This window comes from Sphingomonas arabinosi, assembly GCF_036663715.1.
GTDB lineage: Bacteria > Pseudomonadota > Alphaproteobacteria > Sphingomonadales > Sphingomonadaceae > Sphingomonas.
The window spans coordinates 1-57,435 of record NZ_JAXOJN010000002.1; the positions used below are offsets into that span (position 1 = coordinate 1).

At 64.1% G+C, this 57,435-nt stretch carries 48 protein-coding genes, 6 pseudogenes and 1 riboswitch; of the genes and pseudogenes, 16 read left to right on the forward strand and 38 right to left on the reverse strand.

Annotated features, from left to right (window positions below; all coding sequences use genetic code 11):
* The 3 genes and pseudogenes from U1708_RS03010 to U1708_RS03020 all read right to left on the reverse strand — a co-directional run.
* Nucleotides 1–369, reverse strand: a pseudogene (locus U1708_RS03010) (transposase); the annotation flags it as partial.
* Between the two features lie 630 nt (nucleotides 370–999).
* Nucleotides 1,000–1,530: a GAF domain-containing protein gene (locus tag U1708_RS03015; RefSeq protein WP_332742625.1), complete on the reverse strand. Its 531-nt coding sequence runs from the start codon at nucleotides 1,528–1,530 to the stop codon at nucleotides 1,000–1,002.
* Between the two features lie 288 nt (nucleotides 1,531–1,818).
* On the reverse strand, nucleotides 1,819–1,965 hold the full coding sequence (locus U1708_RS03020; RefSeq protein ID WP_332742626.1) for a hypothetical protein: 147 nt from the start codon (nucleotides 1,963–1,965) through the stop codon (nucleotides 1,819–1,821).
* Nucleotides 1,966–2,182: 217 nt separating this feature from the next.
* On the opposite strand from U1708_RS03020, the pseudogene U1708_RS20680 reads away from it, so the two are divergent.
* The 8 genes and pseudogenes from U1708_RS20680 to U1708_RS03055 form a co-directional block, all read left to right on the forward strand.
* Nucleotides 2,183–2,329, forward strand: a pseudogene (locus U1708_RS20680) (IS3 family transposase); the annotation flags it as partial.
* 573 nt (nucleotides 2,330–2,902) lie between these two features.
* Nucleotides 2,903–3,778: a helix-turn-helix domain-containing protein gene (locus U1708_RS03025; protein WP_332742627.1), complete on the forward strand. Its 876-nt coding sequence runs from the start codon at nucleotides 2,903–2,905 to the stop codon at nucleotides 3,776–3,778.
* A 173-nt stretch (nucleotides 3,779–3,951) separates the two neighbouring features.
* The gene (locus U1708_RS03030; RefSeq protein ID WP_307084656.1) at nucleotides 3,952–4,725 is read left to right on the forward strand and encodes an SDR family oxidoreductase; all 774 of its coding nucleotides are present in this window, start codon (nucleotides 3,952–3,954) and stop codon (nucleotides 4,723–4,725) included.
* Nucleotides 4,726–4,857: 132 nt separating this feature from the next.
* Nucleotides 4,858–5,052 carry a hypothetical protein gene (locus U1708_RS03035; protein ID WP_332742628.1) on the forward strand — a complete coding sequence of 65 codons (195 nt, stop codon included), beginning with the start codon at nucleotides 4,858–4,860 and terminating at the stop codon, nucleotides 5,050–5,052.
* Between the two features lie 76 nt (nucleotides 5,053–5,128).
* Complete coding sequence (locus U1708_RS03040; protein WP_332742629.1) at nucleotides 5,129–6,769, forward strand: GMC family oxidoreductase; 1,641 nt, start codon at nucleotides 5,129–5,131, stop codon at nucleotides 6,767–6,769.
* Nucleotides 6,762–7,667, forward strand: coding sequence for a LysR substrate-binding domain-containing protein (locus tag U1708_RS03045; RefSeq protein ID WP_332742630.1), 906 nt, complete (start codon nucleotides 6,762–6,764; stop codon nucleotides 7,665–7,667). Before U1708_RS03040 ends, U1708_RS03045 begins: the two co-directional genes overlap by 8 nt.
* Nucleotides 7,664–8,110 (forward strand): GNAT family N-acetyltransferase, encoded by a 447-nt coding sequence (locus U1708_RS03050; protein WP_332742631.1) that lies wholly within the window; start codon nucleotides 7,664–7,666, stop codon nucleotides 8,108–8,110. Before U1708_RS03045 ends, U1708_RS03050 begins: the two co-directional genes overlap by 4 nt.
* A 329-nt stretch (nucleotides 8,111–8,439) precedes the next feature.
* A pseudogene (locus tag U1708_RS03055) lies at nucleotides 8,440–9,006 on the forward strand (POTRA domain-containing protein); the annotation flags it as partial.
* A gap of 177 nt (nucleotides 9,007–9,183) precedes the next feature.
* On the opposite strand, the pseudogene U1708_RS03060 reads toward U1708_RS03055, so the two are convergent.
* Both U1708_RS03060 and U1708_RS03065 read right to left on the reverse strand, forming a co-directional pair.
* A pseudogene (locus U1708_RS03060) lies at nucleotides 9,184–9,981 on the reverse strand (molybdopterin cofactor-binding domain-containing protein); the annotation flags it as partial.
* 59 nt (nucleotides 9,982–10,040) lie between these two features.
* A pseudogene (locus U1708_RS03065) lies at nucleotides 10,041–10,424 on the reverse strand (NAD(P)-binding protein); the annotation flags it as partial.
* Nucleotides 10,425–10,781: 357 nt separating this feature from the next.
* Between U1708_RS03065 and U1708_RS03070 the strand changes: the two are divergent.
* Both U1708_RS03070 and U1708_RS03075 read left to right on the forward strand, forming a co-directional pair.
* Complete coding sequence (locus U1708_RS03070) at nucleotides 10,782–12,080, forward strand: S9 family peptidase (RefSeq protein ID WP_332742632.1); 1,299 nt, start codon at nucleotides 10,782–10,784, stop codon at nucleotides 12,078–12,080.
* The gene (locus U1708_RS03075; protein WP_332742633.1) at nucleotides 12,080–12,220 is read left to right on the forward strand and encodes a hypothetical protein; all 141 of its coding nucleotides are present in this window, start codon (nucleotides 12,080–12,082) and stop codon (nucleotides 12,218–12,220) included. The genes U1708_RS03070 and U1708_RS03075 overlap by 1 nt, the downstream gene beginning before the upstream one ends.
* An 81-nt stretch (nucleotides 12,221–12,301) precedes the next feature.
* On the opposite strand, the gene U1708_RS03080 is transcribed toward U1708_RS03075, so the two are convergent.
* The 3 genes from U1708_RS03080 to U1708_RS03090 form a co-directional block, all read right to left on the reverse strand.
* Nucleotides 12,302–13,861, reverse strand: coding sequence for an alkaline phosphatase D family protein (locus tag U1708_RS03080; RefSeq protein ID WP_332742635.1), 1,560 nt, complete (start codon nucleotides 13,859–13,861; stop codon nucleotides 12,302–12,304).
* A gap of 80 nt (nucleotides 13,862–13,941) precedes the next feature.
* Nucleotides 13,942–14,940 carry a FecR family protein gene (locus U1708_RS03085; protein WP_332742637.1) on the reverse strand — a complete coding sequence of 333 codons (999 nt, stop codon included), beginning with the start codon at nucleotides 14,938–14,940 and terminating at the stop codon, nucleotides 13,942–13,944.
* The gene (locus U1708_RS03090) at nucleotides 14,937–15,476 is read right to left on the reverse strand and encodes an RNA polymerase sigma factor (protein WP_332742639.1); all 540 of its coding nucleotides are present in this window, start codon (nucleotides 15,474–15,476) and stop codon (nucleotides 14,937–14,939) included. The genes U1708_RS03085 and U1708_RS03090 overlap by 4 nt, the downstream gene beginning before the upstream one ends.
* 364 nt (nucleotides 15,477–15,840) lie before the next feature.
* Here U1708_RS03090 and U1708_RS03095 point away from each other — a divergent pair, with 364 nt between their 5' ends.
* Nucleotides 15,841–18,825 (forward strand): TonB-dependent receptor, encoded by a 2,985-nt coding sequence (locus tag U1708_RS03095; RefSeq protein WP_332742641.1) that lies wholly within the window; start codon nucleotides 15,841–15,843, stop codon nucleotides 18,823–18,825.
* Nucleotides 18,826–19,087: 262 nt separating this feature from the next.
* Here U1708_RS03095 and U1708_RS03100 read toward each other — a convergent pair whose 3' ends face one another.
* Nucleotides 19,088–19,822 carry a hypothetical protein gene (locus U1708_RS03100; protein ID WP_332742643.1) on the reverse strand — a complete coding sequence of 245 codons (735 nt, stop codon included), beginning with the start codon at nucleotides 19,820–19,822 and terminating at the stop codon, nucleotides 19,088–19,090.
* Nucleotides 19,823–19,989: 167 nt separating this feature from the next.
* Entirely contained in the window at nucleotides 19,990–20,394 is a 405-nt protein-coding gene (locus U1708_RS03105; protein ID WP_332742645.1) for a winged helix-turn-helix transcriptional regulator, read from the reverse strand.
* Nucleotides 20,395–20,476: 82 nt separating this feature from the next.
* Between U1708_RS03105 and U1708_RS03110 the strand changes: the two are divergent.
* A pseudogene (locus U1708_RS03110) lies at nucleotides 20,477–21,211 on the forward strand (SDR family NAD(P)-dependent oxidoreductase).
* Between the two features lie 195 nt (nucleotides 21,212–21,406).
* Here the strand turns inward: U1708_RS03110 and mgrA are convergent.
* The 3 genes from mgrA to U1708_RS03125 form a co-directional block, all read right to left on the reverse strand.
* Nucleotides 21,407–22,483 carry an L-glyceraldehyde 3-phosphate reductase gene (gene mgrA, locus U1708_RS03115; RefSeq protein WP_332742647.1) on the reverse strand — a complete coding sequence of 359 codons (1,077 nt, stop codon included), beginning with the start codon at nucleotides 22,481–22,483 and terminating at the stop codon, nucleotides 21,407–21,409.
* A gap of 327 nt (nucleotides 22,484–22,810) precedes the next feature.
* Nucleotides 22,811–23,074 carry a hypothetical protein gene (locus U1708_RS03120; protein WP_332742648.1) on the reverse strand — a complete coding sequence of 88 codons (264 nt, stop codon included), beginning with the start codon at nucleotides 23,072–23,074 and terminating at the stop codon, nucleotides 22,811–22,813.
* Between the two features lie 216 nt (nucleotides 23,075–23,290).
* A complete protein-coding gene (locus tag U1708_RS03125) occupies nucleotides 23,291–25,738 on the reverse strand; it encodes an alpha/beta hydrolase family protein (RefSeq protein WP_332742650.1) in 2,448 nt (815 codons plus the stop codon).
* 269 nt (nucleotides 25,739–26,007) lie between these two features.
* Here U1708_RS03125 and U1708_RS03130 point away from each other — a divergent pair, with 269 nt between their 5' ends.
* A complete protein-coding gene (locus U1708_RS03130; RefSeq protein ID WP_332742652.1) occupies nucleotides 26,008–26,424 on the forward strand; it encodes a hypothetical protein in 417 nt (138 codons plus the stop codon).
* A gap of 144 nt (nucleotides 26,425–26,568) precedes the next feature.
* Here the strand turns inward: U1708_RS03130 and U1708_RS03135 are convergent, their stop codons facing one another.
* The 20 genes from U1708_RS03135 to U1708_RS03230 all read right to left on the reverse strand — a co-directional run bounded on the left by U1708_RS03135 (nucleotide 26,569) and on the right by U1708_RS03230 (nucleotide 47,279).
* Nucleotides 26,569–27,318, reverse strand: a complete 750-nt coding sequence (locus U1708_RS03135) for an outer membrane beta-barrel protein (RefSeq protein WP_332742654.1) — start codon at nucleotides 27,316–27,318, stop codon at nucleotides 26,569–26,571.
* Between the two features lie 378 nt (nucleotides 27,319–27,696).
* Nucleotides 27,697–29,052 (reverse strand): voltage-gated chloride channel family protein, encoded by a 1,356-nt coding sequence (locus tag U1708_RS03140; RefSeq protein ID WP_332742656.1) that lies wholly within the window; start codon nucleotides 29,050–29,052, stop codon nucleotides 27,697–27,699.
* Nucleotides 29,053–29,075: 23 nt separating this feature from the next.
* Nucleotides 29,076–29,151: riboswitch (Fluoride riboswitch) on the reverse strand.
* 87 nt (nucleotides 29,152–29,238) lie between these two features.
* Nucleotides 29,239–29,538, reverse strand: a complete 300-nt coding sequence (locus U1708_RS03145; RefSeq protein ID WP_332743552.1) for an HNH endonuclease — start codon at nucleotides 29,536–29,538, stop codon at nucleotides 29,239–29,241.
* 103 nt (nucleotides 29,539–29,641) lie between these two features.
* Entirely contained in the window at nucleotides 29,642–30,565 is a 924-nt protein-coding gene (locus tag U1708_RS03150; protein WP_332742658.1) for a glycosyltransferase family 2 protein, read from the reverse strand.
* The gene (locus U1708_RS03155; protein ID WP_332742660.1) at nucleotides 30,562–31,494 is read right to left on the reverse strand and encodes a polysaccharide pyruvyl transferase family protein; all 933 of its coding nucleotides are present in this window, start codon (nucleotides 31,492–31,494) and stop codon (nucleotides 30,562–30,564) included. Before U1708_RS03155 ends, U1708_RS03150 begins: the two co-directional genes overlap by 4 nt.
* Nucleotides 31,491–32,564, reverse strand: a complete 1,074-nt coding sequence (locus U1708_RS03160; RefSeq protein ID WP_332742662.1) for a glycosyltransferase — start codon at nucleotides 32,562–32,564, stop codon at nucleotides 31,491–31,493. Before U1708_RS03160 ends, U1708_RS03155 begins: the two co-directional genes overlap by 4 nt.
* 7 nt (nucleotides 32,565–32,571) lie before the next feature.
* Entirely contained in the window at nucleotides 32,572–33,501 is a 930-nt protein-coding gene (locus U1708_RS03165; RefSeq protein ID WP_332742664.1) for a glycosyltransferase family 2 protein, read from the reverse strand.
* A gap of 52 nt (nucleotides 33,502–33,553) precedes the next feature.
* Nucleotides 33,554–34,249 (reverse strand): PIG-L deacetylase family protein, encoded by a 696-nt coding sequence (locus tag U1708_RS03170; protein WP_332742666.1) that lies wholly within the window; start codon nucleotides 34,247–34,249, stop codon nucleotides 33,554–33,556.
* A gap of 7 nt (nucleotides 34,250–34,256) precedes the next feature.
* Complete coding sequence (locus tag U1708_RS03175; protein WP_332742668.1) at nucleotides 34,257–35,417, reverse strand: glycosyltransferase family 4 protein; 1,161 nt, start codon at nucleotides 35,415–35,417, stop codon at nucleotides 34,257–34,259.
* 47 nt (nucleotides 35,418–35,464) lie between these two features.
* The gene (locus tag U1708_RS03180) at nucleotides 35,465–36,295 is read right to left on the reverse strand and encodes a sugar phosphate isomerase/epimerase family protein (RefSeq protein WP_332742670.1); all 831 of its coding nucleotides are present in this window, start codon (nucleotides 36,293–36,295) and stop codon (nucleotides 35,465–35,467) included.
* Nucleotides 36,292–37,812: a YcaO-like family protein gene (locus U1708_RS03185; RefSeq protein ID WP_332742672.1), complete on the reverse strand. Its 1,521-nt coding sequence runs from the start codon at nucleotides 37,810–37,812 to the stop codon at nucleotides 36,292–36,294. The genes U1708_RS03180 and U1708_RS03185 overlap by 4 nt, the downstream gene beginning before the upstream one ends.
* The gene (locus tag U1708_RS03190; protein WP_332742674.1) at nucleotides 37,809–38,624 is read right to left on the reverse strand and encodes an MBL fold metallo-hydrolase; all 816 of its coding nucleotides are present in this window, start codon (nucleotides 38,622–38,624) and stop codon (nucleotides 37,809–37,811) included. The genes U1708_RS03185 and U1708_RS03190 overlap by 4 nt, the downstream gene beginning before the upstream one ends.
* The gene (locus U1708_RS03195) at nucleotides 38,615–39,610 is read right to left on the reverse strand and encodes a Gfo/Idh/MocA family protein (RefSeq protein WP_332743554.1); all 996 of its coding nucleotides are present in this window, start codon (nucleotides 39,608–39,610) and stop codon (nucleotides 38,615–38,617) included. The genes U1708_RS03190 and U1708_RS03195 overlap by 10 nt, the downstream gene beginning before the upstream one ends.
* A gap of 2 nt (nucleotides 39,611–39,612) precedes the next feature.
* The gene (locus U1708_RS03200; protein WP_332742677.1) at nucleotides 39,613–40,707 is read right to left on the reverse strand and encodes a class I SAM-dependent methyltransferase; all 1,095 of its coding nucleotides are present in this window, start codon (nucleotides 40,705–40,707) and stop codon (nucleotides 39,613–39,615) included.
* Nucleotides 40,704–41,597, reverse strand: coding sequence for an HD domain-containing protein (locus U1708_RS03205; protein WP_332742679.1), 894 nt, complete (start codon nucleotides 41,595–41,597; stop codon nucleotides 40,704–40,706). The genes U1708_RS03200 and U1708_RS03205 overlap by 4 nt, the downstream gene beginning before the upstream one ends.
* Nucleotides 41,594–42,772 (reverse strand): inositol-3-phosphate synthase, encoded by a 1,179-nt coding sequence (locus U1708_RS03210; RefSeq protein WP_332742681.1) that lies wholly within the window; start codon nucleotides 42,770–42,772, stop codon nucleotides 41,594–41,596. The genes U1708_RS03205 and U1708_RS03210 overlap by 4 nt, the downstream gene beginning before the upstream one ends.
* Before the next feature lie 296 nt (nucleotides 42,773–43,068).
* Nucleotides 43,069–43,431: a Ca2+-dependent phosphoinositide-specific phospholipase C gene (locus U1708_RS03215; RefSeq protein ID WP_332742683.1), complete on the reverse strand. Its 363-nt coding sequence runs from the start codon at nucleotides 43,429–43,431 to the stop codon at nucleotides 43,069–43,071.
* Between the two features lie 53 nt (nucleotides 43,432–43,484).
* Nucleotides 43,485–44,972: a CYTH and CHAD domain-containing protein gene (locus U1708_RS03220; protein WP_332742685.1), complete on the reverse strand. Its 1,488-nt coding sequence runs from the start codon at nucleotides 44,970–44,972 to the stop codon at nucleotides 43,485–43,487.
* A gap of 67 nt (nucleotides 44,973–45,039) precedes the next feature.
* Nucleotides 45,040–46,233 carry an MFS transporter gene (locus U1708_RS03225; RefSeq protein ID WP_332742687.1) on the reverse strand — a complete coding sequence of 398 codons (1,194 nt, stop codon included), beginning with the start codon at nucleotides 46,231–46,233 and terminating at the stop codon, nucleotides 45,040–45,042.
* An 11-nt stretch (nucleotides 46,234–46,244) separates the two neighbouring features.
* Nucleotides 46,245–47,279, reverse strand: a complete 1,035-nt coding sequence (locus tag U1708_RS03230; RefSeq protein WP_332742689.1) for an aldo/keto reductase — start codon at nucleotides 47,277–47,279, stop codon at nucleotides 46,245–46,247.
* Nucleotides 47,280–47,366: 87 nt separating this feature from the next.
* Between U1708_RS03230 and U1708_RS03235 the strand changes: the two genes are divergently transcribed.
* Nucleotides 47,367–48,275: a LysR family transcriptional regulator gene (locus U1708_RS03235; RefSeq protein ID WP_332742692.1), complete on the forward strand. Its 909-nt coding sequence runs from the start codon at nucleotides 47,367–47,369 to the stop codon at nucleotides 48,273–48,275.
* Nucleotides 48,276–48,430: 155 nt separating this feature from the next.
* Here U1708_RS03235 and U1708_RS03240 read toward each other — a convergent pair whose 3' ends face one another.
* Nucleotides 48,431–49,240 carry a ThuA domain-containing protein gene (locus tag U1708_RS03240; RefSeq protein ID WP_332742694.1) on the reverse strand — a complete coding sequence of 270 codons (810 nt, stop codon included), beginning with the start codon at nucleotides 49,238–49,240 and terminating at the stop codon, nucleotides 48,431–48,433.
* Nucleotides 49,241–49,455: 215 nt separating this feature from the next.
* Between U1708_RS03240 and U1708_RS03245 the strand changes: the two genes are divergently transcribed.
* Nucleotides 49,456–50,379: a 3-keto-disaccharide hydrolase gene (locus U1708_RS03245; protein ID WP_332742696.1), complete on the forward strand. Its 924-nt coding sequence runs from the start codon at nucleotides 49,456–49,458 to the stop codon at nucleotides 50,377–50,379.
* Nucleotides 50,380–50,446: 67 nt separating this feature from the next.
* Here the strand turns inward: U1708_RS03245 and U1708_RS03250 are convergent, their stop codons facing one another.
* The 3 genes from U1708_RS03250 to U1708_RS03260 all read right to left on the reverse strand — a co-directional run bounded on the left by U1708_RS03250 (nucleotide 50,447) and on the right by U1708_RS03260 (nucleotide 55,588).
* Complete coding sequence (locus U1708_RS03250; RefSeq protein WP_332742698.1) at nucleotides 50,447–52,522, reverse strand: M13 family metallopeptidase; 2,076 nt, start codon at nucleotides 52,520–52,522, stop codon at nucleotides 50,447–50,449.
* Between the two features lie 121 nt (nucleotides 52,523–52,643).
* A complete protein-coding gene (locus U1708_RS03255; RefSeq protein WP_332742700.1) occupies nucleotides 52,644–54,368 on the reverse strand; it encodes a DUF885 domain-containing protein in 1,725 nt (574 codons plus the stop codon).
* Between the two features lie 230 nt (nucleotides 54,369–54,598).
* Entirely contained in the window at nucleotides 54,599–55,588 is a 990-nt protein-coding gene (locus U1708_RS03260; RefSeq protein WP_443029923.1) for an SDR family oxidoreductase, read from the reverse strand.
* 554 nt (nucleotides 55,589–56,142) lie between these two features.
* Here U1708_RS03260 and U1708_RS03265 point away from each other — a divergent pair.
* Entirely contained in the window at nucleotides 56,143–57,069 is a 927-nt protein-coding gene (locus U1708_RS03265; protein WP_332742704.1) for an L-lactate dehydrogenase, read from the forward strand.
* A gap of 45 nt (nucleotides 57,070–57,114) precedes the next feature.
* On the opposite strand, the gene U1708_RS03270 is transcribed toward U1708_RS03265, so the two are convergent.
* Nucleotides 57,115–57,393: a hypothetical protein gene (locus tag U1708_RS03270; protein ID WP_332742706.1), complete on the reverse strand. Its 279-nt coding sequence runs from the start codon at nucleotides 57,391–57,393 to the stop codon at nucleotides 57,115–57,117.
* Between the last annotated feature and the right edge of the window lie 42 nt (nucleotides 57,394–57,435).

Below are 57,435 nucleotides of genomic sequence, written 5' to 3' on the forward strand. Positions count from 1 at the left end.
GCATGCTTTTGCGATCCGCCCCGACGACAGCACACGCCCGCCGCTCGCTCATCCCCAGCGCCGTCTGGAGATGCGCGACCGCTTCCCGCTTCGCGGCAGGCGTCACCATTTTTTTGAAAGCAGGTCCTTCAGACCTGCGTTGTCGAGCATCGTGTCCGCCAACAGCCGCTTGAGCCTCGCGTTCTCCTCCTCGAGCGCCCGCAGACGCTTTGCATCGGACACCTCCAGCCCACCAAACTTGGCCTTCCAGGCGTAATAAGTCGCGCTCGACATCCCGTGCCGTCGGCACAGATCCGTCACCACCGCGCCAGCCTCGGCTTCCTTCAGGATGCCGATGATCTGCTCTTCCGAAAACTGCTTCCGCTTCATCTGTCCGTCCCTTTCCGGGGGCGGACTCTAGCTCCAACTGGAGGAAAAAACGGGGGTCACGTCAGCGCCCTTTCATCCGACCCGTGTCGGCGCAGCCGCGACGGCTCGCGCAATTGCGTCACGGATTAACACGTAATGCGGTCCAAGTATTGGTCATTGCCCAAGCGCAGCCTACCGAACCAGACACGATCCGCCTATTCTCGCTTCCAAGCATCAAGCGTCTCACAAGGGTCCGTTTCTCGCTTAGGTAGACCAGCCATGCGCAGAATGCCGTTATGCATGTGTCCGGTGGTATAATATAAGCGTGTCCTTCGCCTGCGGAAACGTGATGCGCAGGCACGTTTAAGGCAGTTGCGCTCCACCGACGCCCAACTCTAGCTAGCGGTTCGTCGCAAGCCTGAATTTAGATGGCTGCTCGCCAAACATTCGGCAGGATGAACCAACGGCTGAAGTTGGGAAGCGGGTAACCCCCGACGAACGTCCGCTACTGGGAAACAGGAAAGGGCCCGTGAATGTCCGTGTATGGTTCGGTCCCGCCTGTCGCGGGCGACTATGAAGCGCTACCGACCATCAAGTGCTGCTGGCCGGTCGAACGACGTAACCGAACGGCTCGCCGATACCATCGACGTCTTACGCCAATGTTGTTACTACTGCCTTCATTGAGCTGGCAAGTTCGCGTTCAACTTCGTGGGCCATCATGACAAGAAGGGAGTGATCAAACTCCCCCGCCAGCGGCTCGCTGTCCGCGACGCATATCGCGCCAAGCGCCATTCCGGTGGGATCAGTAATAGGTGCGCCAGCATAGAAACGGACGAACGGATCATATCTAACGCTGTCGAACTCTTCGAAGCGCGGATCGCTGCTTGCATCGGGGATGACCAGCATTCGCCCGCCTTGACGAATCGTTACGGCGCAGAAAGCTGTACTTCGCGGCGTTTCTGTTACACCGAGTCCACGCTGCGCCAACAGGGTTTGCACGCGTTTGTCGATGATGGAGATCGCCGCATACTGCGTCCGGTAGTAATCGCGAACGACGTCCACAATGCGCTCGAGCTTCTCGCTTCCGCGCATTGCTAGTGCTCCGCTTTGGTCCACGGCAAGCTGCCGCCTCTGCTCGTGAGAAAAAACATCGAACCATGAACTGACGTGCGCCCCGTACACATCTATCTCCGCAACAGTGTCACGCGGATATAGACTGGCTTCAGATCGTAGACGCAAGGAAATTATTAAACAAAAGAAACGTCATCTCATGGCCCTAAAGGTAATCGCCACGTCGAACTGACATCAATATTGCTCGATTAACGATTGTTTTTAACCATACTGATATGTTCGGCGACGATGGAAGGCGACCTCTATCAGGGTTCCGTCGGCTCACGCACGTAGACCGAACAGATCGGCCCCCATGCTCCCCTTTTGATAACGGGCCCTGTTCTGACCAGAATGCCGAGCTCAAGGAAGCGGCTTGCGACTTCGATGGGGCGTGTCGTTCAGAAAGCAGAGATCGTCGCTGCCTGAGGCACGCATGCGCGCCGTGAACCAGGCTTCCCGCGAGGCGGACATCGGCCGCAGATTGATCTTGTTGTCATCGAATATCATGCTCCTGCGAATTGAATCGCCATGCAGGGACGAAACACGCCGTTACATGCCGAGCGCCTTCTCATACCGCTCCGCCGAGGCCTCTACGTCGCGCACGTCGGACACGACGTGGTCGACCGCCTTCATTTTCATCGCGTGCCCTCGACCGCCGCCTCGGCGTGAAGTGGTTGAAGTTCGATCCGACCTACCTTCGCCGATTAGCCTGCTCGCGCGCTAGGTTGATGATTACGATACCGAGCGGCGGCACTCCTCGATCGGCTACACCACACCAGCGGCGTTCGCCGCCGAACTCGAAAAGCAACGGGCGGGCTTAAAGTCGTCCGTTGCTTCACCCGCGCTCCTGCGCGAAACAATGGTCGGTCTCTGGTTGCCGCTGGATGAAAGGCGGGGGGCACGTCAGTATCACAACTTTATTCTTCGATGACGCCAACACATTCGGAGTGGTCCCCCCAGGACAATAAGTCCTATACGAAGTCTAGTGATCGATGCTGGTTGGGTTCCTGCTGGGGTCGCCATCGGTGCCGCGTGCCCAGTGCGCGCTTCCGGCCGCCACGCCGGTCTAACATTAGGCACCCCTGCGATATAACAGATCCACCTTCTTCAGACCCATTCCCGTGCCGTCATGGGACTTCCGTGAAGATGGGCTTCAAGTTGTTGTATCAGATGCGATCTTAATTTTGGCGTATGCCGATCCAGTATGTAATCTTAATGACGATGGTCGACTAGAACGATCCTTGGTGTCGGACGAAAAATGATGTCTTTGCGTGTTTTGCCCGTCGCCACGCGGCACCTTTGTCATCAAGGTTCTTGGATACGCATTCGTTGGCCATCGCGTTTCTTCTTGCTGATAGACAAAATCTAGCCGACAGCCGTTTGCGCGGCTTTTGGCACGCGCGCATCGCTGACAGAAAGTCTGCAGGTAACATCGAGAATAACTATGTTAGACGCCCGCCCCGCCGGAACGCCGCATATCGCCACGGCTGATATGCCGGTCCCAAACTGGGGGCGACAAGTTGTATCTGAATTCGGTACGGCTTCGTGGAACCGGCGAGACGCTGACGAGATCAGCCAGACGATCCCTCACCATATCGTGCTGCTGTCGTTCAAACCTATCAACAACCGCGAGTCACGGCTTGGCGGAACACGGCTGCGCACGGCTTCGGCCGCAAGCGGAGCGTGTGAAATCATCCCGGCGGGCGCAGATCATTGGGCGCGCTGGCATGACCCCAAGGAAGTTGCCGCATTCTCACTGTCGCAAGTCTGGCTCGACCGTCTGGCACAGTCCGATCTGGATCTGCCGGGCGCCACCGTGAACTCGGACGCATTGCCCCTCGTCGACCGTCGCGTGGCATTGCTGGGCGCCATGGTCCGCGACGAACTTCGTACAGGTTCGCACGCGACGATGGGCACGCTCGAGCTGGACTCGCTGCTCAACTTGGTGGGCATTCACCTCATCAGGCAATATGGCGCCATCAGGCCGCAAAAAGATTTGGGCGGGCTGTCGGACCGTCAGCTCGGCAAGGTCCGCGACTATATGGCGGCGCACCTTGCCGATGGTGTGAAGCTCGAAGAGGTGGCCGGTTTGATCGGACTCTCCTCAAGTCAGCTGATGCGTTCGTTTCGTCGCTCAACGGGCACCAGCCCGCACCAGTATTTCATGCGCCTGCGCCTTGATCAGGCGCGAACGATGATCATCAACGGGCCGCTGGCCCTAGCCGAGATCGCGCTCGAAAGTGGCTTCTCGAGCCAAAGTCACCTCACCTCGATCATGCGCCGGGAAGATGGTCTGACCCCGGGAGCGTTGCGGGGCTGATCAGGTCGCGATCCGCCAGCTTGGTCCTTGGCAGCATCGGCCAAGTCGCGCTTGATATCGATATATCGTCATTCTCCGCATTGCTTGCGGATTTTCTACCAGCGATGCGCGTATCCTGAAAGCTGCGTATCTGTCTGCCAGCTACCTCTTGGTCATCAACCAGGAGAATAGCGATGACCACGGACGATTGTACCAAAAACCTCGACGGCCAAATTGCGGTAGTGATGGGCGCGACACGCAACCAAGGGCGCGCCTATGCCGTCATGCTGGCACGAAACGGCTGTCGTGGGGTGGCCGTCCATTATCACGACGAGGTGTCTCGGGGTGAAGCGGAAGAGACCGCCGCCGAGATCGCCCATCTCGGTGCCGAGCCGCTCCTGGTCAGCGCTGACCTGACGCATGTCAGCGAGGTGGTTAAGCTGTTCGACGCCGTCGAGCAGAAATTCGGCCACCTCAATATCGTGGTCAACACGGTCGGCAAGGTGGTGAAGAAGCCCTTCGTCGAGATCACCGAGGCTGATTTCGACCAGAGCTTCGCGATCAACAGCAAGGCTGCTTTCTTTTGCATGCAGGAAGCGGCGAAGCGGATCGAGGACAATGGCCGGATCATCACCATCGGCACGACGCTGCAGGCGGCAACGACGGGCCTCTACGCGGTCTATGCCGGGTCCAAGGCGCCGCTCGAACACTTTACGCGCGCGCTTGCCAAGGAGATCGGCGATCGCGGCATCACGGTCAACACCGTTGCGCCCGGACCGCTGAACACGTCCTTCTTTTACCCGGTGGAAACGGCCGAATCCAAGGCGTTCCTCTCGCACATGGCCCCGCAAAACCGTCTGGGCGAGATCGACGAGATCACGCCGCTGATCGAGTTCCTGGTGGGCCCGGGCGGCAGCTGGGTCACGGCGCAGACGCTCTTCATCAACGGCGGCTTCATCGCTCGCTGACGACGTAGCGAGCAGCGGCTGACGGCTCATCGACCAGGCCGTCAGCCAACCCTCCCGGCCCGATTTCCCGCATACTTTCCCTCCCGGAGACCTGTGATGCAATTCCTGTCCGTTCTTCCACCAAGCGTGTACATGAGCGTTCCACCATCCGCTGCAACGATTGACGGACAGCTACACGGATTTACTGCGCGTGTGCTCCGCTACGCCAACCAGTCATGGGTGACCGGTCTGGCAAGCTTCGTGACGACGGCAATCATCCTGTTGCCGGTGGAATATGAAACGCCGATCCGCAGCCTCATGCTGTTCCTGTCGTCGCGGCGCGTCTGATGCACCTTCCGATCCCAAAGACACGACGCATCATCGTCCGCTTCCCCTGTACCGGATACCTCCAAAGGAACGAACCATGATCGTGACACGACGAAGCGTCCTGGCAGCCGGGGCGATTGCCGCAACCGCACTGACCAACAGCCGGAGCTTCGCCGCACAATCGACCGCCGACGTCGTTATCGTCGGTGGCGGGTCTGCAGGAGCGGTATTGGCCGCGCGCTTGAGCGCGGACCCGCGGCGCCATGTCGTTCTGCTGGAGGCGGGGCCCGTGTTCGCGCCCAAGACCTATCCCAGGCCGCTGACCGATCCCGGCATAGTCGGCACCCCCGACTTCAACTGGAACTACAAGAGCGACGACACGGCGAAACTGGGACACGCCATTCCTTTGCCGCGCGGCAAGGTCGTGGGTGGAAGTTCGGCGATCAACGCTGCGATAGCAATACGCGCCCGTCCGGCCGACTTTGCGCGCTGGACCGCGCGCGATATCGAGGGATGGAGCTGGGACGACGTGCTGCCCGCGTTCAAGGCGCTCGAAAACACGCCGACCGGTGCCGACGCGTGGCATGGCCGGTCCGGCCCATTCCCGATCCGGCAGCGCACGCTGGCCGAACTGTCGCCGTCGACACGCGCCTTTGTGGCAGCAGGGCGCGCGACCGGACTCGGCAGCGTCGACGACTTTAATGGTGAGTTCGTTGATGGCGCCTGTGCGCATTCAATGAACGTGGTTGACGGCGTTCGGATGAACACCGGCATCGTCTACCTGACCGCCGACGTCCGTGCTCGCCCGAACCTGACGATCCGCGGGAGCGCCGAGGTCGACTGCCTGATCCTCTCTGGCCGCCGCGCGACCAGCGTACGGCTCGTGACCGGCGAGAGCGTGATGGGCGGCGAGGTCATCCTGTCGGGCGGTGCATTCGGGAGCCCCGCGATCCTGATGCGCTCCGGGATCGGCCCCGCCGCCAATCTTCGCGCACTCGGCATCCCGGTCGTTGCCGACCTTCCCGTCGGACGGCGTCTCCAGGATCATCCGTTCTTCTTCAATATCTACGCTTTGAAGCCGCCTTATACATCCATGTTCCCGGCAGCGGGGTCGATGGCCTGGACACGCTCCAAGGCCGCCACGAACGGCGATCTCGACCTGCAGGTCACCGCGACGCATTTCATCGATCCGAAGGCAAGCCCAACCGGTGGCGCGATCGTGCTGGCCGCGGCGGTGACTCTGCCGAAGTCGATCGGATCGTTCGAACTCGTCTCGCGCGATCCACGGATCGCGCCCCGCATCCGCGCCAATTTCTTCGACCACCCAAGCGATCTCGACCGGATGGTCGAGGCGGTGAACCTGTCGCGCGAGATCGGACGGACGGCACCTTTCGCGGGCATGGTCGATCACGAAATGGCGCCGGGCGTGGGGGTGACGAGCGATGCCGCACTCCGCGCGAACATCGTCGCCAACATCGCCTCGTATCAGCACCCGACGTCGACCGTCCCGATGGGCGCCGACGCAGATCCGACCGCCGTCGTCGATGCCTGGGGAAACGTGCGCGGCATACAGGGCCTGCGCGTCGTCGATGCCTCGATCCTGCCCGAGATTCCGTCGGTGCCCACCAACGTCACCACCATCATGGTGGCCGAGCGGATAGCGGCACGGATTACCGGCGCTTCGTCCGGCCTCGACCGCATAGCGGGCGGCATCGGCGGGTTGGCGCAGCGTGCTTGACCTTAACGACTTCCGATATTTCGTCGGTGTCGTCGATGCCGGCGGGCTGACGGCCGCCAGTCGGACGATGAACGCGCCCAAGTCGACGCTGAGCCACCGGCTCCAGCAACTCGAAGGCGCGCTGGGCGTGCGTCTGCTCAACCGCACCTCACGCAGCCAGAGCATAACCGATGCGGGGTCGCTGTTTTACCGACATGCCATCGACATGCTGCAGCATGCGGACCTCGCCGAAAATGGCGTGCGCCAGCGGCTCGCGGCGCCGATCGGCGTCGTCAAATTCACGATCGGTGTCGTCCCCTCGCTTTTCGCGATGCGCCACATCATGCCGAGTTTTGCCCAGGCGCACCCCAAGATCGAGTTCGAACAGCACACGAGCGACGATCAAATCGACATCATCGGCGGTGGCTACGACCTCGCGATCCGATCGCACATTGGCGCCCTGACCGACTCCAACCTCGTGCAACGCGTGCTTGCCCATGCCCCGTGGCACCTGTTCGCGTCGCCGACCTATATCGAACGCCGTGGGCTGCCGACCGCACCGGAAGATCTGGCCAACCACGATCTGCTTGCGATCCTGCGGCCCGGACATGCCACGACTTGGAAGCTCAGCCATACCGAGAGCGGCGAGCGCATCGTTCCCGTGAAACCGCGGTTCACGGGAAACGATCTGCCGATGCTCAAGCAATTCGCGCAGGATGGCCTAGGCGTCGTCGCCTTGCCGGGGTGGATCTGTCGAAGCGAAGAGCGCAGCGGGACTTTGGTCCGGCTGATGCCCGACTGGATTGCCGGAAAGGCGGCGATCACCGCGGTCTATCCGGTCCGCGACGGCATGATGCCCGCGGTTCGCCTTTTTCTCGACCATTTGTCCCGCGAGTTTCCGAAGATCGTCAACACGTGACCGTTGGCATTCGGCTACGCCGGGGAGAGGCGCGCGATTTGCTCTTCATCTACCGGCTCGAGCGAAAATACATGGAGGATCTGGAAAACGACCAGCTCCAAGGCTGGCAGAACAGTATCGAGCATCATCTTCGCCAATGGGTGGATGACCTCCCCCGTACCAGCGTTGCCGAGTACGCAGGCGACCGGGCCGGCTATGTATTCTGGGAAGTGCGAGAGGGCAGGGCCGTGGTTGCCTCCGTCAACGTGGCACCCGAATACAGGAGGAAGGGCGTCGCCACGATCCTGTTGAAAAGGTTCGAGGACGAGGCGAGCGAGGCCGGATTGCTTATCGCCGAAATCGGCTTCGTCCGGCACAATCCGGCGAGGAACCTCTATGATCGGCTCGGGTATCGCATGCTGTCGGAGGACGGCCGTTACGACACCATGATCAAGCCCCTATAGAAGACGCCCGAGACGGGTCGACGTCAGCGACTATCCGCGCTCCCCGCGCGGCGTCTTCGCTGCTCGAGTGACCGAAGTTTCATACTTCGTTTCAACGGTAACATTACGCGGCATATCGTTGCAGTAAAGACCGCCGGAAGGTAGCGGAATCTTGTAGAGATTGGGTGAGCCGTACAGAAGGATCAACTTAGTGGCGTCCTGGTGAAAGCTTTGAACTCCGTCTCAATCGGGCGAAGCGTTCGATAGATATCGGGCTGCGTCAGAGAACAATTGAGGCGGTCCTAGTGAATCCAGTGAAACGTTTTAATTCTGTGCGACGCGGCGTGCTGCTGTTCGCAGGGACGGCTTTGACGGGAATACCCGCGACCGCGCAGAAAGCGCCCGCGACGCTCGCTCCTAGGCTGCCGGCCCCGCAGGGGGTTTCCGTGACCCCGGCTCCAGGTCCGGCGGCGAAAGCCGACCAGCCGTCGGTAGGGCGAACGATAAAGACTTTGCGCGTCGAGGGATCGCAGCGCATCGAAGGCGAGACGGTGCTCAGCTATACCAAGCTGCGCGTCGGCATCCCTTACACCGCGGAGACGCTCGACCAGGCGCTGAAGGACCTGCAGGCGAGCGACCTGTTCGCGGATTACTCGATCGCGGGCGTCGAGACCGGCAACATCGTCTTGCGCGTGCGTGAGAACCCGATCATCAACCGCGTGATCATCGAGGGCAACAAGGCGCTGAAAAGCGACAAGATCACGAAAGAGATCAAGCTCGCGCCGCGCCGGATTTTCACGCGCACCGCGGTCCGCCAGGATATCGCGCGGATCATCGAGCTGTATCGTCGCCAGGGCCGCTTCGCCGCGGTGATCGACCCGAAGATGGTCAATCTCGACCAGAACCGCGTCGATGTAGCTGAAGGTCGTGAACGCAGGATATTCCGGCCCGGCGATCGCGTACCTGCCCGCGCGCAATGTCGCGAGATCCTTCGCGTCTTGTCCCGGTTCGACGTGCGTCACTTCGATCTCGATGTATGGGCGACGGATGGCGGCCAGCTGTTGGTGGAGATTACCGACGATCTTTCGACCGGCCAGAAGATCGGTCATGGCAAGGTTGAGCTTGGCGGCGGCCTCGGCCGCGACGGGTGCGCCGCTCGCGGTACCCCAGGAGCCGGCCGTGGTATGCTGCGGGGCGACCGACGTGTCCCCGATCGCGAGCTCGAGACCTGCCGGATCGATCGCCAGGTCACGGATCAGCATCTGTTCGAGCATCGACCGGATCCCTTGGCCCATCTCGTGCCCGGCAACCGCGAAGCGCGATGTCCCGTCCGCGCGGACGCGCAATGTCGCGATGCTGGGATGCGTGAGGACCGGATAGGCGCCGCACCCCATGCCCCAGCCGATCTGCGTGCCGTCAAGCAGGCGCATCGAACCCGGGGCTGGGGTGCGCTTGGCCCAACCGAAGCGTCGCGCGCCCTCCGTGATGCAGTCGTTGAGGAAGGTGGAAGACAGCGGCTTGCCGTTCAGCGGATCGATTTCGGCGTGATGCTTGAGCCGGAACGCGACCGGGTCCTCGCCCAGCTTAAACGCCAGTTCGTCCACCGCGCTTTCGAAGGCTAAGGCGGCCGGGTGCGGATGCGGGCAACGCATATAGCCCGGATCCTGCGTATCCAGCCGGATGTCGGCGGCGGTCCCGAGATAGTCGGCGACGCCGTACATCTGCGGCACATGCTCATGATAGTCGGGGCCGAACTGACTGCTTCGGGATGCCTGGTGATCGACGTCGTACCGGATCGCGCTGATCCTGCCCGAGGCGTCCGAGCCGAGCTCGATCCGGTGCCGGCTTTTCTGACGGAAGGTCGCGTTGTGGAAAACCTGGCCACGCGGCACGACCCGTCGTCCCCGGACCAGCCCGCTGGACCGCGCGCGGTCCAGCGGGCGAAGTCGGACGGTCTGGCGCGGATCGCGACGGTTCCGTTCACCGCCGAACTGCCGCCGAGCACTTTTCGGCGCGGCAGGGGAATGTCGTGGCCCAGCCGGGTCTTGTCGGCGCTGGTGTATCCCCAATCGAAGTCCGGCGTTCCAACCACGCCGGGATTGGTTAGCACGTCGGGGTAGCCGTGCGGTGCGAAGCTGGGGCCAGCCTCCAGTAGCAGGACTCGGCGCCGGGGATCGGCGCTCAGCCGGGTAGCGAGAACCGCGCCGGCCGAACCGCCGCCGACGATGACGACATGGGGGATCGCCCCGGCTGCGAAGACGCGTCCATTCGCCAACGATGCCGTAGCCAAAGCGCCAGTCCCAATGAGGGTTCTTCGTGTCACGTCCATGGCCATTCCTTCGTTGCGCCAGGGAGCTGGCTCTAGATGACGGACCGGATCATGGGTCGATCCAGTCTCGATCCGCTTGGTCACCGATCCCTTTTTCCAATGGCGAAGACGTACGTGAGAGAAGCTCGCTCGGCTTTCAGGATGCGCGCACTCCTGTTAGAAAACGCGCATCGCGGAAGGCGATGGTGACCTTGATCGGCACTTGGAATGTCGGGCTGGATTGAAGCAGTGATGCCGACCAGGGCCTACGCAACCCGTGCTAGACCCAGGATTACCCTCCGCTATGGTCGCGACGCCGGCCTTTCCCGCTGGAACGGTCGCTGCTGAACGTTAACAGGCAGCATTGATGACGAAGGCGTAGAGATGGGGCGGCCGGATACGCGATGGCAGCGCTCGCCTGGCCGCTTCATCATAAGCCATTCAAGCAAGCCCGCCGCACCGCAGTATGCGACCGACGGCAGCGTGTGGACGATCTCCGACGCCGGCTCCGACTTCCTGCGGCTCGGCAAGCTGCGGGGAGGGGCCTTCTCGCCGGTCAGCCGGGAGCCGAAATGGGATGTCAGCGACTATGCGTTATCCGCCGACGGCAGTTTCGCCGCCTATGCCACCAACGAGGCGGGCGTCAGCCGCGTTCATGTGCTCGACACCGCGACCGGCGCGTCGCGCCTCGTCAGCGGCCTGCCTGCGGGCGTTATCCAGTGGAGCATCGGCCCCGCGATCCAGATTTCACCCTGGGGCGAAATCGGGCTCAGCATGTCGTCGGCCAAGGTCGCGGGCGATGCCTACGCGATCGATGCCAAGACGCTGGCGGTAACGCGCTGGACGCAGAGCGAAACTGGCGGTCTCGATCCGCAACTCAACGCCGAGCCGACCTTAGTCGAGGTGAAAAGCTTCGACGGGGAGGCGGTGTCAGGCTTCCTCTATCGCCCGGATCCCAAGAAATTTCCCGGTAAGCGTCCGCTGATCGTCGACATCCATGGCGGTCCAGAAGGGCAGACTCGTCCCGACTTCCTCGCGGCGACCAACTACGAGATCAACGAGCTCGGCATCGCCGTGTTCTTCCCCAACGTCCGCGGCTCGTCGGGGTTTGGCGAGCGCTTCATCAATCTCGACAACGGGCCGTTCAAGCGCGAGGATTCGGTCAAGGACATCGGTGCGTTCCTCGATGCTCTGCAGAAGGACCCGATGCTCGACGCGAGCCGCTTCGCGGTTAACGGCGTCTCGTACGGCGGCTATATGTGTTACGCGACCGCCACGCATTATTCGGACCGGTTGAAAGGCGCGAACTGCTATGTCGCGATTTCCAACTTCGTGACGTTCCTCGAAAACACGCAAAGTTATCGTCGTGATCTACGTCGTGTCGAATATGGCGACGAGCGCAACCCGGCGCAGCGCGCGCAGTTGATGAAGATCTCGCCGCTGACCAGCGTCGACAAGATCCGCCTGCCCCTGTTGATCGCCACCGGCGGCAACGATCCGCGCGTGCCCGCATCCGAGGCGGAGCAAATCATCAAGGCCGTGCGCGGCAACGGCGGCACCGCCTGGCACGTGCTCGCGCAGAACGAGGGTCACATCTTCCACAAGAAGGAAAACGAGGACTATTATTTCTGGGCGTCGATGCTGTTTTGGCAGAAGACGCTGCTCGGCGACGCGCGCGAGTGATGGTCCGGTCGGTCCGTGCGGGCGCGGCGCTGTCGGCGGCCGCAGTGTTCCTTGGCGCAGCGCCAGCCGCCAAGCCGGCATCGGTACGGGTCGACCATCACGTGCACCTCCATTCGCCTCGCCGCGGTGTGGAAGGCTGACACGAAACCGGAAGACAAGGTAGCGCTCGTCGCATTGATCCGTAGGATTGGTCTCGCACCAAGGGGCGTTTTGTGTAGTGTCTATGCGGCTTGGGGGCCGGGCTGCTTCGGATCCACGGCAAATGTGGCGAGTGTGCTGAGCGCTCCCCCAGGCGTGTCGACCTGATCGAGAACTTTTACATCGGCGAGCCATCGATCGGGGGTGACGGTGAACAGTTGGTAGCCGCGCTGGTTGTTCAGCAGGCGGACGTTGGGATTGTTCGACAACATCTGGGTTTCGCCAGGGTAATGCAGCCCGCCCGTACCGTTCGATGAAATCGACGTGGCGTGGAATTCGGTCGCGATGGCCGGTCCGTCGAGATGCTCGATCCGGCGGGGCACCGCGCCGACGACATGCTGATGCATGTCGCCTCCGCCGATCACGACATTAGTGAGATTGCGCCGATCGATACTGTCGAGCAGGCGCTGTCGGGCCAGCGGATAGCCGCCCCAATTGTCCGCGCCGACGACCGGCGTGACGGCCCCGTCCTTGCGCGGGTCGAAGGGCATGAGCATCACCTGTTGCGCGACGAAGTTCCAGTGTGCGTCGTTGGCCAGCCCGCGGTCCAACCAGGCCTCCTGCGCCGCGCCCATCATCGTCCGCTCGGGGCGGTCGACGGGCTTACAGTCCTCGGGCTCGGATCGGGGGCGGTTCGGCCGGCACAATTCGTCGCTACGATAGGACCGCGTGTCTAGCACGTGCATCCGCACGAGGCCGCCATAGTCGAACCGCCGATGCATCCGGACGCCATCGGGACCCGGTCGCTGCGCGGGGCGCACGGGCATGTGCTCGTACCACGCCTGCAGCGCCGCGGCTCTGCGCCGCGCGAACACGGCCGGCGGATTGCCGTCCTTGTCGAACACGCCGGCCCAATTGTCGTCGATCTCGTGATCGTCGAACGAACTCACGAACGCCACCGCGGCATGCGCCGCCTGCAGGTCCGGGTCCGCCTTGTACTGCGCATAGCGGCGTCGATAGGCATCGAGCGTATAGATTTCGTCGCTCAGGTGCTTGCGCGGACTCGGTGTCGCCCGGATCCCCATTTCGTAGATATAGTCGCCGTAATGGTACACCAGATCGAGGTCCGGCTCGCGCGCCAGATGCGCGTAGGCGGTGAAATAGCCCGTCTCGAAATTCTGGCAGCCTGCCATGGCGATGCGCAGTCGATCTACCGGGGCACCCATAGCGGGCGCGGTGCGTGCAGTGCCGATGGGGCTGGCATCGGCACCGGCCACGAGGAAGCGATACCAATGCGGCCGGTGCGACTTGAGCCCGCCGACTTCGACATGGACCGAGTGCGCCAGATGGGCCTCGGCGACGGCGGTGCCGGATCGGACGATGCGACGGAAGCCCGGATCTTCCGACACTTCCCATCGCACCGGGACATCGCGCACCGGCATGCCGCCGTCCGGCGTTTGCGGTTCGGGCGCCAATCGCGTCCACAGCACGAAGCCGTCGGGCACCGGATCGCCCGATGCAACGCCGAGCGCGAACGGATAGTGCTTGAAGCGAGGCGCGGCCAGCAACTCGGTCGGGATCGCCCCGCCCAACAGCACCAGCGCCGACCCTTTGATCAGGTCGCGGCGATCGATATTGGTCATGGGTCACGGTCCTTCTTGGCATCGGCCAGTCCGGGGAAGACGCCGCACGTGCCACGAACCCGACACCGCGACGGCGATTTTCAGGTGCCCTGGCGGTCGCGCGATGGGGCGATCAGAACTGCGCCGCGATCGTAGCGTATGTCGAGCGCATAGGCGTCGCGGATCGCGTCGAACACACGCGCCGGGTCCGATACACGGAACCGACCGCTGACGGGCAATGCGCCCAGCGCCGCATCCCGCAGCAGGATCGTCCGGGCCGAATGGCGCTGCACCTTGGCGATCAGCACGCTCAGCGGTACGTCGGTCGCCTCGAACCATCCGGCGGTCCAGTCCGGTCTGGCGGCGACGATTGCGCCAGCCGTCGGATCGGGTGCCTGGGTGGTAATGCGATCGTTGACCACGCGGGCGCGGTCACCCTTGCGCAGGACGAGGTGGTCGGATTGACCGGCGTCGAGCGCCACGGCGCCGCGATACACTTCCACCGCAGTGCGCGTGGCATTCTGGCGATCGACGTTGAACGCCGTACCCAGCACCGCCACCGTCGTTTCGCCGCTGTGCACGTGGAACGATCGCCAGCGTTCGTGCGCCACATCGAAGAACGCCTCGCCGCGCACCAGCGTCGCTGTGCGCCGCCACGGCAGCACCCGCACGCGCAGCTCGGTATTGCCGCTCAGCGCGACATGCGAGCCATCGGCTAGGACGACGGCTCGGCCATTTCCAATGCCGGCCCGGTACGTGATCGAGGAGAAGGAAGGTAGCATCACGAACAGCGCGGCCAGTACGGCGCAGGCCGTCGCGGCCAGCCAAGCCAACGGTCGCCGCGACCTTGCATGGCGCGTCGCACCGATCAGGCCGATCGGCGCGTCGGACACTGCCGGGGCAGCGGCCGCCTGACGCAGCGCCTCGGTGAGCGCGTCGGAATGCCACAGCGCCTGCAGGTCGGTAAACTTGTCGCGATGCGCGACATCGGCCGCCATCCATGTGTCGAACGCGCGACTGGCCGACGTGTCGATCGCGGGTTGGTCGAGGCGATTGACCCACAAGGCAGCGTCTTCCGCGATCTGCGTCTCACGCGTCATCCGCCGTCATTCCCCGCGTCGTTGGCCAGCATGACTGCCCGGTGCAGATCCGCCAGTCCCCGCGTGATATGTTTCTCGACCGCCTTGAGGTTGAGCGCAAGGTCCCGGGCGATCCCGGCGCAACTCTGACCCTGGAGGCGGCGACGGGTGAAGACGTCGCGGCGCAGCGGCGGCATCGCGTCGAGTGCCGCGGTCAGCGCCGCCAGCTCCTGTCGTCCAGCGATCACACGATCGGGCAAGGGCGCATCGCTGGCATGGTCGATCTCGGTTTCGTTCGAATACCGACGATCACGACGGTGGTGATCGACCAGCAGGTTGGCGGCGATACGAAAGCCGAACGCATAGACGCTGACCAGTTTCTGTTGGCGGTTTTGCTGAACGAGGCGCGCCAGCGTTTCCTGCACGACGTCCTCGACCAGATCGTGCCGGTTAGTGCGGGTCCGAACATAGCGGGCGAGCGTAGCGGCGACCGCTTCCCAATCTTGGTCGGGAACGTCGGTGTCGCTCTCGTCGATCTGGGGCAGGGAAACAGGCATGGAACTCCGCAAGGTCGGTCCGGTGCCTCTATGATGACATTGTTACAATCTGACGGAGCGATGGGATGACCTGAGGAGGGATCGCGCAGTCCGATATCATGCCCGTTTATTCTAACTGTTGATATCAAGGATTACTGACGGGTATATTTTTTCGATAGTTGAACAGGCCCATGGTCTAAAATAGCAAAGTCAAAAACTATATAATTAACAGCTTTGCAATCGACTGAGTATTATAGTCATTAGTGGCGATGCATTACGCATTAAAACTGTAATAAATATATACTCAAAAAGTCATTAAACTTTTAATGTCGGGTTGTGCTTGATGCGCCCGTCTTCCCCGCAATCGATGAAGCTTTCGGGGGTAATGATGGTACGCACGGGTCGCCTTTCGCATCTGCTGTTTTGTTCGGTGGCACTGGCCAGCGTCGGATGGTCGCCATCCATGGCGCAGCCGAGCGTGTCGGCAAAGCAACGCCAGTTCGATTTCGACCTGCCTGCGCAATCGATGACGAAGGCTTTGCTCGCTTTTTCTCGCGTCACGGGGCTGCAGGTCGCCACGTCGCCGGCCAAGTTGAATGGCCTTCAGGCGAACCGGCTGCGCGGCCGGATGCCAGCCGAGGCAGCGCTGCGGGTGCTGACCGCCGGCACCGCGATCGATGGCCGCATCGTCGGCGATACGGTCGTGGTGGAGCGGCAGGACCGCACCGATTTCGCACAAGCCACGGATGCCGCCGGCACGGCATCCGTGGCATCTGACGACCAGAATGGCGGCGAAGAGATCGTCGTGACCGGCTATCGCGAAAGCCTGTCGCGCGCGGCGCAGTTGAAGCGGTCGGCGACCGGATCGCAGGACGTGATCGTGGCGCAGGACATCGCCGCCTTTCCCGACCAGAATTTGGCGGAATCGCTGCAGCGCGTGCCTGGCGTGGCGATTACCCGCGATAGTGGCGAAGGCCGGCAGATCTCGTTGCGCGGCCTTGGTCCCGATTTCACGCGTACGCAGCTGAATGGCATGGAAGTGCTGACCAATACCGCGTCGGGGTTGGACAGCCGCGGCAGCGTGAGCCGCTCGCGCTCCTTCGACTACAGCATCTTCGCCTCCGAGCTGTTCAACCAGGTGACGGTCGTAAAATCCTATGCCGCCGAACAGGACGAGGGCGGGATCGGCGGCACGATCGGCCTGCACACCGCCAAGCCGTTCGACTATCCCGGGCTGACCGCAGTCGTCTCAGCCAAGGGGCAGGTGAACCAGTATAGCAAGACGCTGACGCCGCGACTGGTCGGGCTGATTTCCGATCGGTGGGGCGATTTCGGCGCGCTCGTGTCGGTCGCGTACAGCAAGGCCGAAACGATCGAGATGGGCTATCGCAACTGGAATTGGTCGCAGATCAATTTTCGCGCCGCCAATGTCGGGCCAAATGTCTCCGCCGCCGATCGCGCGCTGTTGGTCAATGCCACCGGCGCGAACCGCGTGTGGAACAGCCGCGCACAGACCTATGCCACCTGGTTCAACGAGCGCGAGCGACTGGGTGTGACCGCGGCGCTGCAATATCACCCCAATGATCGTACCGACGTGACGCTAGACGTGCTCTACGGCAAGCTGACCAACAACCGCGAGACCGACGTGCTGGGTGCGGGCGGCACCAATGGGGTGGCGGCCAACGACATCACCGGCACGCAGGTGCTGACCGACGTCACGTTCGACGAGCATAACAGTATCGTCGCGGCATCGTTCGACGGCGTCGACATGCGCACCGAGACGCGCAACACGCGCGACACGACCGATTTCTGGCAGGTGGCACTCAACGGTCGCACGGACATCACCGATACGCTCAGCGCCAAGGTCCTGGGCGGCTGGTCGCGATCGAAATTCCAATCGGGCTACGACCAGGTGTATCTGGAATCCGTCGGACAGAGCTACAGCTTTTCCGGAATCAACGGCGACAACCCGACCAACAGTTACGGCTTCGATCCGGCTGATCCGGCGCAATGGGGCGTACAGGGCGCGGAGACACGCGAGGACGGCATCGATAGCGAATTCTACAATGCCAAGGGCGAGCTTGCCTGGCGCGTTGCCGAGGATTCGACGCTGAAGGCTGGGGCCAGCTACAAGCATTTCGAGAATGGCGGACTGCAGCGCCGCGCGCAGTTCAACTACGATGGCAAGCCTGGCCTGCCGGTGGTGCCGACCCGTGTGATCCCGTACAGTAGCCGAATACCCTACATCATTGCCGATATCGACGGGGCCTACAACGCGCTCGGCCTCAGCGGTATTGTCGATGCAAGCAATGCGATAGCCGGCGCCGATTACCAACTGCGGGAGAAGACCTTCGCCGCTTATGCGCAATATGATCTCAACACCCGGTTGGGGGAGGTGGGCGTGCGTGCCAATCTCGGGCTGCGTTATTATCGGACGTCGCTCAATTCGTCGGGCACGGCGCTGACCGGCACGACGCTGACGCCGGTGGATATCACCAACAGCTATGACGGCTTCCTGCCGGCCGCCAATCTGGCGTTCGACCTTGATCGTTCACTCGTGCTGCGGGTGAGCGCCAACCGCAACGTCAATCGCGCGGCGCTCAACGACATGCGCGCGGCAGCGACGATCAACACCGCGGCCTTTGGCGGCACGATAAGCGCAGGCAATCCCAACCTTGCACCGTTCATCGCGGATTCCGTGGAGGGATCGCTCGAATATTATGACGGCAAGCGCGGATCATTGGCGGTCGGGGTGTTCTACAAGAAGATGAAGTCGTTCATCACCACCGAGACGACGCCGGTACCGTACAACACCACCGGCTTTCCGCTATCACTGTTGCTCCCGGGGCAGGATCCGGCGATCGTGTTCAATTATACACGGCCGGTGAACGGGCCTGGCGCTGCGATCAAGGGGATCGAGATTGCCGGCAAGCGCGACTTCGATTTCCTTCCCGCGCCGTTTGATAGCCTCGGCGTCCTAGGCAATGTGACGCTGGCGGAGGGCAAGACCGACGTGCTGTTTTCCAGCACCCCGGTAAGCTTGCCGCTCACCAACCTTTCGAAGGTGTCGACCAACGCCACGATCTATTACGACACCGGTCGCTGGGGCGTGCGGGGCTCGGCGGCGATGCGCAGCAAGTATCGTTCGGGCAGCGGCGGCAACGGCAACATCGGCGAATATATCAAGGGCACGACGAATTTCGACGCCTCGGCCTACGTCAACGTGACGTCGCAGCTACAGCTGACACTAGAGGCGATCAACATCGGCAACGAACCGATCGTCCAATATGCCGACAAGGATGCCAAGCGTATGATGACCAACACCGTCAGCGGGCGCACGGTCCTGTTCGGCGCGACGATGCGGTTCTAGTAAACGGCGCCGGCCGTCTGGGCATCCGACGGCCGGCTGTTCGTAGTGTTCTCTTCCGAGACCGCTGGGCAACCGGTGGGAAAATTAAGTCGGCAGTGTTAGGCGCGCGGTCTGATCCTGATCGACAGTCCGCTTATGCGCCTCGAACAGCCGGCAATGCCTGTCGCCACATTGGAGTTCACCGTTCGCGCAATGCATTCCACCGCGCTGTCTTATTGCGCGAATTATGGATCGCGCCGGACTGAGATCGGGGGGGCTTAGCTTATCGCTCCGCGTTCTGCGCCGCGGCATGGTGCGGATCGTCGCGAGGTACATCGTTACCCATGCCGCCGCCTCCAACCCCGCTACCGCCACCCATACCACCGCCACCGCCGCCGCCGCCGCCGCTTCTGCCGGCATTGTCCTTGTTGCTACCACCTCTGCCGCCGCCAGACGACGCCGGACGCGTGGGCCCCTGCATCGCGATGGTCAGGTCGGTCGGGATCGGATCGAGGTCGAGGGCGTCGCGCACGAACGCGCGCAGCGACACGACCAGCTCGTGCGTGTGGACCGGGTGGCCCGCGACCAGCTCGCGAACCGCCCTGTCCGCCAGCCGAACATGCTCCTCGGTACCGAGCAGGATGATGTCCGACAGCGCGGCCTCGACCGCGTCGCGGATGCGGCGCGTGCGGTCCGACCGCGCCGCGCCCTCCGCACTGAGGTCCAACGCAGCCATGGGCTCCTCTGCGCCGCCGTCCTGCTCCCGCCGCCGCAGGTCGCGCAGGTGGGCCGGATCGACGGTCAGGTCCCCCGTGAACGATCCGCCGAGCACCTTGTAGGCGGCGATGAGGGTTTTGAGGCGCTCATTGATCTGCCGGTTCATGCGCTCGCGGCGCTGTTGGAACGTCATTTGGGTGAGCAGACGGATGCCGACCCCCAACAGCGTAACTAGCGTCAGCCCCAGGATGGTAACCAGCAGGCTCTGCCAAGAACTGAAATCGAGACCGCGCAAGTGCATTCCCCCTAATTACCGTCTACGCAACGCCCGTCGATCCTGCGGGTGCCGCAAAGCGCCACGACGGCGAAGATAGCTCGTGCAATCTCTTCCGTTGATGCAGCCGAACAGCTGTCCGAAGTCGAGAGGCCGCAAAGCCGCGTTGAATGTTACCTGCTCTGCGTCGGCAGTTATGCCTGCTTCTGTCGAACCCAGCTGTCGCGCTCGACGAAAATCTTCTCCATCTCGGCCATGTTTTTGGTCCCCCAGATGCATAACGGCTCGAGCGCCCGGGCGAGGCTCTCGCCAAGCGGCGTCAGCGTGTAATCGACGCGGGGCGGCACCTCCTTATAGTCGTTCCTGCGCAACACGCCGTCCGCTTCCAGCTCCTTCAAATGCTGAATCAACATTTTATCGCTGACGTCGCGTACAGCGCGCTTGAGCTCACCGTAGCGCGTCGGCCCTCGCAACAGGAAGTACAGGATCAGCGGCTTCCATTTACCGGAAATGACCTTGAGGGTCGCGTCGAGGCCGCAAGTGAACGCGGGCGCGACGGGAGGCGAATCTGAGTTGGCGGATTGGAGCTCGTTGGACATTCTCTATACTTACCAAAAGGTGCATACTTGTCGATAGGTATGTCGCGAGCCAGCTACGTGCGACCAAGAACTGGAGGCATGTATGAACCGATTAGAAGGCAAGACCGCGATCATCACCGGCGGTGGCACGGGCATTGGCCTGGCTTCGGCGAAGCGCTTCATCGAGGAAGGGGCGTTCGTCTACATCTTCGGCCGCAGGCAGGAGAAGTTGGACGCGGCAGTGGCAACGCTCGGCGCGAACGCGCGTGCGGTGGTGGGATCGGTCACCGATGCCGACGATCTCGACCGGCTGTTCGATACGGTGAAGAAGGAACGCGGTACGCTCGATATCCTGTTCGCCAATGCCGGAATGGGCGCGTTGGTGCCGCTTACCGAAATCACGCCGGAGCATCATGACGAGACTTTCGCCATCAATGTGAAGGGCACGATCTTCACGGTGCAGAAGGGCTTGAAGCTGATGGGTGAGGGTGGTTCGGTCATCCTTACCGGCTCGACCACCGGGGTGATGGGAACGCCCGCGTTCAGCATCTACAGCGCTTAGAAGGCTGCGGTTCGCAACCTCGCGCGCAGCTGGGCGCAGGATCTGCGCGGTACGGGTATTCGCGTCAACGTCCTGTCGCCGGGACCGACGCTGACCGAACTGGCGGCCGAGGTCGTCGGCCGCGATGCGATGATCGAGATGGGGTCTACCACGCCGATCGGGCATGTCGGCGACCCGTCCGAAGTCGCGGCCGCCGCAGCGTTCCTCGCATCGTCGGATAGCAGCTTCATGACGGGCAGCGAGCTGTTCACCGATGGAGGCTTGGCTCAAATTTGACGAACGAAGTCAGCGGGCGGAAACGCCCGCTGACTTCAATGCGTACCGGTCAATCTACAAACTCGAACTCAGACGTACCGTACCGCGTCAGGCTCAAGACGATCTTGGCGCGAAATGAGCGAGCGGCTCGGGTTGGAAAGTGGGTTGCTGCACGGATGACTTCGCCAAGCAGAGGGCTTGTCAGCGAACGTCATATCACGCAGGCGCCCCTTGCGCTGCGGGCAGGGTCGCGATGTCAGACGATTCCGACCAGAGATTGATGCCACCGTCGTCGGCTGCCTTGTCGATCGCAGCGAGTTCGTCGGCGGCGAAGTCGAGCCTCCGTATCGCGTCCAGGGAGTCGTCGAGCTGTTCGATCGTACGGGCACCGATCAGTGCGGAGGTGACTCGCGGATCGCGCAAGACCCATGCGATCGCCATCTGGGCGAGCGTTTGTCCGCGCGCACCTGCGATCTCGTTCAAGGTACGAATGGCGGCGAGGTTCCGATCCGTGAGCAAGGTCTGCGACAGCGACCCGTCACGGGTGGCGCGCGCATCTTGCGGTACGCCGTTTAGATACTTGTTCGTCAGCATCCCCTGCGCCAATGGCGAGAAGGCGATGCAGCCGACGCCCAGTTCCTCCAGCGTCGCCAGCAGGTCCTGTTCGATCCACCGGTTCAGGATCGAATAGCTGGGCTGGTGGATGAACAGCGGCACCTTTTCATCGGTCAGGATCTTGGCCGCACGGCGGGTCAGCCCTGGCTCGTAGGAGGAGATGCCCACATAAAGTGCCTTGCCCTGTCGATGGAGTTGCACCAGCGCGCCCATCGTCTCTTCGAGCGGGGTCGCGGGATCCACGCGGTGTGAATAAAAGATGTCGACATAGTCGAGGCCCATCCGCTTGAGGCTCTGGTCGCAACTTGCGATCAGGTATTTCTTGGATGAGCCGACATCGCCGTACGGCCCGGGCCACATGTCCCAGCCCGCTTTGGTGGAGATGACGAGTTCGTCGCGGTGGGCAGCGAAATCGGCTGCGAGGACGCGTCCGAAATTCTCTTCGGCCGAACCGTATGGCGGGCCGTAATTGTTGGCGAGATCGAAGTGAGTCACGCCACGATCGAACGCCCGGCGCAGGATGGCCCGCCCCGTTTCGAACACATCGGCTCCGCCGAAGTTCTGCCACAGACCCAGGCTGATGGCCGGCAGCCTCAGCCCGCTACGGCCGGTGCGTCGATAGGGCATGCCGCTTTCGTACCGGAGCGGCGAGGCGACGTAGGGGTGTGAAAACGACATTGCTGCCTCCTAGTGAACCTTTGTAACGCGTAACACGCGAACCGTTTCAGCCGCAGGGTATATTCCTTTTACCCAATTGCATCGATTGAGCGCGGCAGATTGCGCGATGCGGCGATCAAGGTGAGGGGACTGCCGCCAATATCGTGTTGGAACACATGCGGCATGCCGCGGCTCTGGCAACACCTCGCAGCAAGCGTGCGTAGACCAATGTCGCGCGACCACCTGCTCGAACGAAAGACGATGCAAGTTGCGCGCGCGGAGGCGACCGCACAGGGTCTTTGAAAAAGTCGAACGATCTGGCACCCGACCGGCGGGATCGAAGCATCGCTAAGCGAGTAGGTGCACCTTCTCGCTTGGCCGCGCGGCAGGTAGGCCCCAGGCGGCTGCCGCCGTCAGCCGCAGGTCGCGCGCCTCCGCGGAGGTTATGGGGCGATCGCGACCTGCACACTTGATGACCAACCCTTCCACCTCAGCAGGATCAAGCGCGGTGAATGCCTGCACCATCTGGGCGAGCGACCCGGATGCGATCGGTTCGTTGTCCTGCGAGGCGTCGTCGTTCTCGTCCGCTTCCCGCATCAGCTTGGCGGGCATGTTCAACATGGTTTTTAACACGCTTACTATCTCCGAGCCCCCGGTAGATCGCAGACGTGGAACGCGGCGCGCGCTGCGTCCAGACGGAATGGGTCGGTTTGCGCTCGCCCTACAGTGGCACGCGACGAACTGCGCTCGGGCCGCGCGCGGCCTGTGATCCCCGGCAAGCGATTGCAAGATGCTCACGCTCCATCCTGACCGGAACTGGCACATCGGTCACTTTTTCGCGGCTATCGCTCCCACCGTCGATCCGGTCTGCTTCGGCTTGACGTAGCGGTCCAGCCAGTCGGTCATTTGCCACAAAGTCTCCTCGGTCGATTCCAGCGCGCGATAGCCGTGCGGCTCGTTGGGCAGAACGACGTAGCGTACCGTCGCGCCGTTGCCCTTCAGCGCCGCGTACATGCGCTCGGACTGGATCGGGAAGGTGCCGCTATTGTCGTCCGCGCCGCCATGGATCAGCAGGATCGGCGCCTTGATCCGGTCGGCATAGGTAAACGGGCTCATCTCTGTGTAGGTCGGCGTCGCCTGCCAATAGGTCCGCTGCTCGGCCTGGAAACCGAACGGCGTCAGAGTGCGGTTATAGGCGCCCGACCGCGCGATGCCGGCGCGGAACAGATCGGTATGCGCGAGCAGATTGGCGGTCATGAACGCGCCGTAGCTGTGCCCGCCGACGGCCATGCGGCTGCGGTCGCTGACGCCCAATTTGATCACGGCATCGATTGCTGCCTGCGCATCCTGCTGCAACTGCTTGACGTAGGTGTCGTTGGCCTCTGCGCCGCCCTCGCCAATGATCGGCATCGACGGGTTGTCGAGGATCGCATAGCCCTGGGTCAGCAGGAACAAGTGGCTGATGCCGCGCGGGCGGACGAACCGGTTGCCCTGATCGACCGTCTGGCCGGCGACCTTCGCGTCGGTGAACTCCGCCGGATACGCCCACAGCAACGTCGGCAGCGGCCCGTCGCGTTTCGCGTCATAGCCGGCGGGTAGATACAGCGACCCCGACAGCGGCAGTCCGTCGGCGCGCGGATAGGTGATCGTGCGCTGCGTGACGCCGGCGAAAACCGGGGCGGGATCGGCGAAGGCGGTGACGGCCTTGGCGCTGCCGCCCTTCACGCTGCGGATCATGTAGTTGGGCGCTAGCTTCGCGCTCTCGCGCCGCGTCAGGATGCGCTGCCCGCGGTCGTCGAGCAATGCGACGACCGTTTCGTAATAGGGCGCCTTGGCAGTCCACAGTCGCGTCTGTTCGCCCCCGGCCAGCGGCATCGCCGCCAGGAAGGGGAATGCCCCAGCCTTGGTCGCGCCGTCGCCGGTGACGTACACGCCGTCATGGGCTGGCGTGAAGCGCATCACCGGCTTGCCAACGGCATTGTCTTCGACGATCGGTTCGCCGGGATCTCCATATTGATCCTGATAGTTGAGCGTCGATACCGTCCGTGTCTGGCCCGGTCGCGATGGCGCAACCGCCAGGCGATGCTCGGTGCGCGATCGCCATTCGCGGTCGATCACCATTGCAAAGCCATCATCGCCCCACAGCGTCTCCGAATAGCGGGCAGGGGTCTGCGCCAGTTCCACCGGTGCCGCAGCGAACGGCGCGGCCTGCATCATAACCTTGTCGTGGAACGCGATCTTCGCGCGCGGATTGCCGCCGTCGAGCGCCTCGGCCCAGACGAGTGTCGCCGGTGCATCCGACCGCCAGACCGCCTCGCGCGGCCCCTTGACGGTGGCGTCGAAATCGACCGGCAGATCGTCGGCGAGCGGGCGATCGACCAGCGTCTTCACTGCTTGGCCGGCGATCGTCGATACGGCGATCTCGGTCGGGAAGAACCGGGCGGGCAGCAGATAGGAATAAGGCCGCTTGAGCCGTTCGGTCAGCAGGTAGCGGCCGTCGGGGGAGACGCTGAACTCGGTGATCAGGCCGGGCGTTCCGATCGGCTGCTTAGCGCCGGCGAGATCGATCCGAGCCAGCTGCCCGGTAAAGTAATGGTCGAACAGCGCCTCGTCATGCGCATCGCCGAGTAGATCCTCATAGGTCCGCGCTGCCGAGGTGCGGCCGGCGCTTTCCTGTATCACGGGGCCGGCCGGCGTACTGCTCGCGACGGGCGCCGCGCCGCGACCGGCGGGCACCGTATAGGCGACCAGCGCCTTGCTATCCGGCATCCAGGCGAAGGGCGTGCCGAAGGTGCCGTTCAGCCCCCGGGCGACCGTGCGGGCGCTGCCGTCGCGCTCGGCGATCCAGAGCGACAGGCCGTCGGCGTCTTGCGCGTAGAAGGCGAGGCGGGAGCCGTCGGGCGACCAATTGGGCGCGGCGAAACGCAGACCGGCGGGCAGCTTGACCGTCACGGTCCGCCCCGAGCCCACGTCCTTAAAGCTGAGCGCGTTCAGCCATTGGACGCGTACCTCGGCCTGACCGTTGGTGGTAGGATCGATGCGGTAGCCGCTCAGCCGTAGAATCGGCTTCGACAGATTGGCGATCGACGGTAAATTCTCACGCCCCAGGATGGCGAGCGTGCTGTGATCGGGGCTGACGGCAACGCCGGGGGTAGGCGGCGTCTCCAGTGCCTTGGCGATCGCATCGGGCGCGCGGTGATAAGCGCTGCCGCCGGGCGTCTGAGCGGAAGCGGTGGTGGTGAGGAGCAGGGCAATCAGGCAGGCACCGGCGCGCATTCGCATTCCTTTGTCTCTATCGTCAGGTCGCCTGATGCGGGGGTTCATCAGGCGCCGACAATACGTCAGAAGGCCGGAGCTTACGGGAGTTTCGTCGTGGGGCAAGTCGCCGAACGGCGCCTTTGTATCTCTCCAGCTCCAACCTGAACGAGCGCCGAAAGTCGGGAAGGCTGCCCGCCCTCCCAGCGGTGGTTGGGCTATCCTTCCATGAGTTTAGGAACCAGTGGTCGAACCCATGCGCTCCAGGCGCTGCCACGGAGGGAACAGCGATGGACGAGTTTGCGCGCATGATGAGTATGGAGGGCGTGCGTCCTCTCGATCAAAAAAAGGAGGTATCCCGCCGTGTCGTCAAACAGCCGTCTCCAGTCCCGAGCCAGCCATTAGTAGCACCGCCTGAATTGGGGCCGGCTGGCTACGCATGGGTGACAGGATCTCGTGCGCGAACAGCGCTCGAGACGGCACTGGAGCGCCTTGCCAACGAGATCCGCAATGGACGGCGTGGCTGGGCAACAGGCATTCTCCAGGATGGCAGGACGGTCACGTTGCCTGCTTCGTCGGGAGCGGCATCGCTGCTTGGCACCGCAGATCGCCAATCGCTGCGCCTCATGATTGTGGGCGGGGACGGCTGGACCTTCGTAATGCACCCACTGATGGGAGTCGCTACGCTCGATGACGATCCCGCTTGATCCGGATGAACGAGCGGCGGGAGATGGAATGCACTGATGGACGACGCGGAGAACGGCAGCGCGGTTGCCGCCAGACAGCGAATAGCTGGTAGCCTTGAAGCACTCTACCGATTGCTATCCCGCCCGCGCTCGCGCTGCCCTTGGCTAGAACGTGAAGCCGATGCCGCCGACCGCGCTGTGGTTGCGGACGTCGAGGTCGACGCGGATGTCGCCGGTGGTGCCACGGATCCCCATCACGTCGCCACCGATCCTGCCGGCGACCGCGCTCGCAGAGACGTTGGTGTAGCGATACTCGCCGAACAGCGACACGGCGCGCGACAGCGGCAGTTTCAGCCCTGCACCGGCGCGTAGGCCCCAGTCGCCGCTGATGTCGGAATCGGTGACCAGATAAACCGGGCCGGCAAAGGCGTAGGGCGTAACGCGCGTGCCGGGGGTCGGTGGCAGGCGCAACATCGCGAGCGCAGCGAAGGTGGCGGTAGTTGGTACCGTTACGCGCGGGATGTCGACGGCGACCGACCGCCCGGGATCGATCACCACGCGCTCACCGAAGACGTCGTCGTCGAACCGCAGGTTACCCGTCGCGCGTATCGTCTGGCGCTTGACGTCGGGATCGAGTGTCGAGGCATCCACCGCGATACCGACCGCGCCCGACCAATAGCCAAGCCGTGCACCGAAGATTGTCGAATTGGTCGGCCGTAGCCTGTCGATGTCGATCCGGAGCTGGGCGGGAATGACGGTGTCGTTGACCCGCGCTTCGTCGGCCCGGAGCGTGGCGGCGGTGTTCTCGGGCATCGAGCGTCCAGTGAAGAGGTCGACGTACACTTGCGAAGACGCCGGGGTGACCGTCGCAGCCAGAGTCAGCGTTGTAATGATCGCATAGAGTGCCGGTCGCATCATGTTCCCCCGAAGCAATTGTAAGGGTAATGAAGTGGGGCCGATACGGTTCCGTTGAACGGGAGTTGCAGGCGTTGATCCTTTGCGGAGGCACGAAATTGTCGAATGTGTTTAGGGACCGTGGGGCGTCGCACCAGCTGCCGGCCGGGATCCCGAGTACGGTCGCCTCACTTCCCGGGGGATGGATGGGCATCAAATGCCGAGCGGGATCGGCGCGGTCATCATCCCGACCAAACGGGGGCTGAAATCGCAAGAATGTCATCCACGCGTTGCCGCGCCGAGCTATGCTAACATCCGCAAATCGAAGACGAGCAAATACGCGGCATCAGGTCTGTTTGCCCCCATATCGGTCGACCGGCTGTCGTTAGGATTGGCAGATCAGGGGTGCGGCCTGCGGGTTGCACGGTGCGCGCGTGCCTCACGTAAAGTCCCATTGGGGGTCAAGCCGTTCGCCGGCACCTTGGGCACGGCGAGCCGCTGCGACAGGTAGATGCCGTTGTGTCCCGAGCATAGGTAAGCGACGAAGCAGGCCACCGCGATCGGCACCGCATAGGTAGCGCCGAACAGTTCGATGCCCATGAACGTGCAGGCGAGCGGCGTGTTCGCCGCGCCCGCGAATAGTGCGACAAACCCGATCGCGGCGAACACGTCGGTCGGGACGCCGAACATCGGGGCGAGCGCGTTGCCGAGCGCCGCGCCGATGAAGAACAATGGTGTGACCTCGCCGCCTTTGAAGCCGGCGCTGAGGGTCACGACGGTGAACAGCAGCTTCAGCGCCCAACTCCACGGATGCGTGTCCGGCCCGAAGAAGCTGTCGATGGTAAGTCCGCCCGGCGTCGCCGCGAGCGTGCCGAGACCAAGATAGTCGCGCGTGCCGAACAAATAGACGAGCGCGATGACCGCGCCCCCGCCGATCACAGGTCTTAGCGGGCCATAAGGAACGACCCGCTTGAGCCATCCGCCCAGCGCGTGGTTGGCTTCGGCAAAGGCGAGACCTGCCAACCCGAATGCAACGCCGGCAATGCCGGCCTTGACGACGAGCAGCGCATCGACCGGCACGAGTGCATCAACCCGGTAGACGCCGTGATGGATGCCCCAGGCAAGACACGTCCAATCCCCGACCAGCGCGGCGGCCAGGCACGGCACCAGCGCGCGATACTCGACGCGCCCGATCGCCAGCACTTCCAGCGCGAACACGGCCCCCGCGATCGGTGTACCGAACACCGCGCCGAACCCGGCCGCGATACCTCCCATCAGCAGGATGCGGGTGCCGTCCGCGTCGAGCTTGAGCGCGCGGCCGAAGCCACTGGCGAGGCTCCCGCCCAACTGGACGGCGGTGCCCTCACGTCCGGCCGAACCGCCGAACAGATGCGTCACCACCGTGCCGAAGAAGATCAGTGGTGCCATGCGCAACGGCACCCCGGCTCCCGGTTCATGTATCTGCTCGACGATGAGGTTGTTGCCGCCCTCCACCGAGCGACCCGCCAGATGGTAGAGCAGACCGACTACGAAACCACCCAGCGGCAGCAGGTAGAGCAGCCAGGGCAACGCGAAGCGCAGTCGCGTGGCGGCATCGAGGCTCCAGAGAAATGCCGCACACAGCGTCCCGACAAGTGCTGCCATCGGCACCAGGATCAGCGCCCAGTGCACCACGGATACGGCATGGGCGTGACGGTTACGGGCGAACGCTGCAACGTTCAGACCATCGAAGAGATTACGAAAGGTAGCGCGCACGTTTCCTCCTTGCTGCCTTGCGGCGCCAAGTAGGAATCATCAGCTCTTGTCAGAGCGGTTCGGCGAAATGCCCGGCGGAAATCCATCGCCGTGCCGCGGCACATGGGGGAACGAAGTGAACTCGTCAACTCCGTCCCGCACTCCTACCCATAATGGGTCGCGGGACTATCGTTGAAACCGACGTTTCTATCGCGCATCGGGAAGGCGGGTGGGGGCGTGAAAGTCGGGAGGTTTGTCTGCGATCCAGCGCAGGAAGCGACCAATGTCCGGGCGTGCTTTCAGGGCATCTAAATCCGCGAATGTCGTGGCGAGATCCTGATTGGACACGCTGGCGTGGATGATACGGTGGCAGATCGGGTGAACGGGTATGACCTCGGTACCGCCGCGGCTTTTCGGAATCCGGTGGTGCCATTCCACCTTTCGACCCAGGGTTCGCTCGCATAGCCCGCATTTTCTGGCGTCTTCGGTGGCGATTGCCCGCGCCATGGCCTGCTCAAGCCCCGCCAGTCGCTTCACACGTCCGCCCATCGCCCAAATATGGTGTATTGCGAAGGAAATAACAGCAGTTCGGGACAGCACTAGCCGCGCGTTAGCGCATCGCTGGTGACCGGTACCGGCGCAGGTTCGACCACCAGTAGGCGGCAAAGCCCCTCGCTTTGTGGCGGAGGCGGAACCAGTAGAAATGCTTGATGCCCACGTGCGTGGTGACGGGCCGTATCACGTCCAGGTGAACGTCGAAAATATCTGCGGCGATGGCGAACAGCGCGCGCCGGTCGGAAAACAGATACTTGGCGTACAGGGCGCCGTCACCAAAGCTGTAGCCCGCCAGCAATCGGGTTTCCTCCACCGTATCACGACGCCCGTGATGGTGATCGACGACGATCCGCGGGTTGTAGAGCACCGCGACACCCGAACCTGCGGCACGGAACAGAAAATCGGTATCTTCGGCCGCCACGAACGGAGCTCCAGCTCCGAACCGTTCGTCGAACAGTCCCGTCAACGTCACGACATCGGCGGTGAACGCGAGGTTCGCCCCCATGACGAAACCACCCAGGAATCCGCCCGATGGGGCGACCATGTCATGGTCTTCGAGCTTGATGGTGACGGGAAGATCGGCGGGGTTGCCGAGAAGAATACGGCCGCCGATGATCGTCGGTCCGCCGACACTTTCGAACGCCGCATGAAGGGCTGCGAAATAGTCGGCATGGAGGACGCAATCGTCATCCGTCATGGCGATGATGCGGCCCCGACACAGTCCAAGCCCCGTATTGCGGGCACACGCAAGCCCCGGCCGCGGCTCTCGGACCAGATGGACCGGGAACGCCTGCATGCCTTGCCACCCCACCAGTCGTTGCGGCGTATCGTCGACGGAGCCATTGTCGACGAGCACGACTTCCACCGTCATACCGGCCGCGTACGCAACCGCCCGCCTGACAGAATCGAGCGTCGCCGTGAGCGAGCCGGCACGGTCACGCGTACAGATCAGCAGGCTGACGTCGATGGCGGTAGTCATCTTGCGGAAAGAAGCCCGTCGGCAAGACTCAGGGCTTCCTCCATCGTCGCAGCCTTCGTCACGATCCCCTTGGGGGAGGACCAGGCGTCCAGATACTTGGCGATCTTGCCGTACTCATTGTCCAGTACGACATGCGGAATACCCAACAGGTCTGAAAGTATGTGCCCATGCAGTCGGTCCGTTACGACGACCCGGCCTTGTGCGAGCAACCGCAGCCCACGATCGACGCGTGCAACGGCTTGAGCCTCGCGTGCTCTGGCGTCGACGCCGACCGGTAAGTCTGGATCGTCCTCCAGCCAATCTGCGACGATCGCTTGGGTCGTCGATGGCATGGCATAGCCCTGCCGCTCGTCGTCGGTGCGCATCAGCATCAGCAGGTCGCACTGTAGCGCGCCTGCCGATCGTTCGCCCAGTGCATACGCAGAGTCCGGAGCGAGGTGCGATGGGCATGACAAATGCTTCCGGGCGAAGTCCAAGCTGCGCGTATCGCGGACATACAGGACGAAGTCCGGATGGTCGGCGACGAGCGCGGCGAACCGGTCAACCTGCGCAGGTACGCGAAAATGTATCGACTGGGGGAGCTGCACGACCGGTCGATCGCGGACCGTTGCAAGGATATGCTCGCGAAACCGCTGGTGATGCGGCCAGATGTCGCCGAGGTTTCCGCCGCCATGTAAAAACAGGATGCCGTCGGGGCAGGCGTCGCGAAAGGCATCGATCTCGAAATCGTGCCAGGTCGAAACATAGCACGGATCGCGCCCGGTTACCTGCCGTAGCAAGGCAAGCTCGCCGAGCCAGATCGCACTGTCGCCGACGTTCGCGTGATCCGGAAAGTCGACCAGCGCGTAACGCGAACCGGGCGCTACGTGCGTCCGATAACATGCAGCCAGAATGATCTGCTGTGCCGCCAAGTAATTACTGGCCGTCATGCACGCTGTCCCAATCCGTGGCCGATGACATCGCGGTAGAGGCCTTCGCATCGGTCGAGCCAGCGATCACGCGTGAACGCGGTCTCGACACGATCACGCTGCGGTTCGCGGGGGCGTTGGACAGCGTCGATGATAGCGCGGGCAAGGGCTGGAACGTCGCCGGCCGGTGCGAAACATCCTGTCTCGCCGATGATCTCCCGCAAGGCGCCGCGATCGAACGCCGCCACCGGCAGGCCGCACGCCATCGCCTCGATCGCGACCAGTCCGAACGGCTCGTCCCAGCATGGCGTGAAGACGAACACAGAGGCGCGGCCCATTTCCCGTGCCAACGCCGCGGCATCCAGATGGCCGCCATATCGGATGCTACCGTCGATCAGCGGCGCGACGTCGGCGTCCCAATAGTCGCGATCCTCGATCGGTCCGAACAGGGTCAGCGGGACGCCGGCGATCCGGGCGGCTTGCGCTGCCAGATGCGGCGCCTTGTCCGGCGTCATCCTTCCGCACCAGACCGCACTGCCGTCGCCTCGTCCGACGAAGGGCCATGCGTCTGGGTCAATGCCGTTATGCAATACCGAAGCTTCGCGTGGCGGTCCGTCCGGCCACCAGGCGGCAAGCTGGTGCGCAGAAGTCGTGGTAAGGTGGTGGGTCGGCGCTGCGCTGGCGTGCACGAACCAACGGAGCGCATCATAGGGCGGGACGTGCAGCGACGTGACCGTCGGCACCCTTGCGGTCCGCGCGGGCTCGAGCGGAAAGCGATGCAGACTGTTATTGTGTGCCACGTCGAAGCCACCGGCGGCGATCCGATCGCAAGCGGCGGCATAGCCTTCGTCGAGATGCGCGATCAGCGGTGGATGGCCGCGATGTTCGGCGTCCGGAAAAGTGCGGTCGTAAGCTTCGGGGATCACGGCATCGATCGCGAACCGCGGGTCGCTATCGCCCGAGGCGAACAACACGACATCGTGTCCGCGAGCCTGTAGCCCCGCCGCCAGATGCCAGCATTGCGATTCCATCCCGCCGGCAAATGGCTGGGCGATCGGCTGGCGGACATGGCAGAGAACGGCGATCCTCATCGGGCTCTCATTCGGCCGCCGCTGCTCTCTCGGTCGCCGCCAGCCGATCTTCCAGGAGACGGATGACGGTCGCGGTATTGGCATAGGGCTGATGGCTTTGCTGTCCGGTCAGCGCAAGATCGGCGGCGTCGGGGCGTCGCAGGATGCGGATCGGCCGACCCGGGGTCGGGTCGATCAGGCCCATCAGGCGGAATGCCTGGAGCCAGTGGCCCATCGTCCGATAGCCCCACTTGGTTTCGAACAGCTCGGCATTGCGCACCACGCTGTCGAGATGGTGCACCGGCGGCATGTGGTGCGGATGATATTGGTGATAGGCCAGACCGCCCTTGATCCACGCGATCGCCACGCCGGCCTCGTCGAGAGCCTTGCCGAAATCGGTATCCTCGCCGCCATAGCCGACATAGCGTTCGTCGAAGCCGCCCAAGTCGAGGAACGTCGTCCTTCGCATGGCGAAGTTGAGCGACCAGAAACAGCGATAGTCGGTGCAGATCTCGATGCCCTGCGGCGGTGGGCCGCGGCGGTCCGAATGCTTCACCGCGATCTCGGCGAACCGGTCGTACTGCCAGTCGCCGTCGGTCGCGCCGCCCGGCAGGTACAGGACTTCACCCATCAGCAACCCGTCGAACGTGTCGAGGAATCCGGCATAATCGGAAAGCAGCGTGGGCGTCGGGATGCAGTCCATGTCGAGAAACACGATGACGTCGCCGATCGCCGTGCGCGCCGCAGCGTTACGCGCCGAGGCGAGCGGCAAGGCGTCGGCGACGACCTGCATCTGGCGGATGGGAAAGGGCGCCGCCGGCAGGTCGTACAGATCGTCCTGCATTACCGCGACGATCAGTTCGGCCGGCATCAGCGTCTGGCGTATCAGGCCGCGGACGACGTTGACGAGGTGGTCGGGACGCCCCTTGCCCAGGGTGACGACGGAAACTTCGGTCATGGCGATGGCTCTGCTTGGAATAGGGGGACGCGGGGCGGCGGTGGCCGGTCGCTCAGTGCGTGTGAAGCGGGTAGAAACGTTCCTCGACGATCCTCGCGGTCCGCTCGGTCATCGCGTCGACGCCGCCGAACTGGAAGCCCAGTTGCGACCCGTATGCGGAACAGGCGGCAATACGCCGCGCCCGCGTTTCGGGGGTAAGGCGTTCGGTCAACGCCGGCATGGCGGCAACCCGGTCTTCACGATCGGCATAAGGCCAGTCTTCCCACAGCAATACTGTATGATCGGCACAGGATCGCCGTATCGCATCCAGAACGACGTGATGGTCGACATGGTTGCCGAGGCATAACGGCCCAAGCACCAGATCCGGCCGTTCCGCCGCGAAAAGATCGGCCAGCGCGGTCGCGACATCGCCTATGATTCGATCATCGGGCAGCCGTGCCTCGAACAACATCTTTGCCGAGGCGTAACCGCGATGCGGCGCTTCCAGAAATGGGAGGTGGATCGCGCTCGCCCCAAGTGCCTGGCACGCTGCGACATCCTCGGCACGGCGCAGCGCCATGTAGTCGACGTCGGCGCCCAGGCCCTTGTCGAGCTGGCACGCGAGAGCGAACCCGGTCGGCTGCGCGACGTTGCCGGTGAAGCAGGTTGCGACGGTGACGTCCCAGCCCTGGTCGACGCGCGACCCCAGCAGCCCGCCGGCGGAGAAAGCGGCATCGTCCAGATGCGGCGATATCGCGAGCAGCTTCATCGATCGCTCACAGCAGGTGCGGCTCGCTGCGGAAGCGGCAGGGCGTCATCGGCAGGTCGGTATCGAAGGCGGTCTGCGGACGGCCACGCAGGTCGCGGTAGATCCCGACGATCTGCTGTCCGACAGCGTCCCAGCTATACACCCGGCGGCATTCTTCGAGCGCCGCCGTGGCCAGGTGCGCGCGCAGGCTCGTATCGGTGACAATGCGGGTCAGCGAGGCAGCCAGCGCTGGCACATCGCCGGTATCGGTCAGCAGGCCATTCTCGTCGTCGCGCACGCAGTCGACGACACCCACGGCATGGCACGAGACGACGGCCAGCCCGCATGCCATCGCCTCGAGGATGGTGTTCGAAAACCCCTCGGCATAGGTTGGCGACACGAACACGTCGTGCGCGCGGTACAGTTCGGGGACAGAGTCATAGTCGGCATAGCCGCTGAACGTCACGCGGTCCGTAAGTTCGAGTTCGACCGCAAGCGCCTGCGCGGGTTCGACGTCCGGACCGATCCCCGAGATGGTCGCGTGCCAATCCCCCCTTACGTCCGGCAGCGCCTCAAGGAAGTCGAGCACGCCTTTGCGGCGGTCGACGCGGCCATGGTAGAGCAGGCGGACCGGACCTTCGGGCGCGGCTTTCGATGCCGGCGTAAAATGGTCGGTATCGACCGCCCCCGGAACGATCGTGAACCGGTCGAGCGGGGTGCCGAGTCGGTCGTGGACTTCGCTCGCGAAACTGTTGCCGCCGATCAACAGCGCGCCCGCATGGTCGAGCACGCGCACCATCGCGAGCCGGTGCGTCTCGCAGCACGAGCCGACCCAATGCCCGTCACCGCCCTGGATCGACACGACGCAGGGCAGGCCGAGGCGCCGGGCTGCGATCATCGTCGCCCAGCCGGTCGGATAGCCATATTGCGCGTGGAGCATGTCGAATGGATGCACCGCATGGTCATGCGCGATGGCCTCGACCAAAGCGTCGATATCGCGTTCGAAATCGCCGCCATCCTGTTCGCCCAGCGCTTCGAGGCCGACGACGCGAACGCCCGGCACCTGGGGCGGGGGACCGCCGCCATAGACGCGGGCGCGTGCGGGATCGCCGTAATATTGGCTGATCATCGTCACGTCGTTGCCCCCCGCGACGAGCTGACGCAACAGGTTGATCGCGTAGATCGACATACCCGATATCGCAGGGAAAAAGCGACGCGAGACGAAGCATATCCGCATCAGGACATGGCCGCCCGAAGATAAGCGATCGATTCAGGAATGGCCTGATGCGCGCGCGGGCTTTCACGCGACAGTTCGACGCACACCAGCTTGTCGAAACCGATCGACTCAAGCGCGGCGAGGATGGCGGGAATGTCCATGTCGCCCTGACCGAAGGGGAGATGCGTGTGATCGCCGCGACGCATGTCCTCGACCGCGACCGTGCCGAGGCGGTCGGCATAGGCGTGCACCGCAGCGTCGGGCGCGATATCCTGCGTGACGAGGCAATGGCCGGTGTCGAGTGCGAGCCGAAGATCTGGGTGCCGGATAGCGAGTCGCGCGTAATCCGCAACGGTCTCGATCAGCATGCCGGGCTCGGGCTCCAGGCTGACGGGGATGCCCGTGCGCGCCGCGTGCTCGACGACCTTGCCCAGCCCCGCGTCGAGCCAGTCGAGTGCATCCGCGTGGCGCACGTCGGGCTTCGGCACACCCGCCCAGAACGACACAGTCTCCGCGTTCAGGATCGCGGCAATTTCCAGTGCACGGGCGAGGAATGCGACGCGCCGGTCCCGGCCCGCGGGGTCGGCGGTGACCAAAGTCGGCTCATGCTTGTCGTGCGGGTTGAGCAGGTAGCGCGCGCCGGTCTCGATCACCGACCCCAGCCCGAGCGACCGCAGCAGCGCGCCGACACGCTCCGCCTCGCGTGCCCAATCGTCAGCAAAGGGATCGAGGTGGTGATGATCCAGCGTCAGCGCGACGCCGTCATACCCCGCATCCGCAATCAGGTGCAGCGCGTCATCGAGCCGGTGGTTGGCCGCACCGTTCGTATTATAAGCAAATCGCAGCGTCATCGTGCCGACTCAGTTTCAAGGCTCTGTTCTGACCACGCGACGTGATGCGCTTCAGGCTCGCGGTAGAGCGGATAGAGCCGTCCGACGATCGCGTCGGCCAGCGCGGTATCGAAAAAGGGCTGGCCGCCCAGCCGGGTCAGGGCTTCCTCGGTCAAGCGGACGGGCCGGCGCGTCGCACTTGCCTCGCCACCGAAGCTGACCAGCGGGCTGTCGAGCGCGACCAGCTTGGCGACGTTGCGCTCGCCGATCCGGTAATAGCTCATCGTCTCGACCTCCATGCCGGGCACGATCACCTTGACGACCGCGACACTCGCATCCGCGGGGGACATGTCGACGTAGAGGATGTCGAACCCGGCTGCCTCGACTGCTTCCCTCGCCAGCCGCCCGCGAGCGCGTGCGTCAGGTACGTCGGCGCGCGGCAGACCGGCGAAGGCGCGGCGGCTGCGCTCGGCCAGCATCGTGTCGGCCAGCCATGCGCGCAGCGTCGCGGCATCGACATCGGTCCAGCGCCGCATCTCGGAGAACGCGCGACCGTCGCTCGATTTCGCGGCACCGCCGGCTTGCGCCATGAACCGGTCGATATAGCCGCGTGGAGCGATCGTCTCGGCGAGCGCCATCGGGCCGTGTGCGAACGCTTTCCGTGCACGACTGGCGGCGTATTCCGCGATTGCCTTCGTCAATGCCTGCGCCGCGTCGGGATGCGCGGCCTCGCCGCACGCCGTCGCCATGATCGGCACGGCGGGCTCGTGCGCATCGACGCCGACGCAATAGACGTTGGCCATCCCGAATTCGTCGGTCGCGAATTTGGGGATCACGCGGATGCCGGCCGCGGCGAACCGGTTGATCAAGTCGCCGATCTCGCCGGGCAGGCTTTCCGGCAGGTCGATCGCGACGCCGCGGTCGAGCGCGCGGAACAGCAGCCCGTTGCCGTCGCGCTGGAGGATTTCGCACAGCCCGTGGCCGATCGCCCAGTCTAGGTCCGGCCCTGCGCCCATCCCGTTCGAGATGATCGTCGTGAACGGGACATAGCCGGGGTCGAGTTCCTTGGCCGAATAGGCGGCGAGGTCGATCGGCACGAGGACGCTGGACCCGTCCGCCCACCGCCGGGCCTCGACCCAGTCGAGCGGCGTGTCGCGGCCGACCGGCGAACCGGCAGGCAGGCATAGCGTCAGCGGATCGGCGATGCCGCGCACGCCGCGTTCGCGGACGAGGTCGGCATAGCTGCCCTGCGTCTTGCCGCGCGCCGACAAGGTGAGCGTCGGCCAGACCATTTCGGCGATCTCGCCCAGTGCGCCCAGGATCGCGGCCTCGTCGGTCGCGCCATAGCCGACGCCGTACGGCATGATGCCGTCGAGGTCGGCGGTCTCCGGGAACAGCGCGACCACCCAGACGGGTATGCCCACGCGGTCGATGCCGTCGATCGGGAATGCGACGATATCGCCCGCGGGAAATGCATCGAGATACATATGGCAGGCCGCGCCGAGTTGCTCGGGGAGGCCGGTAATGCTGCGTGTCATAGCGGGATCCTCTTCACGCCCGGCGCGCGGGACAGCGCCTCGTCCAGCACCGCCACGGCGACGTCCCGGCCGACTTCGGGGGCATATTCGAACGGGGTCAGGACGGCGTCGAACGCCAACGGAGCGATCACGTCTCGATACTGGCGGATCTCGCCATGCGTCAGCGGGATGTCCTTGTGGAACGCCTTGTGGCTCGAAATCGCTTGGCTGATGCCTGCTTCGTCCTGGTCGATCTTGAACATGTCGCCACAGAACAGGCGGCGGCCGACCGCGTCGTGGAGTGCCGCCTGTCCCTCGTAATGCCCGCCGACATGATGCAGCGTGTAACCCGGTGCGATCTCCAGCACGTCGTCATAGGGCGTCGTGACGCGGAACGCCTTGGTCATGCCGAGGTCATCCTTGTGGATCGCGAGCATCGCAGGCGCGCACTCGCGCTGGAGCTGGAACAGCGCGCCATAGCTATGCGCATGGCTGGCCGCGAGATAGCGGATCCCGCCGAGCCGCGCGATCTGTGCGAGCATCGCCGGCGAGTAATAGGGCGCGGCTTCGAACGCGATGTTGCCGCCCTCGCGCACGATCAGCCAGCCGGTGCCACCGAGCCCAAGGTGCGGCGTGGTGGTGAACGCCCAGAGATCGTCGGCCACCTGTCGCCAGCTGCCGTCGTGGCTCGCGGCGACGTCGCTCTCAGGAAGGAAACACCAGCCATCCTCGGGCAGGTCGTTGCGCGTATCATTGCATACCGGGCAATCGGCGGGCGCGAAATGGCGCTGCCAGAAGCCGCAATGCGCGCAGGCATACCAGCTCAAAGGCATGATCGCGCCTCGGTATAGGCGGCGTCGAAAAGGCGCATCAGCGACAGGTCCCTGTGAATCGAAAAATCATGCGCCTCGCCGCGGACCGCGGCGGCGAACGCGGCGGCCTGTGCGGCGAACGGCGACAGCGCGGCGTCGAAGGGCAGGGCGGTTTCCTCCCCCGTGCGCGCGCAACGGCGGATCACGGTGCCGCCTTCGGTCTGGCCCATCGTGTCGGTCGCGATCAGCAGGCCGTCCTCGCCGAGGATCTCCAGCCGGCGGCGGGGCAACACTTCGGGGCAGTTATAGGCGACGTGGCTCTGGACCAGCACGCCGCCTGCGGTGCGTCCCGACAGGATGCCGCCATCGTCGACCGGATAGTCGTGGATGCGCCGTTGCAGGTCGATATGCAGGCGGTCGAGCGGTTCGTCGACGAGCATCGCCGCAAGGTCAAGGCCGTGCAGCGCGAGATCGATGACCGCGCCGCCGCCCGCCGCTGCCGGATCGGCGCGCCAGTTGCAGCCATCGCCGATGGCGGACGGCGACCAGCTTGGGTCGACCCAGCAGGCATAGACGATCCGCACAGCGATCGGCCGTCCTATCGCCCCGTCGCGGATCGCCTGCGCCATCGCCCGGTGCGCGGGGTGATGACGCTGGTCGAACGCGGTGCCGTAGAGATGTCCCGTGACTGCCGCGCCGATCGCCTCCGCGTCGGCGAGCGTCGCGGCGATCGGCTTTTCGCACAGCACCGGCACGCCCGCCGCGACGGCGGCCCGCACCGGATCGGCATGAAGATTGTTGGGCGTGGCGACGTAGATGCAGTCGAGCGCGGCATCGGCCAGCATCGCTTCGGCGGTATTGTAGGCGAGGATGCCACCCGACATCGCGCTGGCCTGCGCCATCGGCGACGGGTCGGCGATCGCGACCACGGTCCCTCCCGATGCCGCGATCCCCGGCGCCATGTAATCTCGCGCGACCCAGCCGAAGCCGACGATCCCCCAGCGCATGCTCACCACCGCGCCGGCAGGTCGAGCACGCGGCGGCTCCGTGCGTCGTCGCCGTCGTCCGACAGCCATGTGCACGTATCGGCATATTCCGCGCGGTAGCGATCGGATGGCCAGCGCGGGGTACCGCCGTCGAGCAACGGATTCGGCCTTAGCACCGCATCGGCGAGAGGCATTGCCAGTCCGCCGGTAAGGGCACGCGCCGCGCCACCATCCGCCTCGACGATCGACCATGCCTCGATAGCGGGATCGTCGGACCACCGGGTCGAGGCAGGCGCATCGGCCGCGAGCAGCGCGCGGCGTAGCTCACGCTCGTCATAAGCGGTCGCATCGGGGAACAGCGCAGCCCATTCGGCCCCGGCGCGCGCCGGTCCCATCGCACCGCCGGCGACCGCTGCATTGTGGAGGTGGCTGACCGCTAGCACGCCACCGGGCGTGACAGCCGCGCGCAGCAGCTCGGCGACCCGTGGCTGATCGGGCAGGAAGTAGAAGGCGTCGTGGCACGCGACGAGATCGAAGCGCTGCGTCTCGACCGGCCAGCGCGCTGCGGCGTCGAACACGACATAGTCGGCCTCGGGCGCGACCCAGTGCTTTGCCAGCCAGCATTTCGAGAACACGACGTCCGCGCCGACGCACGCAACGCCGCGTGCGGACAGTTCGCGCAAATAATGCCCGATCCCGCAGGCCAGCTCGAACGCGGTATCCGGCTGCCGCCAGTGCGCCTCGACTAGAGCGAGCCCGGCGAGGTACGTCGGGTCGCTCCAGCGATGCGCGAAATAATCCGCCACCGGTCCCATCCGCAGCAACGCCATCGCCGCGCGCAACGACAGCGTGTCGCGCTCGCGGACGAGGCGTTTCAGCTCGCGAAGATCGGTCGCCGGGCCGGTCCACCACGCATCCTGGTCGGTCAGCAACGCAACCAGCGCGTCGTCCGGACAGTCCGCATCGAGATGGTCAAGCGCCACCGCCACCAGCCCCTCGCTGTCGGTCCGCAGATACGGGATGCCGTCGACCACCGGCCAGCGCTCGCCAGGTGCGGCCAGCGAATGCGGCGTATCCGCGACGAGCGGCCGTCCGGTGACGGGCGAGCGGTAGGTCACAACAGGCCGAAATCCGCCAGAACGCGGTCGTGGAAATCCTTCACGGGACCCGCATGGACGAGTTCGTAGGTGTGGAGGACCGTGTCCATCGTCGCGGAGGCAGCGCGCGTGTGCTGTTCGATCTCCAGCACCCGGTCGAGCACGTCGGCGGCATGGAACGCGCGCGCCGCCGGAGTCGCGTCGCCGGCGATCGGCGCGATCGCCGCGCGGACCTGCGCTGCCACCGCCGGATCGAGCATCGCCATCGCCTGTTCGCGCGCACCGTCGATCACGCGGTCGAGCAGGTCGCCGAGCAGAACCTCGCCGGTGAACCCCGCATCGGGCATCGCCGCATTGTGGAAATGATGCGCCATCGACGCGAGGAACACCTCCGCCGGATCCGCGCCGTACGAGGGCGCGGCGAGCACGCCGTACACCGCGACGATCAGGCAATGCTCGGCATGGTTCTCGGGCGGCTGGAGCAGCAGGCGAGGCCGGCCCGGACAGGTGACACCCGCGCGCGGCTGGCCGGCAAGCTGCGCAACGAACCGCGGCACCGGTCCGGCCGCCGGTGCGCCCTCGGCCAACGCTCCGCGCAGGTCGGCCGCCAGCGCCAAGTCGATCTGCACCGACACCTCGTCGAACCCGCGTTCGAGCACCGCACACGCCTCGGCATCGGACAGCCCAAGCTCGGCCAGCGTGACGCGGTCGAGATCGCCCAGCCGTGCCGCCGCGAGTGCAGCGGCGACCGTCCGACGCATCACCGCCACCGGTGCATCGCCCGCCGCCAGCGCCGCCCAGCCGCGCGCGAACAGCCGTTCCGCGATCGACCCGTCGCGATCCGCTGACCGGATCCGCTTCAGGTCGCCAAGCTCGCGCAACAGCGGCAGATGCGCCGCGCGAAACGTCATCGGCGATCGAGCCACGTGTCGAGGATCAGCTGCTGCTCGCCGAACGCGTGAATCGGCTCGCCGCCATCGGCGGTCTGCGGCATCTTGAAGAAAATACCCATCTGATCCTGCACGCCGCCTTCGCCACGCGTCTGAGCCAACGCCAGGCACCGCGCGATCTCGATCGCGAGCGGGGCCGCCAGCACCGAATCCTTGCACAGGAAGTTCAGCTTCAGCTGCATCTTCTGGCCGAGGAAGCCGGTCAGGTCGATGTTGTCCCAGGCTTCCTTGTTGTCGCCGCGCGGCTTGTAATAATGGATCATGATGATGTGATCCTCGACCGGGTAGCCGAGGATCTGGTCGAGCACCGACTTCTTGGTATCGACCTTCGAGGCGAGACTCTTTGGGTCGTCGAGCGCGAGGCCATCCGAATTGCCGAGGATGTTGGTCGAGAACCAGCCATCGACGTGCAGCGCCCGGTCGCGCAGCGCAGGCGCGATCACGGTCTTCAGCAACGTCTGGCCGGTCTTGCCGTCCTTGCCGGCGATCGGCACGCCGCGCTGGCGGGCGAGCTCGGCTAGCGGTGCGACATCGGCGGCGACCGACGGCGTGAAATTGGCATAAGGGGTGTCACTGGCGATCGCGGCATAGGCGTAGAGCATCGCCGGGCTGATCGCCGCATCGTCGCCGTCTAGGCCACGTTCGAAGCCCTCGACGCTGGTCAGCGCGTCCGCCCCGAGATCGGCCTTGCGCTCGGTCGAGGCGAGATTGACCATCACCACCCGGTCGAGATTCTGCTCGGTCTTGAAGCGCGCAAGATCGTCCTGGATGTGCTTGACCGCCGCACGGTGACCGGGGGCGGCGATTTTGTTGGCGCCGTCGATATTGGCACAAAAGTCGGTCGACCCGACCGCGGGCCAGGGCCGCATGTCCGACAGGCTTGCGGCACCATTGGCAAGATCGCTCTCCGTCAGCACGCCATGCTTCAGCGCGGCGGTCGCGAGGTCGTCATGGCTGAGATCCCAACCGCCGAAATGGAGGTCGCGGTATGCGGCCATTCCCTCGACGTCGCGGCTCGCGAGCGGCAGGCCCGACAGGTCGTTCGATCCCGCGCGAATCATCGCAATACCCGCGGCTGCGGTAGTGGCCACCGCGCCATTCAGCCCGATCACTGCGATCCCGACCCGTTCGCCCATAACTACGTCCTCTCAAAACAGAGGGCGTGGCTAGCCAACCGATAAGCAAAGTCCACCGATGTCTGCGTAGGCAGCGGCTAAAGTGCTCAGGCGATTACATATGTTGCCGTTTTTGGTGGCAAGATGATGAGGCTCGGCAGGAAAGCCCTCGTGCCGCCATCAGCGTAACGGTCAGCGTATTTCTCTGATCGCTAGCCTCTATCGGAGGCCACTGATCGGTGGATCAATCATGCCAAACTCCCGACCAACCAATGGGACCGTGTTCGGGTGGTTCCGCACCGACCGTCCGCATCACTTTACACCCTTGACGAGATCGCCGCAGCCCCTGGGGGGCGGAAGTGATTGCAGCGCGCGATCAGACCACCGGGGGAGCGCGACGTGGTAACTGCCGGGCAGCCGCGGATCGGGCTAGAGATAGTCGGTCGAGATATACTGCGCGCCATCCGCCAGCGCGGTATCGCGCGGGCGGTGTCGTTGGCACGCGCTTCCCGCGTGTCCGCCAGCACCGCGTCACGCAACGTCGGATAGCGACCCTGTACGACGTCGGGCACGATCAGCTTGCCGGACGGCATCACCGAGCGGATTTCCGCATCGAGCGCAGTATATGCCGCCGTGTCGAGTCGATACCCGCGAGCTTGGTCGCGATGGCTGCGCGGCAATGCTCAACGATCCCCGCCGCCCAAGTCGCGCCGCGGTACCTGTCTGGAGCGGATTACCAGAACCGCTTCGAACCCATGAGCCGCTCGTAAGCGTCGGTCGCATCGGACAAGATCGGCTCCCCCTCCGCGACCGGCAACGCCGTTTCGTGGTCCAGACCGAAACGGTCCAGCAATGCAGGGGCAGTCGCCAGATCGTTCAAGATGCCCAGATGGTCCTGCAAGGCTTCCAGATGTTTGGTGAACGCCTTGAACCGCCGACGCGACCGTTTGTCAGGGTACAGGCTTTGGAAGAATCCAGTCGCATACCGCAGCTTTTTGGCAGTGATCCGCACTTGGTGACGCGGCTCGTCGTCGAGGTGGTCGAGATCGCGACCGCGTCGCTTGATGCGCCGACGTAATTTTCGCAATACCTCGCTGGCAAAGGCAACCGCAGGCGCTTGCACGCTCTCCGGATCCAGCGGCTGAGTGCGCCACGTGCCCAACGCCGTCCATTCGACCACGTCGATCATCAGGTCCCGCGTCCGCTTGGAGTCCAGCGCAGCTAGCGCAGTCGTATAGGCGTCCTCGTGCGCCGCCAGGAGTGCTGGATGCGAAGCATCGCCAACCCTTTGCCGCAGTACATCCAGGTCTCGCGCCGCACCAAGCGACCCGGCCAGCCATTTGAGCTCACTTGCGAAATGCGCAAAGCGGTCGTCGGCAACGATCGGCTTGAAGATCGACAGCGCAGACCGCAGCCGCCGCAAGGCAACCCGGGCCTGATGCAATGCCTCGGCTCCGGGATGGCTGCGCAGGAGGTTCTCGTTCAGGCGGAAGTGGCGCAGGCACGTACCGACGATCTGCGCGAAAGCTTCAGCCGTGGTGGTGTCCGGCGCCAGATCCAAACGTTCGGCCTTGATCGCGTCCGAAATCGCCGCGTCGATCAGCCGATATCCTCGCTCCCCCTTCGTCAGGACGCCGAGGCGAATGGGAATGTCGACTCCCAGCTCGCGAGCTAACGCGAATATCGCGCTTGGCTGGCCGCCCTTCAGTTCCAGCTCGAGTTCGGAGACGGGCGTGACGCGGTCGCTTGCAGAAACGGCGCCCGTATCTGCGACGAGTTCCACCGTCCCGCCGTGATGCACGACGACCCACTGCTTGCGCGTTATCGTGACGGTGAAAGCCTGCCTGACCTTGCCAAGCGTTTTGCCTGCGATCAGCGTGTGTATCGGCGATCCGGTTTCTATCTCAGGCTCGAAGCCGGCGACTTCATGCTCCCATTCCGGGCGGGCAAACAACCCAGCCGCCGTCCCCCCGCTGACCTTGATCGTCTGGACATGCTTGCCGCCGGCTGTCCGTACACGCAGCGATACGCCTGCCGCGCGCAGATCTTGTTTAGGCGTATCGAAATAGGCCGAGACTTGATGAATGACCTTGGGCGTGGTGTTCCTCATTATCTCGGCTGTGGTCAGGCGATCCATTGCCGCCTGGTCTATTTCGAGCTTCAACTCGATTTCGCTTGCCGCGTCGCCTGACGACAGACGGTCTGTGGTTTCGATGGTCATCGATAGACAATCGTCGACCCGCGATATCGATCCGAAGGCGTCGTGGCCGATCCGATCGACCGAGCGGTTAGGCTGCTTCCGGCGCGACCGTCTCCGTCATTTGCGGCTGGGCGCGATTTCCCTGCTTCCGCACACTCACGATGACCGCGACCAAACCGAGCACCGAGGCCGCAGCACCAGCCAGCGCCACGGCGGGGTAACCCAGACCAGCTGCGATCACGCCGCCGCCCACCGCTGCGCCGATCGCATTGCCAAGATTGAAGGCGCCGATATTCATTGCCGAAGCGAGGTTGGGCGCATCGGCGGCCGCGTGCATGACACGAACCTGAAGCGGCGGGACCAGGGCGAAGCTCGCAACGCCCCACAGGAACATCAGGATGGCTGTCGGCGCCTTGAAGGGCATCAGCACTGCGAAGGCTATCAAGATCAGTGCGAGCAAGGCCAGCGTAACGATCAGCGTGCGGTCGACCGAGCGATCGGCGAAGCGCCCACCCAGCCAATTGCCGACCGTCAGCCCGACGCCATAGGTCACCAGCATCGCGGTGACGAAGCCGAGCGAGGCATGCGTTGCGTCGCGCAGGATCGGCGTGATGTACGTGAACACCGTGAACATGGCGCTCGCCCCGACGGCGGTCAGCCCGAGCGCGCCGAGAACCGGACCACGCGTGAGGACGCGCAGCTCGGCCATCGCGTTGCTATCGGACGGTGCCGGCAGTGCGGGAAGCGTCAGCCTGAGCGCCGCCATCGTGACAACGCCCAGCAAAGAGACGCCCCAGAAGGACGAGCGCCAGCCGAGGTGTTCGCCTGCCCATGTCGCGAGCGGCACCCCGACGACATTTGCGATCGTCAGGCCCATGAACATCGCCGCCACAGCGCCTGCGCGCCGCTCGGCCGGCACGAGGCTGGCTGCCACCACGGAGCCGACCCCGAAAAAGGCCCCATGATTGAACGAGGTCAGGATCCGTGCCGCCAGCAGCATGCCGTAGCTGCCCGAGAGCGCCGCCAACACGTTACCCAGCGTGAAGATCCCGGCGAGCAGGATCAGCAGCGTCCGCCGCGGGACGCGCCCCGTCGTCAGCGTCATCAGCGGTGCGCCGATCACGACGCCGAGCGCGTAGGCACTAATGAGCAGTCCGGCGCTCGGGATCGACACGCCGAGATCGTCGGCAATGACGGGCAGCAGCCCCATCGGCGCGAACTCGGTGACGCCGATGCCGAACGCGCCGACCGCCAGCGCCAGCAAGCCTGGATTGAGTTTCATCGTGTGCGTCCTCAGACCAGTGGCGGGTTCAGGCGGGCAAAGCCCTCCTGCTGATGATAAGGAGTATGGGGGTAGGGCGGCAGTACTGCGCTGGCCGCATCGAGCACCGCGACCTGATCGGGCGACAATGCCCATCCGACTGCACCCAGATTGTCGCGCAGCTGCGCTTCGTTACGCGCGCCGATGATGACGGACGCGACGGTCGGACGGCGCAACAGCCAGTTGATCGCGACCTGCGGCACGCTCTTGCCCGTCTCGGCGGCGACGGCTTCCAGTGCGTCGATCACGCGGTAGAGATGCTCGGCCTCGACCGGCGGCGCGAACTGCTCGGTATCGTGCAGCCGGCTGCCCTCGGGGATCGGCCTATCGCGCCCGATCTTGCCCGTCAGCCTGCCCCAGCCGAGCGGGCTCCACACCAGCGCGCCGACACCCTGATCGACGCCGAGCGGCATCAGGTCGGCCTCATAGGCGCGACCGATCAGCGAATAATAGACCTGGTGCGCTACGAGACGCGGCCAGCCGTTGCGGTCGGCGATGGCTTGCGCCTTCATCAGCTGCCAGCCGGGATAGTTGGAGACCCCGGCATACCGGACCTTGCCCGCGGCAATCAGGCCGTCGAGCGTGCCCATCACCTCCTCGGCAGGCGTGGAAGCATCGAGCGCGTGGAGCTGCAATAGGTCGATATGATCGGTCCCGAGCCGGCGCAGCGAGGCCTCTACGGCGCGGATGAGCCGCGCGCGCGACGCGCCCCAGTCCTGTGGCCCGTCGCCCATCGGCAAACCGGTCTTGGTCGAGATCAGTACCGCATCGCGTCGCCCCTTGATCGCCGCGCCGAGCACGGTCTCGGATGCGCCGTTGGAATAGACGTCGGCGGTGTCGAACATCGTGACGCCTGCCTCCAGGCAGATATTGACCAGCCGCCGCGCTTCGGTCTCGTCGCTCTGGCCCCACGCGCCGAACAGGGGCCCCGTGCCCCCAAAGGTGCCGGTGCCGAAGCTCAAGGCCGGCACGCGTAGTCCCGAAGATCCCAATTGCCGATAGTCCATGCGCGCTTCCCTAATTCATGTCTTGGGGCATAGATGGCGGATATTGCTGCACCGGATAAGGCTGTGATGCCGCGAAGGACTTTTGACATGGACGCAAAGGTAGGCATGGACGCTGATCGTGCACGAGCGCTGGAGATCTTCGCGGCGGTGATGCGCGAGGGTAGTTTCTCCGCTGCCGGAAGAATGCTGGGCCTGACGCCGTCCGCCGTCGCGCGGTCGATCGATCGGATCGAGGCGCGGCTCGGCGTGCGCCTGCTGTTGCGATCGACCAGGGCGCTGACGCCGACGGCCGAGGGGCAAGCCTATCTCCAGACCGCGCGGCGCATCCTCGCGGACCTCGACGATGCCGAACGGCAGCTTGCCGACCAGGGGGCCCCCCGCGGCCGGTTGCGGATCAGCGCTGCGCTATCGCACGGGCGGCTCTGTATCGTGCCGCTGCTCGGTGAGTTCGCCGGGCTGTACCCGCACATCCTGATCGATATCGCGTTGAGTGATGGCATCGTCGACATCGCCGCCGGACAGGCGGACGTCGCGATCCGGTTCGGCGCGCTTGCCGATAGTTTGCTGACCGCGCGCAAGCTCGGCGAAAGCGGCCGCGTGATCGTCGCGGCCCCCGACTATCTGGCACGATACGGTACACCCCTCGCGCCCGAAGACCTCCACGCGCATAACTGTCTGAACTTCAACTTTCGCCGTGCCGAGCCGATCTGGCCGTTCCGCCGGGGCAGCGAGGACATCGTGCTGTCGGTAAGAGGGAATATCGAGGCGAACAATGGCGAGACGCTCGGCCAACTTGCGGCTGCCGGCGTCGGCGTGGCGCGCGTCGGCGCGTTCAGCGTCGTCGACGACATCGCGGCTGGGCGCCTGGTACCGATCCTCGAAGACTTTAATCCGGGTGACGTCGAACTCATTCATGCGGTCTTCGTCGGCGGCAGCCAAACCCCCGCGCGAGTCCGTGTGTTCGTCGACTTCCTAGCCCAACGCCTTGCCGAATGATCGCTAGGTCTGGGAAAAAATAACCGCCTTGGGATGGCCGGCTGCGGAGCCGAACGCGAGCCATTGCCGTGTACGGCACAATGATTTGCGTCGCGATCGTTCTGGGTTCGCTCTTCAGGTCGTCGCTATCCCGACTAGACCATCCTCCAGGTGCGTCAGCGTCGGTCCATTTTCAGTTTCCCCGCCCAACTGATCGCGTTGACCAGAACGCGGTGATAGTTCGGATCGTCGTATGCCTCCGCTGAGTGGCCTAGCGCGGAGTAGACGACACGGCCTTTTGTCGCAGGGTTGGTCCAGATGACGGGATGCCTACCCATCGCCAGCTTGGCGCCAGGACGGTAGCTGGCCTCGTCGATCCGCGCGAGCACGGTCATACCGCGGGCCGTTGGATTGGCGTCGAAGGAATACCATTCGTCGACCGGCGACCACGGCAATTTGACGCCGGCCATGACGGCATGGTCCGGTCGATCGACGATGATCCGTGCGGGTTGAAACTGGTCGCTCCCGCCTGGATGTCCGACGAACTTGGTGCCGATGATCGTGTCGCTATACCAGGCGTCGGTGTGACTATCGTCGCCCGCGGCGTGCAACGCCACGACGCCGCCACCGCGCGCCACGAAGCGGGCGAACGCAGCGCGTTGATCGGGCGTGAGGAAGTCGCCGCTCGCGCTGTTGAGCACGACGACGGAGAAGTGCCGCAACTGTTCGTCGTTGAAGACCGCAGCATTCTCGGTAGCATAGCTCGCCCGCCCCAAGTTCTTCGCGATATCGGCAAGCACGCTGTTGGAGTGTGGGATATGCTCGATGTGGCGCCAACCATTGGTCTTCGAAACGATCAGCACTGCGTTCCGCAAGCCCTTGGGAATCACGGGGGCGACGCTGTCGTACGTCGCCGCGGGCAGATGCGGATTGGGCGCGGCCTGCGCCATCGTCAGTAGTGCGACCAGCGCCAACATCTTGTGCATCGTGCAATCTCCTGCCCGGTAGATAGCCCAAATGGCAGGAGCGCGCGAGCAAACACCGGCGATGGTTTTAGCAGGCCGAATAGCGGCGAGCGCCACGATGACCCGAGTGTGCACAGACCGACGTTCAATTGGTATCAGTAAAGCGCTAGGCTATCGAAATGATCGCCGGTCGGGCGACGGTTGAGGGGCGAACGGATATGTGGTTTGATCGAGCAATGGTGGCGCTTCTGGTGGTGTCCGCCCCCGCGACCGCGCAAACGTCGAAGGATCGGGCACGGGCTATCGCGGGCGAACCGGCAAAGGCAGCGCAGCGGCTGACGCTGACGGACATACCCGTGCCGACCGGCAAGCCGACCGCGTTGTTCGACGGGCGCAGCCTGAAGGGCTGGGCGCCCTGGCTCGGCTATGCCGACCCCTCGATCACGTATCGATCGAACCCTGGCACGTCGCCGATCGGTACCAGCCGAGACACAGGCGGCGACTTCGCAGTACGATCCGTCGATGGCGCTCCCGCGATATGGGTAAAGGGCGAGACGTGGGGCAGCCTCGTCAACAGCGCCGACCTCGGCGACTATCACCTGCGGTTGCAGTTTAAATGGGGCGCAAAGACCTGGGCACCGCGCGTGACGCTGCCGCGCAACAACGGGCTGCTCTATCACACCCACGGCACCGCTGGCGAAGTCTTCGGGACATGGCGTCCGTCGGTCGAGTTCGAGATCATGACCGGGTCGACCGGCATGATCGTCGCGGTGGGCGGCAAGCTGCGTGGACGTACCAACGTGACGTTCGATCCGTCGTTGGGCGAGCCCCATCTCCGTTTCCGTGCCGGGGGGCGCGACATCGACATCGTCAACGGCACCCCGACCTGGAACGTCGAAGCAGCGACCGATGCCGAGCGTCCGATCGGTGAGTGGAACACGCTCGACCTGTATGTCGTCGGCGACCGCGCTGTGCATGTCGTCAACGGCGTACCGGTTGCAGAAGTGCACGACTTGGCGACGATCGCGCCAGACGGCACCCGGCGTCCGCTGACGCATGGCCATATCCAGCTACAATCAGAAGGCGCCGAGACGTGGTTCCGCGCGATCACGGTCGAACCCATCACGACACTCCCGAAGATCGTCGTCGCGGGTAAGTAGATGTCGCCGGTTTACCTGGGATGAGAATGCGATCGAGACGTCGCACCGGCGTCTGGCCACCGCGCGCTCACCATATCCGCACGCGATCGGCGGGCGCGAGATACTGTTTCTGGGTCGGGTCGATTTTCCATGCGGCGTACCAGGCGTCGACGTTGCGCAGGGGGTTCACCGCGCGGATCTGGCCCGGTGAATGCGGATCGCTGACGAGCTGCTGGCGAAGTGCCTCGTTGCGGAACAGCGTCCGCCAGACCTGTCCCCAACCCAGGAAGAAACGCTGGTCGCCGGTGAAGCCGCCGATCACCGGCGCGGGCTTACCGCCGAGCGAGGTATGATAGGCGTCGAGCGAGATCAGCACCCCGCCTAGGTCGCCGATGTTCTCGCCCATCGAGGCGCGGCCATTGATGTGGAGACCGGGCAGTCCCTCGAAGCTGTATGCCTCGTACTGGCTTCCGAGCCTTGCCGCCTGCGCCTCGAACTTGGTTGCGTCCTCCGCGGTCCACCAGTCGCGCAGAATGCCGCGACCATCCGACTTTCGACCCTGGTCGTCGAAGCCGTGACTGATCTCATGGCCGATCACGCCACCGATGCCGCCATAGTTCACCGCGTCGTCGGCCTTCGGGTCGAAGAACGGCGGCTGCAGGATCGCCGCGGGAAAGACGATCTCGTTCTTGACCGAGTTGTAGTAGGCATTGACCGTCTGCGGGGTCATGCCCCACTCGGCCTTGTCGACCGGGATTCCGATCCGCCGCCGACGATAATCCCATTCGAAGCGCTGCGCGGCCTCGGCGTTGCCGACGAGGTCGCCTGGCTTGAACTGAAGCGCCGAATAGTCGCGCCACTTGTCCGGGTAGCCGATCTTGACGTTGAACCCCTGCAGTTTCCCGAGCGCCTGCTCCTTCGTGGCCGCGCCCATCCACGTCAGGTTGCGGATGCGCCCTGCCAACGCCACACGCAGATTGCCGACGAGCTGGTCCATCTTGGCCTTGGACGCGGGCGGAAAATAGAGCGCTACATAGTCCCGACCGATTCCCTCGCCGACGCCGTTCTCGGTGAACGCCACCGCGCGCTTCCAGCGCTCGCGCTGCTGTGGTTGACCGTTCAGGAACTTCGAACGAAAATCGAATTGCGCGTCGACGAAGCGTTTCGAGAGGAGTGGCGCGACATCGTCGGTGATGCGGAACGCCTCCCACGCCTTCAGCGTGGCCAGATCGGTCTCGGCGAACACCTTGGCGATGCCGGGGAAGGCGGTGTTCTGCGCGACTATCGCGCGGTTGGCTGCGTCGACGCCGGCGGACTTGAAGAACGTCGCCCAGGGAAAGCCCGGCGCCTGGCTGGCCAGTTGCGCAGGCGTCGTCGGGTTGTAGGTCTTGTCGCGGTCGCGGCTCTGCGCGCGCGTCCAGTGTACGGTGGCGAGCTTGATCTCCATCGCCACGACGTTCCCCGCCGCGGTCTCGGCGTCCGGCCAGCCGGCAAGGGTCAGCATCTGAGCCACGTACTGTCGATACCGCGCGACCTGCGGGGCGAACTTGGCATCGAGGTAGAGATCACGATCGCCAAGGCCCAAGCCGGACTGGCGCAGGTAGAGCGCGTATACGTCTGGCTGCTTGGCGTCGTCGTTGACACCTGGTGCGAAGAAACTCGCGCCGAAGCCTCCGAGCGAGCGACCCATGAACCGCGCGATGTCGTCCTTGGACGTGGCGGCTTTCAACGGCGCCAGTCGCTGGATCAGCGGTGCGGCATCCAGCGTCTCCGCAGTCCCGGTGTCCATGAAACCGGCGTAGAGGATTGCCGCCTTCATTCGATCGGGGTGGACCGTGTCGGAGGCGCTGTAGCCGCCGATCAGGCTGCGCAACCGTTGTTCGGAGATGTCGCGCAAAACGGCGAAGGCGCCGTAGGACGAGCGATCCGGCGGAATCCGCGTTCGGTCCACCCAGGCGCCGTTGACGAAGCGGAACCAGTCGTCACCCGGCTTCACGCTGCGATCCATCCCGGTCATATCGAAGCCCCAACTGCCGTAGCTGGTCGCAGCCGCGTCGTTCGTCGTCGGCGCTGCCGCGGTCGATTGCCGGGTCTGGCCAGTGACCGAACTCCCGATCGCGGCTGCACCGAGTAGGGTAGCGAGCGGTATATGCTTCAATACCAACGATCTTCTCCGTTTAAGGTCACCGCACCTTACCTTTAAGATGCTCTGGCGCTAGCGAAAAAGACGCCGCGGCGTGAGCTCGACGGTCCTTGCGCTCGGGCACCTCAAAGACTGGCGGATGTCAGCGTGTTTTCTCGGCCGCGATCCACTTCAGCATTTCGGTCTCCATTACCGGCAGGGGCACGGAGCCCATGTTAAGCAGGGTTTCATGGAAGCGCCGCTGGTCGAAGCGATCGCCTAATCCCGCTTCCGCCTTCGCGCGCAACTCGCGCATTTTCATCTCGCCGAGCTTGTAGGCGAGCGCCTGGCCCGGCCAGCTGATGTAACGGTCGACCTCGATCTCGACGTCCAGCTTGGCGAGTGCAGTGTGTCCGGCAAGATAGTCGATCGCCTGCTGACGGCTCCATCCCATAGAATGGATACCGGTATCGATGACGAGACGTGCGGCGCGCCACATCTCGAAGGTCTCGCGGCCGAATTCCTCATAGGGTGTGCGGTACATGCCGAGCTTGGTGCCGAGCCATTCCGAATAGAGCCCCCAACCTTCGCCGTAGCCCGAGAAGTACGTCTCCCGGCGAAAGGCGGGCCGGTCCGGAGCTTCCAGCGCCATCGCGGCTTGATGGCTGTGGCCAGGAACGCATTCGTGCAGCGTCAGCGCGACGATGTTGTAGAGCGGGCGCGACTTCAGGTCGTAGGTGTTCATGAGGCATGCGCTGAGCCCACCGCGACCCGACGTATAGACCGGCGCGATAGCGTCGGGCACCGGTTGGATGGTGAAGCGGTAGCGGGGCAGGGTAGTGAAGACGTCCTTCAGCCGACCTTCCATCCGCTTTGCCACATAGGACGAGAAGCCGAGCAGCTCGTCGGGGGTGCGGGCGTAGAATTGCGGGTCGCTGCGCAGGAAGGCGAGGAAATCGGCGAAGCTGCCCTTGAAGCCGGTGGTGGCGATCGTCGCCTTCATGTCGGCGTCGATGCGCGCCACTTCCTTGAGGCCGATCTGGTGGATCGCCTCCGGTGTGACTTCGAGCGTCGTGTATTCGCGGATCTGACTTTTGTAGAACGCCTCGCCGTCTGGCAGTGCGGCTGCACTGACCGTCGCGCGGGTTCCGGGCAGGTAGGTGTCGCGGTAGAAGGCTAGAAGCTTCGCATAGGCCGGAGCGGCGGCCGTATCGACGGCAGCTAGTCCTTCGGCGAGCAAAACAGCCTGTTGGCTTGCCGGGATCGAAGCGGGCATCGCCCTGAACGGTTCGGCGAGCGGGTTGTCGGCACCCGGCTTGGTAAATGCGGCGATGGTCGCATCGCGTCCGGCGAGCGACACGCGCGGGGGCGTGAAGCCGCGCTTCAGTCCGGCCCGCATGTTGGCGATGTTCTGGTCGAACCAGCGCGGCAAGTCCTTCAGCCGTCCTATGTAGCGGCGATAGTCGTCGGCAGTCTCTAGCGGGGAATACGGCTTCACCCCGCCCCAAAAGTAGGAGTCGCTGTTGAGCGGCGCCTCGTAGGTGCGGAAGTCGATGTTCGCGACCTCGGCGCCGAGCGATTCCTTAAGGACCGCGGCGTTGAGGTGTTCCTCGGGCGAAAGTCGCGCCGCCGGAATGCGCGCGATGCGATCGAGTACAGTGTTCCAGTATGTGCGTCGGCGCGCCCAATCTGCGGGGGCGACGGCGGGAAAATGATCGTCGGGCTTGCTGCGCAGGCCGTCCGCGATCTGGGCGAATTCCTTCTGCCGCCAAGCCCATTCGGCTTCGTAGATCGCCTTCAGCTGCGCGTCTGCGGGGGCCGGCTGTGCCAAAGCCGTCGCGGGTGCGAGTGCGAGCAACGCCGTCGCTACCATGTATCCGAACCGCATCTCGTCTCCCGTTCCTGCCCCTAACGAGATTCTTACCTGCGCGGGCTGGTAAGGGAAAGGCGCACGACCATCGCATCGACCAACCGAAGCGTAGGATGAATTGACCTCATAATTACGGGCCCGTAGCGAGAATATCCCGGTTTCGACGTTTATGGAACGAGGACAGGGCCCCTGGGATGATGCCGCCATCGCTTGGTAGTGCCGCAACCGCAAGTTGCGGCACTACCCGGTTACGCCGGTTGACCGTTTCCGCCAGTTGAACCGAAGATCTGGCCTGTCGAATAGCTCAGGGACGGATCGGCCGCGGCGACGTATAGCGCTGCGATTTCGGCGGGCTGGCCTGCTCGTGCCATCGGGGAGTCTCCGCCGAAGCTCCGCAGCTTTTCAGGCGTAGCTCCACCGCTGACCTGCAGCGGCGTCCAGAACGGACCTGGCGCGACTGCATTGACGCGGATGCCGCGGCTGGCCAGTTGCTTGGCCATGCTCTTGGTGAAATTCAGTACCGCTGCACGTGTCAGCGCATAGTCGACGATGTCAGGCGATGGATTGCCCGCCTGTTCGGAGGACGTGTTGACGATCACCGCGCCTGCACTCATCCGTTCAAGTGCTGCCTTGGTCAGCCAGAACGGCGCGTAGACGTTGGTTTTCATCGTATCGTCGAAATCTTGGCTCGAGATATCGGCGATACCGGGACGCGTCTGCTGACGTGCAGCGTTGTTTACCAGAATATCGAGCCCGCCAAGCTGCTCGCTCGCTTGCTGCACCAGCCGGCGGCAGAAGCGCTCATCGCGCAGGTCGCCGGGAATCGCGACCGCCTTGCGACCCTCGGCCCGGATTAGCGCGACGACTTCGCGAGCGTCGGGCTCCTCGGCCGGCAGATAGTTGATTGCGACATCCGCGCCCTCCCGCGCATACGCGATGGCCGCAGCGCGACCGATACCACTGTCTCCACCGGTTATCAGGGCCTTCTTGCCAGCGAGCTTGCCCGAGCCCTTGTAGCTTTTCTCGCCATGGTCCGGTCGCGGTGTCATCTTCGACGCAAGTCCCGGCCAAGGTTGGCGCTGTACGGGGTAGGGGGGCTTGGGATAGGCTGCGGCGGCAGGTGTCGTCGCGGCGTTGCCACCAGCGCTTTGCGTCGCGGCGTTCGCGGACGTCGCAGCAATGGCGCCAGCGGTAATCGCTGCGCCCGTCACGAATGTACGGCGTGTTGTATCGGTCATGGTCATGGCTCCCGGAATGATCAAAGCTCCAAGCGCTAAACAATTGCTTCTGTTCCGAAAATCGCTTGGTCGGTCGCGGCGATCTTCGGAAGCTGCTGAAGGACGCTACACCGGCGTCATCAGATTGCCGCTGCGCTAAACTGCTCGATGCCACGACGAGGCGGGGTCGATGACCCGGATTTCGCCCCGGCGGACATCAACGAGTTCATTGTCTGGCTAATTCGAGCAGACCTTCAATCCGTCCAGAGACGAATGAACGAAACTACATAGTTCCGCGATCGACTCCTACTGTTCTAGGCAGAACGCTTTGGCCCGCGGGTGCCGATTTCGACCAGGATCACGCCCGGCACTGGCCGGTCCAGGACAGCCGGCCCAATCTGGAAAACCCGCTAAGGCCTTGCGCGCAATCATGAATGCCGCAAGGTCTGACAGGAAGTGGTGGTCATCGCTTTCTTCTAGCCCGCTCTACCCGACGGAAAGGGGGGCAGTAAGTTACGTCGCCATAATTCAAGTCAGTGGAACGGCGATTTATCGTCAAGCTCAAGGAAACCGCCATGGCCCCATCGTCACGTATCGCCATTATCGGCGCCGGTAATGTCGGGGCTGCAGCGGCCTACGCGTTGATGCTGCGTGGGCTGTTTGCCGAAATCGTCATGATCGATGCGGATGCCGACCGCGCTGTTGCCGAGGCAACCGACATTGCGGACGCCAACGCGATTGCGCGTCCGACCCGGATCTGGGGTGGCGACTATGCGGATGTGCGCGATGCGACCATCCTCGTCATCACCGCCGGTGCAGCCACAAAGGACGGGGAGCCGCGCACGGCAATTGCCGGCAAGAGCGCGGCGATCGTGCGCGATTGCGTCGGCCAGGCGATGGCGGCGGGTTTCGACGGCATCCTCGTCGTAGCCTCGAACCCCGCCGACGCCATGACTCAGGTCGCTCAAGCCGCCAGCGGCCTGCCGTCGGCCCGTGTGATCGGCACCGGCACGCTGCTCGACAGCAACCGCTTTCGCAAGCGGATCGCCGACCGGCTCGGGATCGCCCCCGGCGCGGTGGAGGCCTTGGTACTGGGCGAACATGGCGACAGCGAGGTCATGGCTTACTCGACGGTCCGGATAGGCGGCATGGCCCTGGACGCCTATCTCGACGGCCAAGGCTTCGACCGCGCTGCGATCGCGCATGACGTGATGCGCGCAGGCTACACGATCGCCGATGGAAAGGGGTACACCTCGTTTGGCGTCGCCACTGCGATCGTCCGTATTTGTGAGGCGATACACCGCGACGAGCGCATAGTGTTACCCGTATCGACGCTTGTGGCAGGGCAGTACGGGATCGACGATCTGTACCTCAGCCTGCCCTGCCTGATTGGTGCTGGTGGCGTGCTTCGCATCCTGACACCCGACCTCGACGATGACGAACTTGCCGCGCTGCATGCTTCGGCCGAAGCTCTTCGCGAAACGCTAAAGAACACCGCCTAAGTAGGCAGCGATTTTTGGGGTGCCGTTAAAGCTTGGAATTTCCGATCAACTGCCGGGTTCGGATATCTTCTCGATGTCCTTGTTCGATAGGCCTGAACTTTCGTCCCGCAGGAACTGCAACAACTCGTCAACCTCTGTGGAATCGAACTTGATATCCATGGCATCCATCTGAATACGCACGGCAGTCCGCTCTTCTTCAGGGAGTTCGGCGATTAGGTCGGCGCATTCGGACAGCGTCCCCCGTCCCAGGATCCTGGCGTCCTTGGCATCCTCGTTACCGTCGGCATAGATGGTAGCCGGTTCGCTCAGCGGATAAGTCGTCATGGATTTCCCTTTGTTGCCAAAAGCCACAACGTGCGATTGCAG

Coding starts and splice junctions, on each gene's coding strand:
- U1708_RS03020 (WP_332742626.1), bottom strand. CDS start 1,965: ATGATATTCGATGACAACAAGATCAATCTGCGGCCGATGTCCGCCTCG.
- U1708_RS03025 (WP_332742627.1), top strand. CDS start 2,903: ATGTTAGACGCCCGCCCCGCCGGAACGCCGCATATCGCCACGGCTGAT.
- U1708_RS03030 (WP_307084656.1), top strand. CDS start 3,952: ATGACCACGGACGATTGTACCAAAAACCTCGACGGCCAAATTGCGGTA.
- U1708_RS03035 (WP_332742628.1), top strand. CDS start 4,858: ATGAGCGTTCCACCATCCGCTGCAACGATTGACGGACAGCTACACGGA.
- U1708_RS03040 (WP_332742629.1), top strand. CDS start 5,129: ATGATCGTGACACGACGAAGCGTCCTGGCAGCCGGGGCGATTGCCGCA.
- U1708_RS03070 (WP_332742632.1), top strand. CDS start 10,782: ATGGGGCGGCCGGATACGCGATGGCAGCGCTCGCCTGGCCGCTTCATC.
- U1708_RS03075 (WP_332742633.1), top strand. CDS start 12,080: ATGGTCCGGTCGGTCCGTGCGGGCGCGGCGCTGTCGGCGGCCGCAGTG.
- U1708_RS03080 (WP_332742635.1), bottom strand. CDS start 13,861: ATGACCAATATCGATCGCCGCGACCTGATCAAAGGGTCGGCGCTGGTG.
- U1708_RS03085 (WP_332742637.1), bottom strand. CDS start 14,940: ATGACGCGTGAGACGCAGATCGCGGAAGACGCTGCCTTGTGGGTCAAT.
- U1708_RS03090 (WP_332742639.1), bottom strand. CDS start 15,476: ATGCCTGTTTCCCTGCCCCAGATCGACGAGAGCGACACCGACGTTCCC.
- U1708_RS03095 (WP_332742641.1), top strand. CDS start 15,841: ATGATGGTACGCACGGGTCGCCTTTCGCATCTGCTGTTTTGTTCGGTG.
- U1708_RS03100 (WP_332742643.1), bottom strand. CDS start 19,822: ATGCACTTGCGCGGTCTCGATTTCAGTTCTTGGCAGAGCCTGCTGGTT.
- U1708_RS03105 (WP_332742645.1), bottom strand. CDS start 20,394: ATGTCCAACGAGCTCCAATCCGCCAACTCAGATTCGCCTCCCGTCGCG.
- mgrA (WP_332742647.1), bottom strand. CDS start 22,483: ATGTCGTTTTCACACCCCTACGTCGCCTCGCCGCTCCGGTACGAAAGC.
- U1708_RS03120 (WP_332742648.1), bottom strand. CDS start 23,074: ATGCCCGCCAAGCTGATGCGGGAAGCGGACGAGAACGACGACGCCTCG.
- U1708_RS03125 (WP_332742650.1), bottom strand. CDS start 25,738: ATGCGCGCCGGTGCCTGCCTGATTGCCCTGCTCCTCACCACCACCGCT.
- U1708_RS03130 (WP_332742652.1), top strand. CDS start 26,008: ATGGACGAGTTTGCGCGCATGATGAGTATGGAGGGCGTGCGTCCTCTC.
- U1708_RS03135 (WP_332742654.1), bottom strand. CDS start 27,318: ATGCGACCGGCACTCTATGCGATCATTACAACGCTGACTCTGGCTGCG.
- U1708_RS03145 (WP_332743552.1), bottom strand. CDS start 29,538: ATGGCGCGGGCAATCGCCACCGAAGACGCCAGAAAATGCGGGCTATGC.
- U1708_RS03150 (WP_332742658.1), bottom strand. CDS start 30,565: ATGACTACCGCCATCGACGTCAGCCTGCTGATCTGTACGCGTGACCGT.
- U1708_RS03155 (WP_332742660.1), bottom strand. CDS start 31,494: ATGACGGCCAGTAATTACTTGGCGGCACAGCAGATCATTCTGGCTGCA.
- U1708_RS03160 (WP_332742662.1), bottom strand. CDS start 32,564: ATGAGGATCGCCGTTCTCTGCCATGTCCGCCAGCCGATCGCCCAGCCA.
- U1708_RS03165 (WP_332742664.1), bottom strand. CDS start 33,501: ATGACCGAAGTTTCCGTCGTCACCCTGGGCAAGGGGCGTCCCGACCAC.
- U1708_RS03170 (WP_332742666.1), bottom strand. CDS start 34,249: ATGAAGCTGCTCGCGATATCGCCGCATCTGGACGATGCCGCTTTCTCC.
- U1708_RS03175 (WP_332742668.1), bottom strand. CDS start 35,417: ATGTCGATCTACGCGATCAACCTGTTGCGTCAGCTCGTCGCGGGGGGC.
- U1708_RS03180 (WP_332742670.1), bottom strand. CDS start 36,295: ATGACGCTGCGATTTGCTTATAATACGAACGGTGCGGCCAACCACCGG.
- U1708_RS03185 (WP_332742672.1), bottom strand. CDS start 37,812: ATGACACGCAGCATTACCGGCCTCCCCGAGCAACTCGGCGCGGCCTGC.
- U1708_RS03190 (WP_332742674.1), bottom strand. CDS start 38,624: ATGCCTTTGAGCTGGTATGCCTGCGCGCATTGCGGCTTCTGGCAGCGC.
- U1708_RS03195 (WP_332743554.1), bottom strand. CDS start 39,610: ATGCGCTGGGGGATCGTCGGCTTCGGCTGGGTCGCGCGAGATTACATG.
- U1708_RS03205 (WP_332742679.1), bottom strand. CDS start 41,597: ATGACGTTTCGCGCGGCGCATCTGCCGCTGTTGCGCGAGCTTGGCGAC.
- U1708_RS03210 (WP_332742681.1), bottom strand. CDS start 42,772: ATGGGCGAACGGGTCGGGATCGCAGTGATCGGGCTGAATGGCGCGGTG.
- U1708_RS03220 (WP_332742685.1), bottom strand. CDS start 44,972: ATGACCATCGAAACCACAGACCGTCTGTCGTCAGGCGACGCGGCAAGC.
- U1708_RS03225 (WP_332742687.1), bottom strand. CDS start 46,233: ATGAAACTCAATCCAGGCTTGCTGGCGCTGGCGGTCGGCGCGTTCGGC.
- U1708_RS03230 (WP_332742689.1), bottom strand. CDS start 47,279: ATGGACTATCGGCAATTGGGATCTTCGGGACTACGCGTGCCGGCCTTG.
- U1708_RS03235 (WP_332742692.1), top strand. CDS start 47,367: ATGGACGCAAAGGTAGGCATGGACGCTGATCGTGCACGAGCGCTGGAG.
- U1708_RS03240 (WP_332742694.1), bottom strand. CDS start 49,240: ATGCACAAGATGTTGGCGCTGGTCGCACTACTGACGATGGCGCAGGCC.
- U1708_RS03245 (WP_332742696.1), top strand. CDS start 49,456: ATGGTGGCGCTTCTGGTGGTGTCCGCCCCCGCGACCGCGCAAACGTCG.
- U1708_RS03255 (WP_332742700.1), bottom strand. CDS start 54,368: ATGCGGTTCGGATACATGGTAGCGACGGCGTTGCTCGCACTCGCACCC.
- U1708_RS03260 (WP_443029923.1), bottom strand. CDS start 55,588: ATGACCGATACAACACGCCGTACATTCGTGACGGGCGCAGCGATTACC.
- U1708_RS03265 (WP_332742704.1), top strand. CDS start 56,143: ATGGCCCCATCGTCACGTATCGCCATTATCGGCGCCGGTAATGTCGGG.
- U1708_RS03270 (WP_332742706.1), bottom strand. CDS start 57,393: ATGACGACTTATCCGCTGAGCGAACCGGCTACCATCTATGCCGACGGT.